This is a genomic window from Paenibacillus sp. GCM10027627 (assembly GCF_042675505.1).
Lineage (GTDB): Bacteria > Bacillota > Bacilli > Paenibacillales > Paenibacillaceae > Pristimantibacillus.
In genome coordinates, this window is sequence record NZ_JBHTHB010000004.1 from 115,343 (window position 1) to 173,013 (window position 57,671).

At 44.3% G+C, this 57,671-nt stretch carries 47 protein-coding genes, 1 tRNA gene and 4 pseudogenes (1 of these 52 cut by a window edge); 16 read left to right on the plus strand and 36 right to left on the minus strand.

Annotated elements, in window-relative coordinates; genetic code table 11:
* The 4 genes from ACFQZE_RS15240 to ACFQZE_RS15255 all read right to left on the minus strand — a co-directional run.
* Positions 1-222, minus strand: partial view of an ATP-binding protein gene (locus tag ACFQZE_RS15240; protein WP_379358448.1) — the 5' end (the start) only. The gene continues 1,854 nt to the left of window position 1, outside the view; only the first 222 of its 2,076 coding nucleotides appear in the window; its start codon is at positions 220-222; the stop codon falls past the left edge of the window.
* Between the two features lie 212 nt (positions 223-434).
* Positions 435-1,373: an alpha/beta fold hydrolase gene (locus tag ACFQZE_RS15245; RefSeq protein WP_379359265.1), complete on the minus strand. Its 939-nt coding sequence runs from the start codon at positions 1,371-1,373 to the stop codon at positions 435-437.
* Positions 1,374-1,586: 213 nt separating this feature from the next.
* Positions 1,587-2,954: a sensor histidine kinase gene (locus ACFQZE_RS15250; RefSeq protein ID WP_379358450.1), complete on the minus strand. Its 1,368-nt coding sequence runs from the start codon at positions 2,952-2,954 to the stop codon at positions 1,587-1,589.
* Positions 2,951-3,625 carry a response regulator transcription factor gene (locus tag ACFQZE_RS15255; RefSeq protein ID WP_379358453.1) on the minus strand — a complete coding sequence of 225 codons (675 nt, stop codon included), beginning with the start codon at positions 3,623-3,625 and terminating at the stop codon, positions 2,951-2,953. The genes ACFQZE_RS15250 and ACFQZE_RS15255 overlap by 4 nt, the downstream gene beginning before the upstream one ends.
* A 262-nt stretch (positions 3,626-3,887) precedes the next feature.
* Here ACFQZE_RS15255 and ACFQZE_RS15260 point away from each other — a divergent pair, with 262 nt between their 5' ends.
* Positions 3,888-4,778, plus strand: a complete 891-nt coding sequence (locus ACFQZE_RS15260) for a hypothetical protein (RefSeq protein ID WP_379358455.1) — start codon at positions 3,888-3,890, stop codon at positions 4,776-4,778.
* Between the two features lie 13 nt (positions 4,779-4,791).
* On the opposite strand, the gene ACFQZE_RS15265 is transcribed toward ACFQZE_RS15260, so the two are convergent.
* Positions 4,792-7,074, minus strand: a complete 2,283-nt coding sequence (locus tag ACFQZE_RS15265) for a preprotein translocase subunit SecA (protein ID WP_379358457.1) — start codon at positions 7,072-7,074, stop codon at positions 4,792-4,794.
* A 310-nt stretch (positions 7,075-7,384) separates the two neighbouring features.
* On the opposite strand from ACFQZE_RS15265, the gene ACFQZE_RS15270 reads away from it, so the two are divergent.
* A complete protein-coding gene (locus ACFQZE_RS15270; RefSeq protein ID WP_379358459.1) occupies positions 7,385-8,488 on the plus strand; it encodes a metallophosphoesterase in 1,104 nt (367 codons plus the stop codon).
* A gap of 93 nt (positions 8,489-8,581) precedes the next feature.
* Here ACFQZE_RS15270 and ACFQZE_RS15275 read toward each other — a convergent pair whose 3' ends face one another.
* From ACFQZE_RS15275 to ACFQZE_RS15290, 4 genes and pseudogenes are all read right to left on the minus strand, one after another.
* On the minus strand, positions 8,582-9,331 hold the full coding sequence (locus ACFQZE_RS15275; protein ID WP_379358461.1) for an Imm51 family immunity protein: 750 nt from the start codon (positions 9,329-9,331) through the stop codon (positions 8,582-8,584).
* Positions 9,332-9,441: 110 nt separating this feature from the next.
* Complete coding sequence (locus tag ACFQZE_RS15280) at positions 9,442-10,023, minus strand: TetR/AcrR family transcriptional regulator (protein ID WP_379358463.1); 582 nt, start codon at positions 10,021-10,023, stop codon at positions 9,442-9,444.
* A 61-nt stretch (positions 10,024-10,084) separates the two neighbouring features.
* The gene (locus ACFQZE_RS15285) at positions 10,085-11,602 is read right to left on the minus strand and encodes a methyl-accepting chemotaxis protein (protein WP_379358465.1); all 1,518 of its coding nucleotides are present in this window, start codon (positions 11,600-11,602) and stop codon (positions 10,085-10,087) included.
* Between the two features lie 97 nt (positions 11,603-11,699).
* Positions 11,700-11,873 (minus strand): annotated as a pseudogene (locus ACFQZE_RS15290) (TetR/AcrR family transcriptional regulator); the annotation flags it as partial.
* A gap of 328 nt (positions 11,874-12,201) precedes the next feature.
* Between ACFQZE_RS15290 and ACFQZE_RS15295 the strand changes: the two are divergent.
* Positions 12,202-13,392 carry an MFS transporter gene (locus ACFQZE_RS15295; protein WP_379359267.1) on the plus strand — a complete coding sequence of 397 codons (1,191 nt, stop codon included), beginning with the start codon at positions 12,202-12,204 and terminating at the stop codon, positions 13,390-13,392.
* A gap of 143 nt (positions 13,393-13,535) precedes the next feature.
* On the opposite strand, the gene ACFQZE_RS15300 is transcribed toward ACFQZE_RS15295, so the two are convergent.
* Complete coding sequence (locus tag ACFQZE_RS15300; protein ID WP_379358467.1) at positions 13,536-14,555, minus strand: leucine-rich repeat domain-containing protein; 1,020 nt, start codon at positions 14,553-14,555, stop codon at positions 13,536-13,538.
* Between the two features lie 257 nt (positions 14,556-14,812).
* Here ACFQZE_RS15300 and ACFQZE_RS15305 point away from each other — a divergent pair, with 257 nt between their 5' ends.
* Positions 14,813-16,009: a P1 family peptidase gene (locus tag ACFQZE_RS15305; protein WP_379358469.1), complete on the plus strand. Its 1,197-nt coding sequence runs from the start codon at positions 14,813-14,815 to the stop codon at positions 16,007-16,009.
* A 245-nt stretch (positions 16,010-16,254) separates the two neighbouring features.
* Here ACFQZE_RS15305 and ACFQZE_RS15310 read toward each other — a convergent pair whose 3' ends face one another.
* Positions 16,255-16,605 (minus strand): nucleotide excision repair endonuclease, encoded by a 351-nt coding sequence (locus tag ACFQZE_RS15310; protein ID WP_379358471.1) that lies wholly within the window; start codon positions 16,603-16,605, stop codon positions 16,255-16,257.
* Between the two features lie 210 nt (positions 16,606-16,815).
* On the opposite strand from ACFQZE_RS15310, the gene ACFQZE_RS15315 reads away from it, so the two are divergent.
* Both ACFQZE_RS15315 and ACFQZE_RS15320 read left to right on the plus strand, forming a co-directional pair.
* On the plus strand, positions 16,816-17,292 hold the full coding sequence (locus ACFQZE_RS15315; protein WP_379358473.1) for a MarR family winged helix-turn-helix transcriptional regulator: 477 nt from the start codon (positions 16,816-16,818) through the stop codon (positions 17,290-17,292).
* 5 nt (positions 17,293-17,297) lie between these two features.
* Positions 17,298-17,732, plus strand: a complete 435-nt coding sequence (locus tag ACFQZE_RS15320) for a flavodoxin domain-containing protein (protein ID WP_379358475.1) — start codon at positions 17,298-17,300, stop codon at positions 17,730-17,732.
* Positions 17,733-17,844: 112 nt separating this feature from the next.
* Here ACFQZE_RS15320 and ACFQZE_RS15325 read toward each other — a convergent pair whose 3' ends face one another.
* The gene (locus tag ACFQZE_RS15325; RefSeq protein WP_379358477.1) at positions 17,845-18,138 is read right to left on the minus strand and encodes a winged helix-turn-helix transcriptional regulator; all 294 of its coding nucleotides are present in this window, start codon (positions 18,136-18,138) and stop codon (positions 17,845-17,847) included.
* A gap of 210 nt (positions 18,139-18,348) precedes the next feature.
* Between ACFQZE_RS15325 and ACFQZE_RS15330 the strand changes: the two genes are divergently transcribed.
* The gene (locus ACFQZE_RS15330; protein ID WP_379358479.1) at positions 18,349-19,239 is read left to right on the plus strand and encodes an SDR family NAD(P)-dependent oxidoreductase; all 891 of its coding nucleotides are present in this window, start codon (positions 18,349-18,351) and stop codon (positions 19,237-19,239) included.
* An 83-nt stretch (positions 19,240-19,322) separates the two neighbouring features.
* On the opposite strand, the gene ACFQZE_RS15335 is transcribed toward ACFQZE_RS15330, so the two are convergent.
* The 4 genes from ACFQZE_RS15335 to ACFQZE_RS15350 form a co-directional block, all read right to left on the minus strand.
* Positions 19,323-19,886 carry a GNAT family N-acetyltransferase gene (locus ACFQZE_RS15335; RefSeq protein ID WP_379358481.1) on the minus strand — a complete coding sequence of 188 codons (564 nt, stop codon included), beginning with the start codon at positions 19,884-19,886 and terminating at the stop codon, positions 19,323-19,325.
* Positions 19,887-19,927: 41 nt separating this feature from the next.
* Positions 19,928-20,848 carry a helix-turn-helix transcriptional regulator gene (locus ACFQZE_RS15340; protein WP_379358483.1) on the minus strand — a complete coding sequence of 307 codons (921 nt, stop codon included), beginning with the start codon at positions 20,846-20,848 and terminating at the stop codon, positions 19,928-19,930.
* A 78-nt stretch (positions 20,849-20,926) separates the two neighbouring features.
* Positions 20,927-22,078 carry a winged helix DNA-binding domain-containing protein gene (locus ACFQZE_RS15345; protein WP_379358485.1) on the minus strand — a complete coding sequence of 384 codons (1,152 nt, stop codon included), beginning with the start codon at positions 22,076-22,078 and terminating at the stop codon, positions 20,927-20,929.
* 43 nt (positions 22,079-22,121) lie between these two features.
* A complete protein-coding gene (locus tag ACFQZE_RS15350) occupies positions 22,122-23,288 on the minus strand; it encodes an epoxide hydrolase family protein (protein WP_379358487.1) in 1,167 nt (388 codons plus the stop codon).
* A gap of 88 nt (positions 23,289-23,376) precedes the next feature.
* Between ACFQZE_RS15350 and ACFQZE_RS15355 the strand changes: the two genes are divergently transcribed.
* Positions 23,377-23,637 (plus strand): hypothetical protein, encoded by a 261-nt coding sequence (locus ACFQZE_RS15355; protein ID WP_379358489.1) that lies wholly within the window; start codon positions 23,377-23,379, stop codon positions 23,635-23,637.
* Here the strand turns inward: ACFQZE_RS15355 and ACFQZE_RS15360 are convergent.
* On the minus strand, positions 23,606-25,738 hold the full coding sequence (locus ACFQZE_RS15360; protein WP_379358491.1) for a sensor domain-containing diguanylate cyclase: 2,133 nt from the start codon (positions 25,736-25,738) through the stop codon (positions 23,606-23,608). The two genes, ACFQZE_RS15355 and ACFQZE_RS15360, sit on opposite strands and share 32 nt — an antisense overlap.
* 509 nt (positions 25,739-26,247) lie before the next feature.
* Between ACFQZE_RS15360 and ACFQZE_RS15365 the strand changes: the two genes are divergently transcribed.
* Together ACFQZE_RS15365 and ACFQZE_RS15370 are read left to right on the plus strand one after the other, a co-directional pair.
* Positions 26,248-29,619 carry an S-layer homology domain-containing protein gene (locus tag ACFQZE_RS15365; RefSeq protein ID WP_379358493.1) on the plus strand — a complete coding sequence of 1,124 codons (3,372 nt, stop codon included), beginning with the start codon at positions 26,248-26,250 and terminating at the stop codon, positions 29,617-29,619.
* Between the two features lie 41 nt (positions 29,620-29,660).
* A complete protein-coding gene (locus ACFQZE_RS15370; RefSeq protein WP_379358495.1) occupies positions 29,661-31,361 on the plus strand; it encodes an InlB B-repeat-containing protein in 1,701 nt (566 codons plus the stop codon).
* Positions 31,362-31,435: 74 nt separating this feature from the next.
* On the opposite strand, the gene ACFQZE_RS15375 is transcribed toward ACFQZE_RS15370, so the two are convergent.
* The 6 genes and pseudogenes from ACFQZE_RS15375 to ACFQZE_RS15400 form a co-directional block, all read right to left on the minus strand.
* Positions 31,436-32,374, minus strand: a complete 939-nt coding sequence (locus ACFQZE_RS15375) for a response regulator (RefSeq protein WP_379358497.1) — start codon at positions 32,372-32,374, stop codon at positions 31,436-31,438.
* On the minus strand, positions 32,371-33,657 hold the full coding sequence (locus ACFQZE_RS15380; RefSeq protein WP_379359269.1) for a sensor histidine kinase: 1,287 nt from the start codon (positions 33,655-33,657) through the stop codon (positions 32,371-32,373). Before ACFQZE_RS15380 ends, ACFQZE_RS15375 begins: the two co-directional genes overlap by 4 nt.
* A gap of 75 nt (positions 33,658-33,732) precedes the next feature.
* Positions 33,733-34,194 (minus strand): annotated as a pseudogene (locus tag ACFQZE_RS15385) (7TMR-DISMED2 domain-containing protein); the annotation flags it as partial.
* 254 nt (positions 34,195-34,448) lie between these two features.
* Positions 34,449-34,919 (minus strand): hypothetical protein, encoded by a 471-nt coding sequence (locus ACFQZE_RS15390; RefSeq protein WP_379358499.1) that lies wholly within the window; start codon positions 34,917-34,919, stop codon positions 34,449-34,451.
* A 68-nt stretch (positions 34,920-34,987) separates the two neighbouring features.
* Positions 34,988-35,257, minus strand: a complete 270-nt coding sequence (locus tag ACFQZE_RS15395; protein ID WP_379358501.1) for an SDR family NAD(P)-dependent oxidoreductase — start codon at positions 35,255-35,257, stop codon at positions 34,988-34,990.
* Between the two features lie 364 nt (positions 35,258-35,621).
* Positions 35,622-36,566 carry an alpha/beta fold hydrolase gene (locus ACFQZE_RS15400; RefSeq protein WP_379358503.1) on the minus strand — a complete coding sequence of 315 codons (945 nt, stop codon included), beginning with the start codon at positions 36,564-36,566 and terminating at the stop codon, positions 35,622-35,624.
* Between the two features lie 197 nt (positions 36,567-36,763).
* Here ACFQZE_RS15400 and ACFQZE_RS15405 point away from each other — a divergent pair.
* Positions 36,764-37,247, plus strand: a pseudogene (locus tag ACFQZE_RS15405) (helix-turn-helix transcriptional regulator); the annotation flags it as partial.
* A gap of 5 nt (positions 37,248-37,252) precedes the next feature.
* Here ACFQZE_RS15405 and ACFQZE_RS15410 read toward each other — a convergent pair.
* Together ACFQZE_RS15410 and ACFQZE_RS15415 are read right to left on the minus strand one after the other, a co-directional pair.
* Positions 37,253-38,992, minus strand: a complete 1,740-nt coding sequence (locus tag ACFQZE_RS15410; RefSeq protein ID WP_379359271.1) for an ABC-F family ATP-binding cassette domain-containing protein — start codon at positions 38,990-38,992, stop codon at positions 37,253-37,255.
* A 181-nt stretch (positions 38,993-39,173) separates the two neighbouring features.
* Entirely contained in the window at positions 39,174-40,748 is a 1,575-nt protein-coding gene (locus ACFQZE_RS15415; RefSeq protein ID WP_379358505.1) for an ABC-F family ATP-binding cassette domain-containing protein, read from the minus strand.
* Positions 40,749-40,916: 168 nt separating this feature from the next.
* On the opposite strand from ACFQZE_RS15415, the gene ACFQZE_RS15420 reads away from it, so the two are divergent.
* Positions 40,917-40,993: transfer RNA gene (locus tag ACFQZE_RS15420), tRNA-Met, on the plus strand.
* A 223-nt stretch (positions 40,994-41,216) separates the two neighbouring features.
* Here the strand turns inward: ACFQZE_RS15420 and ACFQZE_RS15425 are convergent.
* Positions 41,217-42,002, minus strand: coding sequence for an alpha/beta fold hydrolase (locus ACFQZE_RS15425; RefSeq protein WP_379358507.1), 786 nt, complete (start codon positions 42,000-42,002; stop codon positions 41,217-41,219).
* 292 nt (positions 42,003-42,294) lie between these two features.
* On the minus strand, positions 42,295-42,789 hold the full coding sequence (locus ACFQZE_RS15430) for a CPBP family intramembrane glutamic endopeptidase (protein WP_379358509.1): 495 nt from the start codon (positions 42,787-42,789) through the stop codon (positions 42,295-42,297).
* Between the two features lie 1,089 nt (positions 42,790-43,878).
* Between ACFQZE_RS15430 and ACFQZE_RS15435 the strand changes: the two genes are divergently transcribed.
* Positions 43,879-45,333, plus strand: coding sequence for an MDR family MFS transporter (locus ACFQZE_RS15435; RefSeq protein ID WP_379358511.1), 1,455 nt, complete (start codon positions 43,879-43,881; stop codon positions 45,331-45,333).
* Between the two features lie 277 nt (positions 45,334-45,610).
* Here ACFQZE_RS15435 and ACFQZE_RS15440 read toward each other — a convergent pair whose 3' ends face one another.
* The 3 genes from ACFQZE_RS15440 to ACFQZE_RS15450 all read right to left on the minus strand — a co-directional run bounded on the left by ACFQZE_RS15440 (position 45,611) and on the right by ACFQZE_RS15450 (position 48,021).
* Positions 45,611-46,261, minus strand: coding sequence for an SGNH/GDSL hydrolase family protein (locus ACFQZE_RS15440; protein WP_379358513.1), 651 nt, complete (start codon positions 46,259-46,261; stop codon positions 45,611-45,613).
* A 478-nt stretch (positions 46,262-46,739) separates the two neighbouring features.
* Positions 46,740-47,132, minus strand: a complete 393-nt coding sequence (locus tag ACFQZE_RS15445; RefSeq protein ID WP_379358515.1) for a hypothetical protein — start codon at positions 47,130-47,132, stop codon at positions 46,740-46,742.
* A 418-nt stretch (positions 47,133-47,550) separates the two neighbouring features.
* Positions 47,551-48,021, minus strand: coding sequence for a VOC family protein (locus ACFQZE_RS15450; RefSeq protein ID WP_379358517.1), 471 nt, complete (start codon positions 48,019-48,021; stop codon positions 47,551-47,553).
* A gap of 251 nt (positions 48,022-48,272) precedes the next feature.
* Between ACFQZE_RS15450 and ACFQZE_RS15455 the strand changes: the two genes are divergently transcribed.
* Positions 48,273-49,718 (plus strand): DEAD/DEAH box helicase, encoded by a 1,446-nt coding sequence (locus ACFQZE_RS15455; RefSeq protein ID WP_379358519.1) that lies wholly within the window; start codon positions 48,273-48,275, stop codon positions 49,716-49,718.
* Between the two features lie 54 nt (positions 49,719-49,772).
* Positions 49,773-50,008, plus strand: a pseudogene (locus tag ACFQZE_RS24375) (IS66 family transposase); the annotation flags it as partial.
* A 367-nt stretch (positions 50,009-50,375) separates the two neighbouring features.
* Here the strand turns inward: ACFQZE_RS24375 and ACFQZE_RS15465 are convergent.
* The 3 genes from ACFQZE_RS15465 to ACFQZE_RS15475 form a co-directional block, all read right to left on the minus strand.
* A complete protein-coding gene (locus ACFQZE_RS15465) occupies positions 50,376-51,965 on the minus strand; it encodes a recombinase family protein (RefSeq protein WP_379358521.1) in 1,590 nt (529 codons plus the stop codon).
* A 69-nt stretch (positions 51,966-52,034) separates the two neighbouring features.
* Positions 52,035-52,193, minus strand: coding sequence for a hypothetical protein (locus tag ACFQZE_RS15470; RefSeq protein ID WP_379358523.1), 159 nt, complete (start codon positions 52,191-52,193; stop codon positions 52,035-52,037).
* Between the two features lie 58 nt (positions 52,194-52,251).
* Positions 52,252-52,635, minus strand: a complete 384-nt coding sequence (locus tag ACFQZE_RS15475) for a DUF6075 family protein (RefSeq protein WP_379358525.1) — start codon at positions 52,633-52,635, stop codon at positions 52,252-52,254.
* 624 nt (positions 52,636-53,259) lie between these two features.
* Here ACFQZE_RS15475 and ACFQZE_RS15480 point away from each other — a divergent pair.
* The gene (locus ACFQZE_RS15480; RefSeq protein WP_379358527.1) at positions 53,260-53,580 is read left to right on the plus strand and encodes a hypothetical protein; all 321 of its coding nucleotides are present in this window, start codon (positions 53,260-53,262) and stop codon (positions 53,578-53,580) included.
* Between the two features lie 229 nt (positions 53,581-53,809).
* On the opposite strand, the gene ACFQZE_RS15485 is transcribed toward ACFQZE_RS15480, so the two are convergent.
* The 3 genes from ACFQZE_RS15485 to ACFQZE_RS15495 form a co-directional block, all read right to left on the minus strand.
* Positions 53,810-54,226, minus strand: coding sequence for an HIT family protein (locus ACFQZE_RS15485; protein WP_379358529.1), 417 nt, complete (start codon positions 54,224-54,226; stop codon positions 53,810-53,812).
* 679 nt (positions 54,227-54,905) lie between these two features.
* Entirely contained in the window at positions 54,906-56,132 is a 1,227-nt protein-coding gene (locus ACFQZE_RS15490) for a tyrosine-type recombinase/integrase (protein ID WP_379358531.1), read from the minus strand.
* A gap of 875 nt (positions 56,133-57,007) precedes the next feature.
* The gene (locus ACFQZE_RS15495; protein ID WP_379358533.1) at positions 57,008-57,481 is read right to left on the minus strand and encodes a JAB domain-containing protein; all 474 of its coding nucleotides are present in this window, start codon (positions 57,479-57,481) and stop codon (positions 57,008-57,010) included.
* Positions 57,482-57,671: the final 190 nt, after the last annotated feature.

The following is a 57,671-nucleotide window of genomic DNA, read 5'->3' on the forward strand; positions in this document are numbered from 1 at the left end:
CGAGCGAGGCTCGAGCAATTCCTGCCAATAAAACGCCCATTCCCCCTCCAGCGCGACGGGGCCGTTCTGCTCAAACTGCCACCCCGAAACATCGATTTTACCGGATTCAGCATTTTGAACAGTTGGCGAACGTTCGGACGCGACAACCGCGGTCGAGTAAGTAAACGAGAGCGCCACCCAAAACAAGACGCATAATATTTTTAACATGAGCGGAATCTTCATTAAGCTTTTCTCTCCGTCGGAAATCTTCACTTTCCCGCTAATTCGACACTCATCGAGCAATTCCTCTACTAACCGCGCGAAAGCAGAAGATTCCTGATGGAAAAAGCTTTCCCGTTATGAAAATGAACGCCTTCTGTTAGCTCATTAATATCAAATAGGGTATCTCTCCGCCTTTTAGGACTTTTGAGATACCCTCTATACTTTAAGTGCTCTTATTTTATTTCTTGCATAAATAATCTAAAGTTTTCAGCGATTTCTTTTGACCGGAGATGGTGTAAATAATGGCCGCCTTCAAATGTCATCATTTTACCCTGTACAGAATGGTTGGCTTGCTCTTCATGAAGCGGTATCCATCCTTCATTACTTGTATTACCCGCATCTACAAACAAAATAAGCGGAAGTTCTTTGGGGAATGTGGAATGCTCGGCCTCTTTAAAAATAGAAGAAATATTTCCCAACTCGTTCAAAGTAGATTTATTATACATGTTTTTAAGCGAAAGCATTCTCATTTGTTCTTTTGTTTCGTCATCGAACGGCAGTTCCTCATAAGGGTCGGAGCCTAGCTTCATCATCAACCTGCCGAAGCCTGATTGTTTCAGCAGCTTGAACGTTGTAATCGGGAAAGTGACATCCATACCCGCTTGTGTCGGTACACTGCTGTCGATTCCGGCAAATGCACGAACCTCGTCCGGATATTTGTTGGCATAAGCCATCCCGTAAATGCCTGCAATGGAATGCCCCATTAACGTATAACGATCAATATTGAGCTGCTGCAAAGCTTCATGAATTTCACTTACCATATTGTCCGTGTTGCGCTCCTTATCCGTTCGATCACTTAATCCATAACCGAAAGGCTCAACGACGACAACTTTGTAATAAGGAGACAACTCATCGATAAGCAGCTTAAAATCAAGCGCTGGCGCCGCTGTTCCATAACCCGGCAGCAACACGACGGTTTCTTCTCCCTCGCCTTGAATCAAAACGTTCATCTTTTTCCCATCCACAGGCACTAACTGGCCATAGGAATGTATTTTGCCCTGCTCTGATTTACTGCTGATCTTATCAACGATAAAAACAATAACTATAAAAAGTAAAATGACTATCGCTATAGCTGCTAGGCTTTTAAGGATAATCCGAAGCGGTTTGCTCATCCTCTTTTTCGCTGTCTCTTTTTTTAGTTCCACTCGTATCTTCTCCTGTTCTCACCCGTTATTCCGGCTTTCTTATCAGCGCCGCTAAGGAGAGTTTACAGGACGAAGATGTACTGCCTGTAACGACAATATGAACGCAGTATGAACAAGAAAAAAAAGGTTACGGCATTAAATGCAATAGCTTGCACACGATGCCGTAACCTTAAGAATTTATTACTCTGCCTGCGTTGTGATTGGCAAGATGACTATGACGGTCGTTCCTCGGCCGGGTTCACTTTCTACTCGGATATCGCCTTGATGAAGCGAGACGATCTGCTTAACGATGGCAAGCCCCATCCCGCTGCCGCCATACTTGCGGCTATGGGAGCGGTCAGCCTTAAAGAACCGCTCGAAGATACGCTTCTGGTCCTCTGGGGAAATACCAATGCCGGTATCGGATATTCGGACGGTCACGTTTTTGATATCTTGTTTGATGCCGACGCTAATAACGCCGCCCTCGTCGGAAAATTTGATGCTATTGCCGAGTATGTTTGTCCATACCTGGCTTAATTGATCATGATCGGCCATGACCCGAACCGATTTCAAATGAAGCTCGAAACGGATGCCCCGAGCCGACCATTGAGGCTGGATCGCGACGATGACTCGTCTGATCTGTTCGTCAAGGCTGAATGAGACGGGCTGCAATTGCTGCGACTTCGATTCAAGCAAACTTAGCTTTAGCAGGCTGTCGCTCATTTTGGACATCCGGTCTGCTTCGGCGATAATAATATCGAGATAACGGCCTCGCTCATCATCCGTAATGTCTGCCCCCTTGAGCGCAAGAGCATAACCGGATATCGAGGTGAGCGGCGACTGAACTTCATGCGATACGTTCGATACAAATTCCCTGCGCATCCCCTCCAGCTGCTGCAGATCGTGCATCATTTCCTCGAAGCTTCGAGCAAGTGTACCCAGCTCACCCGTTTGCTTAATGTTCAGCTTGACGTTGAAATCGCCACCCGCTATATGCCTTGTCGCTTTTGTCAGCTTTTTGATCGGTCCCACTACGAACATGGCAGCAACCAAAATAAATAAACTTCCTGTTGCCAACGAAAAAATTAAAAAGTTCCAAATCCACTTTATGAGAAAAGGCTCGGATGGGGGCCCGATCGGTTCGATAAACATGGCTTTCGTACCCGTTTCAATAGTAAACGGCAAGCCTAAGAGAGTAGTAGAGATACCCGTCGGATTGACTTGAACCACTTCTCCGGCCAGCACTTTGTTCACTTGTTCCGTAGTCACAGCGGCAGGTTTATGTCCGCCCAATGCTCCATAAGACTGAAATTGGCCCGATTGTTCATAAATTCGAAGATGATAATAGTTGAGCTGATCCATTCCGCTTACGAACTTATCCGCTTCATCTAAAGGAAGTGTATGGTAAATCTTGACGATGTCCTGACCAAAGTACAGCAAAGGGAGTTGTAGATTTTCGTTCAATTTATCTTTAAACACCCAAGTGGCCACAAAAAAGGAAATGACCGTGCCCCCGATTACAGAAACTAGAAAGATCAGGACGACTCGTGTATATAACGATTTGATCATTCGTAAACCTCAAGCCGGTAGCCAAGCCCGCGCATCGTCTCGATACGAAAGTCGGGTGTAGCCGCGAACCGTTCGCGCAGACGTTTAATATGGACGTCTATCGTTCGGCTGTCTCCAGCGTAATCAATTCCCCAAACTTGATCGATCAACTGCTCTCGCGTATAAACTTGTCCCGGTGTTCCAGCCAGCTTATATAGCAATTCAAATTCCTTGAGCGGCAGCGTGAACGACTCCGCCCCATTCGTCACCTTATAGGTCTGCCGATCAAGGGCGACGTTGCCGATTTGAATTATCCCAGTGGAGCCAATCCGGTATCGTTTCAATAAAGCTTTGACTCGAGCCGTCAATTCCAATGGATCAAATGGTTTCGTCAAATAATCGTCCGTCCCGAGATCGAACCCTTTCACTTTCTCCCAAGTTTCGCCTCTTGCAGTCAGCATTAATAACGGAAGATCAGGATTGGCTCTTCTAAGCTCCTTGCATAACGTCCACCCATCCATAATCGGCATCATAATATCGAGCACGACCAGATCGACATGAGTTGAGGCGTAAACGGCCAGCGCTTCCTTGCCGTCCGAGGCTTCAACTGTTGTAAATCCGTCCTTGCGCAGAAATAAACAGACGAGCTCGCGAATGTTCACATCGTCATCAGCAACCAGTATAGTAGGCATCTCTTCCCTCTTCCCTCTGTTTTGCATCTCATGCTGAAGTATCTATTATACGATATTGAAAGGCCATTTTCCTCACGCCATATTGCGTATCTCTTGTTATCTTCAGTCTCGCAGAGAAAGGAACAAGACTTTGGTTACTTACAGCGGACAAGATTAAGGTGGTAAAATATAGGTGAAAAAGGCTGGAGGTGACGGTGTGTATGGCTAAATATAAAGAAAAGCCGTTTGGGATGCTGGTCTCTTTTTTGGGAGGGCCATGCCTATGAGAGATGCTGTAAAGGGTCCGCAGAAGCTAGTCAAACTAGAACATATAGAAACACTGCCGCTGTTCTCCACCACGGACAAGGGCGGACGAATGACTGTGCTCCAGCCGGGACGCCGCATCGGACGCGCAGCTCCGCTGATGCCGTGGCTGCTTGCATCCGCCGCACTGTGGGCGCTGACGGGCTCCGTACCGTTCGGCGCCTTACTTGGCCTGGCGCCCACACCGGCGATCGGCATGTTCCTCGGTCATCCCGTTACGGTGGGCGTTGCCGCAGCGCTGCTGCTTGTCTCCATTGGTGTAAGCGGCGAAGTGTACTCCCGAGCCGCCGAGCAGTTTGGGCAGACCAGAGTCGCCGGCCTGTTCGCGCGCTTAGCCGCGGCAGGAGGACTCGCGGCAGTCGCAGCGTTCTTGCTGCTCTGGACGTTCACAAGCGATCCATTGCGAACGTTCGACCTTGAGGCCATAGCGACTTCGCCGACCATTCCGCTAGAGCTTGGCGCCGTCGTCGGAGCCGGCTTCGCTTTATGGACGGCCATCGTGCTCTTGCGGTTGCCGGGCTCGATTGCCTATGCCCAGCGGCGTCAGGCGGATATCGAGCGCCTTCGCGCGGAGGGTTATTCCTTTGCCGGGACGTTGACCTTCGTGTACTTCACTAACAGCTGGCTCTTCAATCTCCCGGTGTTCAAGGTTGAGGTAAGTTATATCGTCGACGGTACTCTTCGTGTCATCCCGGCAAACATGCGCACGAGCGCCGAACGCGTTCCCCTCGTCGGCTCGCACATGCTCGTGCTGACCGACAATCGCGGAACGACTATTGTGGAGCTAGATCACGCAAGTGGAGCGACATTCGATCCGGACGAGAGAAAGTACATCCCAACGGACGGTTAATTTTGCGGCCCCATCAAAATTTTGACCAACCGAATACCGGCCTCAAAACCTTGTGCATCCAAAAAGCAATGATCGTCCCCGCGTTCCATGAACCGGGATTTTGCAAGTATTGAACGTATTGATCGTTCATGAGATAAGTCCAAGTGGAAGTAGGGTTCTTCAGCCCAAACTTTTCCCACATCGCCGGATCATTCGAGCCTCCAAGCTTTACGAGCATATTCGCCGATTCTTTGTTTATTTTATCCGAAATTTGCTCGTAGGCTCTGGTGATTTGCGTATGAAATTCGTCGATTGGATTGCGGCTGGCAAGGCTCTCCAAATGGATGCCTTCGCGAATATAAGAAACGTATGCCAGATGGTCGGCCCAAAACTTGTCGATATAGTAAAGCCGCACCCTCTGCTCTGAAGGGCTCATCGGCTTTTCGCCTTTCAAAATGTCGAGCCGCTCCTCGTATAAAATGCGCCTCTGATCCTCCACCATGTCCGAATAAGTGTTCAGCTCCTGACGGAGATGAAAGTTTTGGCCCATCATAACACGCTGAATATGTGCGATTTTGCTATGAAGCACAGCTCCTTCGAGCGCCTCATCCTGCTTGGGAGCGCGAATCGCTTTATGAATGCCGAACCGAAGCAGCAGCTCGTCCTCCAAGCTTACGAAAAATACGGAAGCGCCCGGATCTCCTTGGCGGCCGGAACGTCCGCGCAGTTGATCGTCGATTCGCATGCTTTCGTTTATATGTGTACCAATCACGTACAACCCGCCTAGCTCCGCGACAACTTCGGCTTGCGCGGGATTACCGCCTCCGAGCCGAATGTCGACGCCTCGTCCCGCCATATTCGTAGACACCGTCACGGCGCCGATTTCACCCGCTTTGGCGATGATCGCAGCTTCTTCTGCGTCGTTTTTTGCATTTAAAATATGGCACTGTACGCCGGCAACCGCTAATTCCTCCGCCAGCATGTCGGACTCTCCGACGCTTGACGTCCCGATGAGAATTGGACGTCTTGTTTTATGAACGGATATGATTTCTTGGATAAGAGCCTTAAGTTTGGCCTCTTTATGAGTATAAATTCGATGCGGATGGTCGATCCGTATATTGGAACGATTCGGCGGCATCGGCACGACCTGCAGCGCATAAATCTCTTCGAATTCCATTGCGGAAATACGTGCGGTAGCCGTCATTCCGCAAATCTTGGGATATAAGCTGAGGAAGTGCTGAAGGGTAATCGTACCGAGAATTTTCCCGCCGGCTCTTGACTGCAGCCCTTCTTTGGCTGAGAGCGCGGCTTGCAGCCCGTCCGGCAAATGTCTATTTTCCGCCACGCGGCCAGTATATTCGTCAATCAGCTCTATTTTACCGTCCCGGATGATGTAATCGACGTCTTTTTTCAATAACAATTCCGCATGCATCGCGCAGTTTAATGCCATTAACAAATGACTATTGTAGCTTTCATACAAATTGCTGCAGCCCAGTAAAGATTCCGCTTTCGCGGAGCCCGCTTCATTTAAATAAACGTTTCGCTTAAATTCATCGTATTCGTAATAATCGCCATGCTCGAGTTGCTTGGCGACTGCTGCAAAACGAATGCCGTCGTTGCCGGAAGAACCCGGCTCGCAGGCGATGACTAGCGGTACCCGTGCTTCGTCGAGAAGCAGTGAGTCCGCCTCGTCGACGATGACGTAGTGGAACTGGCGATGCACCGTATCAATTTCTTCCAGAGCGATCGTGTCGCGCAAATAATCGAATCCCGCCTCTTTGGCCGTCACATAGGTGACATCCGCCGCATACGCTTTCCGTTTCTCGGAGGAGCTCATGCCCGCTTGAACTGCTTTTACCGTTAACCCGAGGAAACGATAGATGGGGCCCATCCAATCCGCATCTCGACTTGCCAAATAATCGTTAAAAGTCAGCACATGAACGCCCTCTCCGGTTAGCGCATGCAAATAAGCAGGCAATACAGCAGAGAGCGTTTTTCCTTCACCGGTATGCTGCTCAACTAAACATCCCTCATGCAGAGCAATGGCAGCCATGATTTGGACATCGTAGGGCTGTAATCCGAGCGTTCTATTCGCTGCCTCGCAAACTAGCGCATAGGCATCGACAAGCAGCTTGTCCAAAGGCGTACCCGATTTCGCTTCCGTTTTCAGCCGGAAAGATTCCCCTTGCAGCCGCTTTTCATCCCATGACTCCAACCTCCGTTTCCGGATGAGCTCCACCTTGTCTCGATAGCCTTTCAGCTTATGCCGGGTATCACGCTCTTTAAATTCTCGTATCCACTTAACGGCTAGATTCATTGGAGTTTGCTCCCTTCTTGGTAGAAATAAGCGGTTCAATTAGCGCCCCAATTAAAACAAACGTCACTGAAAGGATATATCTAACAATTATAATGGCCGGGAACCTTTTTTGTCAGTTTCTATCGAAAAATATAACAGCTCATTTCCCCAACGATATTCTAGCTGAAGCGCGCAAGCTTGGCCTATCACTCCCTCGTATTGAGGCGATGGAACGTTATTTTCAATCATTAACAGCAACCATGTTGATTGCATATCTTTTATACGCCCTAACCTTAAGATATAATGACACTATATTAGAGAGGAGGACATTATGTTTGTCGTTGTTATGATCGTTGCATTACTCATCTATAGTCTCCTCGTTTTCTATATTAGCTGGAGTGGATGGAGCTTCCTTAGTCGGTACCATACAAAAAGGTTTAAATGGATCTATATCGGTTGTGTTGTGCTGCTCTCCACATCCTTCATATGGGGGAGAATCGGGAAAGGCGCTGTTTTTTTGCAAATTGTAGGATCTTATTGGATGATGATCTTTTCTCTCCTTCTCCTACTGTTGCCCATCGCTCATCTAACCATTTGGCTGCTTCGCTTAACTAGGCTATCTCGAAATCATGTGAAACAGCGGGCAGGCATTCCGATCCTTGCAGCATTAATCATTTGTATCGCCTATGGTTCCTTTAATGCTTATAGTCCTGTTGTGCGAACTTATGAAATTGAAATCGAAAATGCCGATTTAGCGAACGAGAAGCTAAATATTATCATGGCGGCTGACATGCATTTTGGACATCTGTCAGGAAAAAACCACGCAAAGCAGCTAGTTGCAGAGATCAATGCTCTCCGTCCGGATCTCGTCTTGTTCCCTGGAGATATTGTCGATGACGATATCCGTCCGTACTTGAATAAAGGGCTTGATCATATTTTGAAAGGGATCCAATCGAAATACGGCGTATTTGCCTCACTTGGCAACCACGATAAATATAATGGGACTATGGAGGAAATAATCGATTTATTGAAACAAAGCAACATGAACGTACTCTATGATGAATCGATAACGATCGCCGATAAGTTTACTCTTATTGGTCGTAAAGACAAAAGCGATTCTGATCGCGCGCAGCTCCCGGATTTAATAGAGGGGATTGATCAAACTAAACCTCTATTCCTATTAGATCACCAACCTTATGAGCTCGGTATTGCTGCAGATCAAGGGATAGATTTGATGGTTTCAGGTCATACCCATCGGGGACAGATCGCTCCTGCACACCTTATCACACGTATGCTCTATGAGAATGATTGGGGCTATCTTCTTAAAGGCAGCATGCATTCCGTTGTCACTTCGGGATATGGATTTTGGGGACCGCCGATTAGAATAGGAAGCCGATCTGAAATTGTACAAATTGTAGTGACTTTCCGTAATTGATTATATTTGATTAACTTCGAATTATATTTAGATAAAAAAGAGCGTAACCTACAAGGTATACGCTCTTTTTCTTTCAGTTCGGTTCATACCCAATCAATCTAATTCAGCTCGTGAAAATAGGTCTTTTATGAATGAATCATCTTCGCATGCTTCTTTAAAAGCAATTGCAAAATGAAGTATCGCTTCTCTATTATCTGAATAAGCGGCGAACATACTAGCTTCAGGATCAAATCGCACGATATCCACTAAATGAGGCATCTTTTCTTCAAGAAACACGGCTGCTAATGAACCCCAATCATAGCCATTGCCCTCAAATCCTTCTTCGGCTCGTGTTTGAAAAATTTCATCCTTATATTTGCCAACATTTAAAATCATAGATATGCTTCCATTACTATGCGAAACTAGCCCAAATGGGCTTACTTTTTCATTAGCCTCTAACAAGCTCTCATCCTGTTCAATGCTAACTATCGAAATGGTTTCATTTTCTGTTCTGCCAGCGGCGTTTCTGCTCGTTTCTAACATCGTCCTGCCATGTGTATCTTCAGGGTCTAGTACTACAGCTTGTTCAAAAGCAACTATCGCTTCCTTATACTGTTTGAGGTAAAAATAGGCATACCCTAATCGATAATGCCAAAGAGGGTCTCGCTCGCCTTGCTTTTGCACAGATAAAAAATAGTTGATAGCTTCCTTATATTCTCCTTGATTATTTAATGCTCTTGCCAAATGACAAACTAAGTCATAGTCTCTGTCTGCTTCGGGTATTTCTTTAACTTTGTTAATGATTTTTTTATACTGGCTCTGGTTATGCCAACGAGTGAGCTGATTCAATAAAGCCTCTTCCAATTTGTATCTACTCCTCTACCTTTGTTTTTATAGGGCGCTCTCCATTTTCGACAGATAAAAGTCTTCCCAATGATCTCTTGTGTACTGTGAATGTTTCCTATTTTTCGCTTCTACCTAATCAAAGTAAGTATTTCTTTCACAAAGTTATCAGCAACTACTCTTTCAGGACGAGACTTTATAAACACTGTAAGTCCTATTAACGATATAACTAGTGTCTGGGCTAAACTCTTCGCGTTAATCCCGGTCTCAAGCTCGCCGGAACGCAAACCTCGATCAATCGTTTCTTGGAAAATGACGGAGAGATACATCTGATGTTCTCTTGTGAGGATTTCAAATTTCTCATCATGAGGAGCAAGCTCCACCATCGAATTGATGCAAAAGCATCCCCAGCTGGGACTTTTTTCGTACTCTTTTGCCACCATATTTTCAAAAAAGGTACGGAATGCCTCTTTGACAGAAGAGTGGCTTTGAAGATTGGAGCGAACGTAGGCGGCGTGAGAACTCGTATATTTTCGCAACGCAGCTTCAAATAATCCTTTTTTGTCTCCAAAGGCGGAGTATAGGCTTGGACGCTGAATGCCCATTCTAGATGTCAATTCGCTGAGCGAGGCAGCCTCGAACCCCTTTTCCCAAAATAGCTGCATAGCTGCATCTAATGCCTTGTCCTCATCAAATTCGCGTGGTCGAGCCATGACAGTCCCCTCTTTTCATAACGAACGGTATACTATTTATTGTATTTTTTGCCGCCACATATTACTTCAAGTTCTGATAAAGAGAACTCGAAATTTGCTTTAAGCGTGCGATTTCCGTATCGACGTCTATCGCCGAGTTTGCTTGCGTTTCAGTGATTGCGATGAGCTGCTCGACGGATGCAACGTTTTGCTGCGTTGCCTCTGAGATATTGTGAATTTCGTTCGCAATGGTTTCCGAGCTCGAATGGATGAGGCCGATAGCGTCATTTAACTGGCCGTACACACGAATCATTTCTTGCAATTCATTGTCCATTTTCTCGAATCGGACCATCGAATCAGACGCTTGCGCCACCGATTGATACGTCGCTTCGTGGCCGTCAGAAATTTGCGCGGTGGAGGCGTCGCTCTCTTCCCGAATCACTAGCAAAATTTCATGGATTTCTTGCGTTGCCACACCGCTTCGCTCGGCTAACTTGCGAATTTCTGAGGCAACGACAGCGAAACCTTTACCATGTTCTCCTGCCCGCGCTGCTTCAATCGCTGCATTAAGCGCAAGCAGATGGGTTTGGTTCGCCACCTCTTCAACCGTCGAAATAATGCCCTCCACTCTCTGTGAAGATTCGTTTAGCGCCGCCATCGTTTTTGCTGTTTCCGCAATCATATCCGATACGAATTGAAGACGTTTAAACAAAGATTGAATTTGCAGCACGTTTTCCGCGACATGCTTTCCCGCATGAATGACGCGCTCATTCATGCTCCGCGAAGCTTGCGACGTATGTACGATCCGTTCATTAATTTGGACAAGATTTGTTTTAATCGCGCCGACCGAAGCGCTTTGGGCATCCAGTCCCGTCGATACCTCTTGAAAAGAAATCCGAATTTCATCGCTAATCCTCGCCGAATGCTCCGACTTAACCGACACGCGCTCCGAGGACAGCTCCAGTTGTGTCGTCAAGTCCCGAACGCTCGATAAAACGTCCACAAGCCTAGCTTCCTTCGCATTTTTCTCTGCTTCAAGCGCTGCGGTAATCCGTTTTTTAGACAATATTTGAAGCACAGTCGCTCCAGCGGTAAGAATAAGAAAAATGGAATGAATCAACAGCATGACGAAGGAACCGTTAGCTGTCCCGTAGACGAGTTCTGGAACAACGGCGTATCCGAGCACATGCTGAACTGCGAAAAGTGCCGTCATCACGATGATCAGCTTGATATCTTCGTAATAGGCGAGCATGGCCACCACCATAAAGATGGAGAAATGAAGCTCGACGCTTCCTCCTCCGCCTGCAATCATAGAAATGCTTGCGAACGTTAGAGTTACCGCGACAAGCATAGGAATCGCCGGATGATCTTTGCGCTGCTGCATAAATAGCCCATAAGCCGCCGCGCACATTATGATAGGAATAATCAGTAATGCGTTTAAAACGACAGGGCTCGCTGTCGCTTCGAGATGGCCCATGCCATGATTGGTTACTTGACCGCTCATCAAATGCCCCGACCGTTCCAACATGTGAGCAAGCAAACTCAAACCAACCGTAATAATGGAAAAAATAAGCATTAACTTGTTTTTCTGCTGAAGCATGATAGTTTCTCCTCCAGAGGATGCAAATGGTAGACTGACTTTATTCTTGTCATTATACTACATCAGAATCAGAAAAGCGGATCTGAAACAGCCATTCCTAGAAGGATGAAGATTTAAGTATTTCTTCAGAACGAGACTTCATGAACACAGTAAGTCCGATTAACGATAGACTCCTCGCGTTAATCTCGGTCTCAAGCTCGCCTAAGCGCAATCCTCAATTAATCGTTTCTTGGAAAATGGCGGAGAGATACATCTGATGTTCTCTTGTGAGGCCTTGTCCTCATCAAATTCGTGTAGTCGAGCCATGGCAATTCCCTCTTTTTATATCGAACGGTATATTATTTATTTTATTTTTTGAAGATTGTCCTGTCAATTAGATTGAGTCTGTTTAGTTCTGAAAAAGGGTGCTGAATCAACTCTCCTTCATTTACACAGTTATCTCTTGACAGTTAACTTTTTTTGGAGTTATATTTAGCAGACAACATTTCATACCGTTCAGTATATAATTAAGGAGGCGTTAATCCTTGGGGAACATTGAAAAAGAACCAAAAGCGATTTACGTGGATGATACAAGCAACCGCGTTGAACCTGTTCAAGAAATGCTCATAGCATCAAAATCAGCACCTGCACCTTTAATGTCTCGCAATGTTGCCCTTCTATTTGCAATCGCCTGCGGACTGGCAGTCGCCAACATCTATTACGCGCAGCCTTTGCTCGACGCAATTGCAAACGAGTTCGGCATCACTCATTCATCCGTCGGCATTGTGATTACCATCACTCAAGTTTGTTACGCACTGGGACTGTTATTGCTAGTTCCCCTCGGCGATTTATTAAATCGTCGTTGGTTGATCGCTGGACAGATGCTAATATCCGTCTTCGCTCTGGTTGTGGTTGGTACCGCCCCCACCAGTATGGTGTTATTCATAGGCATAGCCTCAGTCGGATTGCTTGCCGTAGTGACACAGACGCTCGTCGCATTCGCGGCAACTTTGGCTGCCCCAGCCGAACGCGGTCATGCCGTAGGTATTGTAACAAGTGGAATCGTAATTGGTATTCTGCTGGCGCGGGTTTTTGCTGGCGTATTAATGGATTTAGCCGGTTGGCGTTCTGTCTACCTTGTCTCTGCGGGATTAACGCTGATTGCTGCATGTGTACTCTTGAGGGTACTGCCGAATGGTGAAGACAGAAGAGAATCATTAACCTACCTACAACTGCTTCGTTCGCTGTTCACGCTGTTCGCGCAAGAACGAATTCTGCGAATCCGAGCAACACTATGTCTGATGATTTTTACCTCTTTCAGTATATTATGGACCCCTCTAGTACTCCCTCTCAGCGCTCCGCCGCTTTCTCTTTCCCATACTGCGATTGGAGCGTTTGGTCTCGCTGGAGTTGCCGGGGCGTTAGCCGCGGCGCGTGCAGGTCGTCTTGCCGATCGAGGTTTAGGCCAAAAGACCACAGGCGTGGCATTACTTCTACTGCTTATATCCTGGTTGCCAATCAGTTTTACTCCACATTCGCTTCTCGCTTTAATCGTCGGGATTATCCTTCTTGACCTGGCCATTCAAGCCGTACATGTCACGAACCAGAGCATGATTCTTACTTTGCGCCCTGAAGCACGCAGTAGGCTTACTGCTGGTTACATGATTTTCTATTCCGTTGGCAGCGCCATCGGCTCAATCGCATCTACTAGTGTCTATGCTTACTCAGGCTGGGATGGAGTGTGCTTATTAGGTGCAATTGTCAGTGCTTTGGCTCTTGTATTCTGGGCATTGACTCGTCGCCTGAAATGATTAAATTCAGGATATTTATGCTCTGTTAGCCCAACAAAGCTATCTTTCCATGCCAGAGCCTTGCTCCGGTTTTTTAAATTATCGTTTCTCCTGTCAACTCACTGTCCATTACGTTATGAATGCTGCTGTTCTTATTCAATCGTTTACCATAACGAGTCGCGTGAAACATTAATGGATTTCAGTTGCTTCATGCGATGGAGGAAATCAGGCTTCCTATTGATCATATTTTCTCCTAAGTCCAACATACGCAGGTGCTTCAGCTTCTCTAGCTCCAGCGGTAGCTCGTAGATTGACGTATATCGAATCGTAAGCCGCTCTAATTTTTCCAGCTCTCCTATCTCCGGCGGAATGCAGTTTAGACTGATCTCTTCCTTTGGCTTGGATTGATATCCAGCAGTCGGTCGATCCGAGGACCCGCAATTGATGTCAAGCTCTCTTAGGTTTTTCAGCTTGGCTATTGATGCTGGAATGCTTTCCAAATCAGCCGTCATCATTTTTAAACGTTCAAGCTTGCTTAATTCAAACAGCTCCTCGGGTAGACGATAAAGATCCTGTTCAAAAATATCTAGATCACGCAATTCCGTAAGCTCCTTGATTCGCTCTGGCAGCTTTGTCAGCCTATGTCCACTTATATATAACCAGTCAGTCTTATGCTTAATAGCATCATCTAATAGGTGATCTAGGCTCCGATGAGACTGTAATTTCAAAAAAAGACCAGTAATTTGATCCATTAGCTCAATTGCTTCTTCCTCAGTTACTTCCAGACCATACATATGTTCATGCACAATCGAATATAGGTAGTCACCGCCGCCTTCTTTCAAAAAACACAAGTCTTCCGGCAACCTAGGATGAATCCAATCTGACAGACGTTCAGCCCTTTGCTTCAGTAGACTACCGCTTTCTTCACAGCATCTATAGAAATAATATGTTCCCGCAGTATAAAAAGCATAACTACGATAGGTATCTCTTATTCGCGTAAGTTCATCCCTATTACTGTCTTGGATTACAATTGTTTTCACAAGATAGGGCTCCAACTCTTTCAATATACTTGTGTATTGGTCCCCCTCAGCCCAAACTTTAAGCACAAAACATTCCGTGCTCCGTATCGCCAAATCTATTACCTGCTCGTAAGCTTCGCCTCTCGGATCTGTATACATTTTCATCCAATAAGTCTCCATTTCCATTCGAACTAAAATATTCCTATAGAAATAATACCGCAAATCGAAGATATCCTGTCCATTAATAAAATGAACAAGTTTCGTTTTACATAATAGCGGCCTTTCTTTTTAAAAATGTGCGAATGCCCGCTTCGCTTTGCCTACTCAATACAAACAGGGCTGACATACCCTTTAATAAACCTATTTAGGTACGAGGAGGGGTTGACCTGCGTCAGCCAAAGCAAATAAGATGCGTCAGAAATTTGAACGCTGCCATACAAGACCTGCGAGGAGCCAAAGCGGCTGTACGTCATCGGAAAACTAAGCTTGCTTTGAAAAACATTCGATTATCTCTCGTTGACATACGTAAAACATGCCGTATTTTGTACGATGCAAATGCTTTGCATCGAAAAAAAGTCATTAAAAAATATAGCCCCAAACCCCCTTGCCAACCGATTGGTCCCCGTACAGACCGCTTGATTCGAGGGCATTCACCGATCAGACTTGAAGGAGGGCTGACAAACGTCCCTGGCATTCTTGTAGGCCATGCTGAGGATAAAAGCCGTCGTACGGGATGCACCGTGATTTTGTATCCTAAAGGGGCTGTTCCTGGTGTGGATGTACGAGGAGGGTTTCCTGGAACGATACAAACCGATGCCATCCGCCCAGGTACAGCTACAGAAGTTGTACAGGGAGTTCTCCTCACGGGCGGCAGTAATTTCGGTCTAGCTGCGGCTTCAGGCGTAATGAACTGGCTTGCCGAACATGGTTACGGCGCTCAAACTGAAGCCGGACCGCTTCCTACGGTTCCAGAGGCGGTCATCTTTGATCTGATCTACGCAAAAGGATCCCGCAGACCGGATGCTGCGATGGGGTATGCCGCCAGCCAAGAAGCAAACTCTGGACCGGTAGCAGAAGGAAGTATCGGTGCAGGTGCGGGGGCAACTGTAGGTAAAATTTACGGTACGCCAATGAAAGGCGGAGTGGGAACAGCCGCATGGAAAATTCTTGGCGGGCCTATTGTAGCGGCTCTAGCGGTAGTTAACGCAGTCGGAGATATTTGGAATAAGGATCATATCGTTGCAGGGGCACTGCAACCGGATGGAGAATTCGTTAACCAAACTCGTGCAATCTTGAAAGGTATCCCCCCTGGTCCTAGCCAGGATAGAAATACAACGATTGTCGTGATCGCTACCACAGCTAAACTAACCAAAGCCGAGGCAGGACGTGTTGCCACTCTCGCTCATGATGGAATGGCTCGCGCTATATCTCCTGTACACATTCAAGCTGACGGCGATACGGTATTCTGCATTGCCACCGGTACCGATACGAGCGGATTAATAGGAGACGCAGCCGTTACCGCAGTTGGCACCACCGCTGCGGTCGTACTGGAAGAAGCCATTGTAAGGGGAGTTAAAGCGGCACAGAGGCAATTAAAGAAACCACAGCATAGAAAGTGACCATTTTATTAATGTCATATAACCCCCTTTTGCGCACGAAAGTGTCCATCCCTTCTCCCCTGTTGCAAAAAGCAATGGTGTATTAAGGATTTACGTATAGCAAGGCGGATCATTATCCCGAATCGCTTTAAATGAACTGAAGATGCGTGCGATGAAAAGCCGCTAAGCCAACTCAAAAAAGCACAAAACGAAATCCTTTCGGACAACGTTTTGTGCTTTTATTTTACAGTAAGCTGCCGCTCGTTTTATAGTACTCGGTCTGGATTGTACTTCGCTCTGAATTTATTCGCGATATAAATTTCATAAATCGCTCGATCCAGAAGACCTTCAACGATACAAACCTCGATTTTTGTAACTTCATCTCTGTGGTTTTTAATCGGCGATACCGTATCTTCAAAATGTTTTTTGATTCTTGGGCGCAGCTTTCTCGCTTTCCCCACAAACAGCAGTTCATCTTTATCATTGTAGAACATAAAGACTCCGCCTGTTTCTCTAGTAATTAAATGAAAATCGGTAAATCCATAAATATTGCTTAGTTGGGGATTGTCCTGTTTGGTTATGGTCACGTCCGGCTTAGGCACGGTTATGTTGATCACGATTCATTCACATCCTCTTTAATGTAGCTCTATACTACCATGAATTCAAATATAATCCTAATCCATCACTTGTAATATTAATCAACATATCATCGATAGAGCGAAATCAAAAGGCATCCCATCCCAAAATATTTGACATCTAAAGCAAAATAAATTATTTTGATTATAAAGTATCTTGATCGTCAAGATAAATACAAGGAGGATTATCTTTTGTCAAACAAGCAATCAGGGCAGCCCACCGAGCAGCAGGAGAACCTGACGATAAGCATGCGCGGATTGGGAACAAGGACGGTTCTTTACCAGCAAAGCGTTGCTGCTTCTTTAGGGCTTTACAATAATGATTTTTTGTCCGTAGACATCCTGTATGAAAAAGGTCCTGTCACTGCCGGCGAGTTATCTAAACTAACCGGACTCACAACGGGCAGCGTTACCGCCTTAATCGATCGACTAGAGAAAAGCGGATTGGTGCGCAGGCAACATGACCCCAAAGACCGTCGCAAAGTCATTATCGTTCCCCTATACGAGGATAAAGAAGAAGTCCGCAATATATACCTGATGCTCCATGCGTCCATGATCAAACTGGCTTCATCCTATTCGGATGAAGAGCTTGCGCTTATTACTCGGTTTTTACGCACAGCAAGCACCGTTCTAGAGGAACAAATTCAAATTCTAAATGATAAGGGTTGAGCCCAATGGGAGTACTGCTTCTATATGCTACGAAAACAGGAGCAACGGCGCAATGTATAAAAGTTCTAGCAGAAGAGATTTCGCAGTGTACGATTTGTAATTTAGAAGTGGAAAAGGCCGCTATCGAGGAATTTGATCATATTATATTAGGTGCGGGAGTCCGGGATGGAAAAATATATAAACCGATTCGCGACTTTATCAAAAAAAATCATAATGAATTACTGAATAAAAGAGTGGGGTATTTTATTTGTAATGAGAAACCCAAAGAGACCGAACAAATAATAGAGCGGAATATCCCCGCCGATCTAAAAGAAGCCGCTATCTGCATTGAATCGTTTGGCGGTTATAAGGCTTATGCGGCACCGAAAGAAGGTTCCGATCAATTGAAAGGAATTTTTGTAGATCGAATAAAAGCATTTTCCGAAAAGTTTAATAAATAATCTTTTTCAGATCCAATGATAGGGTTTGCCTTTGTCGGCCAACCCTCCCTTTATGGTTCAGCTTAACGGGCCTATCGGGGAAAAATACGCCACTAAACGTGAGCGTTCTATTTTATACTTTGTCCCCTTGCTCTTGAATATTGCAGCCCTTCCACTTCTCTCCCCAACCTTGCATAGCATAGTACACTTGAAGGAACTCTCTTCCCTTGTCTGTCATGGAATACTCTACCGTTACAGGTACGGTAGCAAACACCTGACGATGAATGATATGCATCTTCTCTAAGGAGCGCAATACATCCGTTAACGATTTGGTACTGATACGGCCTAAGCTTCTTTTCAATTCATTGAATCGCCGAGGAGAAGTAACCAGTTCTCCAATGACCCAGAAGGTCCACTTACTCCCCATAATTTGCATTGCCTCCCCCATTGATGCAGAGCATTCTTCTTTTTGGCTTTCTGTGTACATGAAATCCACCTCGCTCTTACTTTTAAGTAAGTTGCTTCATCAAAACAAACTAAATAAGAAAATAGTGCCTTCTTTAACCACATTGTTGATTCCATTATACTTCGTAGTAATCCGATTATAGGAACTAATAATCGTTAGGGGCAAATCACTATGCGTACGATAGTAATAGCCGGTGGAACCGATGGGATTGGAAAACAATTAGCTTTGCAATTAATACGTAATGGAGAATATGTCGTTGTGATCGGTCGTAGTTCGGAAAAAGGAGAGGCTCTGCGACTGGAGGCCACAAAGCTGGATGGGGAAAGTAAATTTCTATTTCTTCAAGCAGATTTAAGTCTAGTTTCGGAAAATATTCGGATCGTCCACGAAGTAAGTCAAACAGTAAATCGCATCGATCAATTGATTCTTTGCGCACAATCCCAAAAATTCAGCAAAATGTATCGGGAAACGAAAGAAGGATTTGAGCATCACTTCGCATTATATTTTTTGAGCCGATTTATTCTGAGCTTTCAATTTCGAGAACTGCTCACAAATGCTGCGGAACCTCTTATTATCAACGTCTGCGCTCCAGGCGTGAAAGGAAATATGGAATGGAATGATTTGCAGCTACAAAAACAGAGTTCATTTAATAGCATTAAAGCCATTATGCATGGCAGCAGACTTAATAACCTGCTTGGCGCGGCATTCGCCCAAAACACAGCAGATACGAATATCAAATATATATTATTCAACCCAGGAGCCGTTCAAACAAAAGGGGCGACAGAAGCATTCGATCATAAAGGGCTCAATATATTCGTTAAGCTCATGTACAAAATAATCGGACTCCCTGTCCAGCAAGCAGTAGAACCTATCCTTCATTTCGTACAATCGCCGCCTGAAGATTCGCTGACCGCTTATAAACAAAACAAGAAATTAAATATTGCTCAAGTTATACCAAACAACGATCAGCCTGAAAGGCTAGTTCGCCTCACGTTAGCATTATTAAAGCAAACATACGGAGACCTGTCACATCCTCTTCCTCCGCTGATAGTGATGGTCTAACTTTTGCCGAACCGAGGACTGAATGGCACGCAGCATGAACATAGCGTTATAGGAGATTACACCTTCTTGAGCCCTAACACCATTTATTTAACTAACGCGTAAATATGGGTATCTCTTATCTGACTCTTATCTGTTGAGAAATCATCACATCTTAATGTTCCTTCTAACTGAAAGCCTAGTCGTTCTGGAATTGCCTTACTCTTATCATTTAAAGTATCGCAACGAATTTCTACTCTTCTAGCCTTCAATTCTGTAAAAGCAAAATCGGTTATTCCTTGAACCGCTTCAGTCATATACCCTTTTCCGCTCATACGTGTATCAATCCAATATCCGATTTCAAATTTACGTATCTCCCAATCTGGCTTATTCAATCCAGATAAACCAATGAATTGTTTGGTCTCTTTATCAAATATCAAAAATCTAAGATCTTCTCTCTTAATAAACCTTACATAAGCTTCTCGCAGATTTACTTCGATCGACTCCTCAGAATGTTCATTCTGTGCAAAAAGCAGCAACCACTCCTTAAGCTCATTAATTGATGAGACTATACTCTCATACACTGCCTTGCCATCACCAGGCAAAGGTGTTCTAATCAATAACCTTTCAGTTGTAAATTGGTTTGGAAAATCGATTAGGATTGGATTCATTCTGTAATCCCCTCTGTATTTATTCATATGTTGTTTTTATCTCATAGCTCGTAGAGCTCAACCATTCTCTGGATTTGGCGTTTCATATTCGCAATTAAGTCTAGAGGTTCCATTACTTTCACCCTACTGCCGAAGCTCAAAATTTTTTGAATTGCTCGTTCCATTGATGAAAAAGACGCCGTTAGAGTCAAGGTTCCGTCAGCATTCACCAGCATTTGGTCGAAGCCGAATTCATCACGCACCCTGGTTTTCATCTCCGGTTGAAAGATTAATACCGCTTGTACCTTCTTAAAATCGACTCTGTTCATAAATTGTCGTTCAACATCTTGCAGCGAAAAATCTCGCCTCACAAAATGCTCCGGTAAAATGTTCAGTTCTCCAATCCGGGATAGACGAAATACGCGGATGTCCATCCGGATCAGACAGTAGCCGTATACATACCAGGTATACCCTTTAAGGAAAAGACCCATCGGTTCCAGCTTCCGTTCAGTTTCCGCACCGTTATTATCTAAGTATGTAAATGATATTAATTGAAAGCTTCTTATCGCCTGATGCAATGGATTCATATGTACTTTATCGTTTGGTGCCGGCTTGAAATCAAGATCCACATAGTTCTGATCTCTAGCTGTGTTTGCCTCCGGCATTAACGCACCGATTCGTTCAATTAATTGTTCTATCTCAGTATGGTCCGTGGCGGACTGTACTCCGCGCAAGGCTGAGCTTATGGACGAGAAATCTTCCAAAGATAAAACCTGTTTTTCCAATCGGTAGCCCTGCATAATCTCATACCCTCCATCCGATCCTGCGAACGACACAATTGGGATACCCGCTTGATTAATAGCATCCATGTCGCGATAGATCGTTCGCAGAGAAACCTCGAAACGCTTGGCAAGATCCGTAGCGCTGACGCGGGGTTGATTTAATAAAGTCATCGTAATGGCGAGCAAGCGATCCAGTTTCATAGAACGACCTCCAATGCAGAATCCGGAAATAGGTAATATCACCGTATTCTACACTCAAACGCACAAGCCTTCTATGTTTTAAATGTTAGTGAAAATAATCTCAGAGGCAATCGTATCCGCAGCTGCAAAATGAAGCAGATGTGCCCCCTCTTTAGACAGAGAATCTATATCTTGCTTGGAAAGTTCGCGAAAGGGCTCTATTTGCAAAACAACACGATCGCGACTCCTCATGATCTTCCAACTGCCAGCAACGAATCCGTCGATGAGAAAAGTGGCACGGATAATTCCGTTCGATGTAAAAACACGTTTGCGGTACGACTCATCCATAACTCGGCTCCGGTCCGCATAAGACAGCAGCATATTATCGAACTCGCCAAGGAACCGCGGCTCAGATGGCATATCGGCTTCAGGCCGAGGTGCAGCCGGCAGATCGAACAACTCCTCGCCCCGTTCATTTCGGAATGTGATTAGATGCGGACGAAGGGATTCTATCTCTTCATGAATCTGTGTAAGCCCCGACCATACTTGAATATCTTTGACTGTTGCGGGTCCGAATGCGGCCAAATAACGACGTATGAGCGATTCAGGCTCGGTCGCCCAAGATATAGGCTGGCCTAGCCATGCTTCGACCGACGTATGTACAGCCTGACCGCTTTCCCCCCATATTCCTCGCGGCGGTATTTGCACTAACGGTATTCTATTCCGAACCACTGCCGCTGCAGCCTCCGGATCGAGCCCTGACCAATGTTCGCATAGTCGCTTGCCTAATTCACTAAACGTCATAGGCTCCTTTTCGACCAGTTCCCTTCCAGCTGCTGCAAGTGCTTCTTGGTCTACTCCACTCAGCTGCTTGCCGAAGGCTCCCTTCAGGCCGCGGTCCATAACGGGCTGCAGCAAAGGGCGCAACTGCAAAGCATCCCGTGAACTGACCAAGTGCAACGTCGAGCGCATCAGCGCCATACGTACGACCCCCCTATCCCGCAAAATCCCGGACAATTGTTCATGCTGAAAACCTTCTATCCGCGACCATAAACCGAAATAAGGGGCGTTCGGGGATTGCGCCTGCATCCCAGCCAGCTTCTCGATAGCCTCCAAGACAGGGAGCTTCACACGGCTAAGCAGCATTTGCCTTGCCAATAAGGCGCGATTTAGCTCACGGTTACTGAGTACTTTGCCGGATTCTTTACCAGTTGCCGGCTCTTGGGTTTGCGCTTTTTGAATGAAGTCCATGCCATTAGCTCCCCTCTTTTATAGCCATTAATGTCGTTAAGCACTAGCAGAATTTTTGGAAAAAGGTTTGGATATCCGAGATTAGAAGATCGGGCGCATCCATTGCGGCAAAATGAGTTCCGCGTTCAAACTCCGACCATTGCGTAATATTCGTGTTGTCACGCTGGGCAAAACGCTTGATCGATTTAAAATCATTCCCGAACACAGCCACACCTGTCGGAGTTGTATTCGGTCCCTGCGTCTCTTGTCCTTGGTTGTGCGCATTCTCATAATACAAACGAGCGGATGATTCCGCCGTATTGGTCAACCAGTACAAAGTGACGTTAGTCAGAAAGGCGTCACGATCAATAAAATCCACATGGTCGCCGAAACCGCAAAATAACTCGGCAATCCAAGCAAGCTGACCTGACGGCGAGTCCGCAAGCCCATAGGAGAGTGTTTGCGGCCGTGTCGATTGGATCGAATTGTACCCCGCCCTTTCCTGGAAATCGGCTAGAAATTTAAGTTTCTGCCCATCCTCTTCCGATAAGTCTGCCATCTCCGCCGGATCTCCCGAAGGAAAAGAAAACAGCTGCAGCACATGTATGCCGCGAAGACCGTCCGGCTTCTGAATTCCAAGCTCTCTAGACACAAGTGCACCGCAATCGCTGCCGTGAGCACCATACTCCGTATAGCCCAAGCGCTTCATTAACGTATCCCATGCTTTAGATATGCGAGCTATGTCCCATCCGGCTTCAAGAACTGGCCCCGAGAACCCAAATCCAGGTACGGAAGGGATGACAAGATGGAACGCTTGGGCGGGATCGCCCCCGTGACTGCGCGGATCGCTGAGCGGACCGATCAGCTCCAGAAACTCGACAATCGAACTGGGCCATGCGTGGGTAAGCAGCAGCGGAAATGCGTCAGGCTCAGGCGAACGTACATGTAAAAAATGAATGTTTGCACCATCGATATTCGTAGTGAACTGAGGGTACGCATTTATGCGAGCTTCGAATTTCTGCCAATCATATTCCTTCTGCCAATAGGCTGCCAGTTCTTTCACATAGTCGAGCGAAACCCCATATTTCCAGCCAGCTCCACCAAGCGCATCCGGCCAACGAGTCCGAGACAACCGATTCCGAAGATCATCAATATCCTCTTGCGGGATGGAAATGCGGAACGGATGAATTTCTGTACTTTCCTCTGAAATGCTTGGTCTGGAATTGGTCATTGAACTTCCTCCTTAGAATGGGTTCGTTTTCCTTCTTACAATACCCATATTAAACCATGCACCCTGACAACATTATGTCAGGGTGCATATGGAAGATTTTTTATTTTTACCTTTTTTAATACATATGCAATTGGATCGAGTACAAAAGAAAGTGCCCTCCAAAAAACGGAGCTATGCTGCCGGTTCGGGCAGGCTTGCTACATTTTTTTTGCTGGGAGCACATGCAGAACTTATGAAAAACTATGAGACTGAAGAGATCATTTCGATGTTCACTTTAACGCCGAAAAATAAAGGACACTCTATTCAGAGTGCCCCTTCTAAACGCCCATACCTTCTTCTTGATGATTAATAAACACTTTATTTTTACCTGAGTTTTTAGCTTTGAATAATTGTTTGTCGGCTATATTTATCAATTGCTCTAAAGTATATTTATTTGTATTTAGGTAGGCGCCCCCTATACTTACTGTAATTGGAATGGGTACCCCTAGAGATGATGTTAAAACGGCGTTCTCCACATTTTTGCGGATCATCTCTGCTTTTTGATCACAATGCGCAGACGTTTCTTCGGGGATGACCACCATAAACTCTTCCCCGCCATATCTGCCTACCCGATCCTTTTCTCCTATACTAGCTTGAATCAGATCCGCCACCTGCTCCAGCACCCTATCGCCTTCCTGGTGACCGTAAAAATCATTTATTTTCTTAAAATTATCCGTATCAATCATCAAGATACATAACGTTCCAATTACACTCTTTCTTTCTTCAAGTCGATCGTAAATTTTGATTGTTTCTTTAAATAACTCTTTTCGATTAAACACTTTAGTTAACACATCATATTTAGAAGCATATTCAACTTCCTTATACAGTCTAGCATTCTCTAAAGCAATCCCTAAATAATTGGATAAAGTTTTTAATGTACTTAAGTCTTTTAAGTTAAAGAAATTTTTCTTATACGCTTGAGTACTTATTATGCCTATTACCTTATCGTTCATAATAATAGGTACAAATATAAGAGAATAAGGTAATGTCTCTATCACATACTCTTTTTTCAACCTTAACTTCTCTAAGTACTCCTTAAAGTTTTCAAAATAACTGCTGTATTCCTTTTCAATATCCTTAACAACGATTTCCTGCTTGTGTTTGACACAATATGCCCAAAAGCTGTCCTCTAAAATAGACATAGGGCTTTTGATCACTCGTTGCCCCTTTTCGATAGACAACTCATAGTTCAGCATCCCTTCTGCTTCGTTATAAATGCCTATTTGAATAACATCTGCTTGAATCAAATTCTGTATTTCTTTGGCAACAATATTAAATATACTGTCCTTGTCCAAATTAGACAGGATATTTTGACCGACACCATTTAATGCTTCAGTTTGATTGTATAAAAGCTTATAGATTTTGCCTTCTTCCTCTTCTATTTTTCGATTCAGCATTTCCATGCTCTCAGCGCTTCGAATAGCCTGCATTTGTTTTTCTAATTCCATATGTTTTTCTAAATACGCATAGGCTTGTTCATAATTTCCCAGCCCTTTAAAGCCTTTGCTCATATTTAAATACACTTTATTTAGATACCTTATAGAATTAGCCTTTTCTATCCCTTCTTCCACTTGCTGCAGCTTATCTACAGTCTCCTTAAATCGACCTTGTACCAAATCTAACTCCGCCCAGTACAATAGCGCATCTTGAAGATACAATTGCTCTCCGCGTACTTTCGCCAGCTCTACACTTTTCACAAAGTATTCTTCTGCTATACCGTAACATCCTTTAGTCGCATAAATATGAGCCATTTCTTTTAATACATTGGGCACCATTTTTGGGGTATGCTCTTCTGCTAGCTCAAGCGCCTTCGTTATGTACACGATCGCCTGATCCGGATCGCCTAAATGATTGCAGCACTCAGCTTGATTAATGTAACAAACCACTTTAAAAGACATATTGTACACACGAGGTGTGTTTACGATCTGATCTAATAGCTCTTTTGCATTTTCATAATTATCTATTTCCATATACAGCCCAGCAAGATTCATTTTGATTTGGGTTGTTCGCTCGTAATTACCCACTTTTTCTGCTAGTGCTATACCCTCCATACCATGTTCTATCGCTTTAGACGTTTTTTGTTGTACCGAATAACCGCTTACAAAAGCAGCGATAGTCGCCAATTGGCCATCTATATTGTTATTTTCTATAAATATATGATTAGCCTCTACAAAAAGAGTGATTGAAGCATTAAATTCTGCCAAATCATAATATAACCAACCTTGATGATAAAGAATCCATGGATAAGCACAGGTTGATAAATTATTTTCTTTTACAAACTTAATAGCTGCTTCGTAGGCTGCTATTGCAACGTTAGATTCCATTTCTTTTATTTTTCTACAAATATTTATAATATAATTTTCATCATCCTTCAACTTGTCCAGTTCTTTGTTTAACTCCTCCAGCGACATTTCATCTTCACCTAGTTTCTCAATTATATTTAACTTGAGTCCTTATATAATCTTAATAAGCGATTTTAACCACTTAGAGCAGCGAAGAGGTACAACTAAAAAGAGGGTATTACATATCTTAAATGCAAATCGTTAATTTTGTAAAATCATTTCATATGCTTTAGCCATTCGGAAGTTCCGGCGATCGGCTCTTTTCAATGTCTTCTCATAATGAGGTCTAGTTATGTATATCTCTCTCATTTTAATAACCTAAACTCATATCCTTGGGTTAATAACTCACTTCTACAATTTGGTAAGTACAATTTCTCCAAATATGTCGAAACTCCTCTAACCAGTAGAAATTTGCGTTCCTCGCCATGACCTCATCCCCTCGTTTTTTCGCTTCGCATTCTGAGAGGCCGATTGTACATCGTCGTAATCGCCGGAACTCTGTTTAGATTCTATTTAGATCCGTCTGGTAAAATCGGTAATTGTCTGAAAGTTGAAAGATGATGAGGAGGGAACTGATCTTGTATAAACGCCTATTAAGTCTGTTGCTATTGTCTTGTATACTCGTAACTTCAATGCCTCCTGCAATTTATGCTGCTTTACCGGCTTCTATCAACTCCGCGGCATCAAACCATACGACTGCTCAGCCCGTGCCTCAAGGCTCGTTTGAAGACGTCACACCTTCGGCCTGGTTCTACGATGCGGTCATGTTTGTCAAGCAGAATAACCTATTCAGCGGCACAAGCAAAGAACGTTTTTCGCCTGACACAACCATGAGTCGTGCTATGTTTGTTACTGTACTTGGGCGATTCGCCAAAGTGGATGTAAGTCAATACAAGACTTTCGCATTTATAGATGTTCAACCGGACGCTTGGTATGCGCCTTATGTGCAATGGGCAAGCGAAAGCGGCATTACAAGCGGAACCGGCAGCAGTAGCTTCTTGCCGGACGCCGCTATTTCGAGAGAACAGATGGCCGTGCTGATATTCAAGTATTTTGAAAGCAATCTTATCCCTTATCAGAAAACAAACAAGACAACCAAGCCTAAAGACTTATCCGACATTTCTCCATGGGCGGTTGATGCGGCGGTAAAGCTTTGGCAGGCCGGCCTGTTTGCCGGAGATGCAAACGGCAATTTCCAACCGTCTGCAAAGGCGACTCGCGCTGAAGCTGCTGCAATTTTTATGCGGATGGACAAAGCCGCGTTGGCCGACGACGGCACAACCTACACGGTTGCTTTTAATCCAAACGGCGGTGCACCGATCAACAGCCTAAGTCTAAAGCGAGGCGAATCGCTTAATCAGCTTCCACTCGCATATAAGCAAGGCTCTATTTTCAATGGCTGGTATAAGGATCGTGCTTTTACGCAACCGGTCATGAGCGGCGATACCGTCAAGAGCGACATGACCTTGTATGCCAATTATATTGCATCGCCCGATGATGCTGTGAAAATCATTCCGAATGCATACGCAATGGACCAGATGCCGAACTTTTCGATCAACGTGAAAGATTCTACAGGTAAAATGACGGCGGCGGCCGTTCAAGCGGGCATGACATTCAAATCTCCGTCAAACCCTGATTTCGCAGGTTTTGCGGTAACCGGCTCAAACGGCCGCTTTACTGTAGCTGCTAAGAGCGGCTCTTTTGAGGAGGGCAGCACCTATCAAATCACTTTGACGAACAACAATCTTACTTTTACAGGTAAGGACATCACAACCAGAAACTATATTTTTAGTATGGCCAAAGAAGAGGTTATGCGGCTGCCTCTAAATCCTTATATGATTTATTTGAAGTTTTCCGAACTCTCTCAGATGAGCCTCAATGGCGAATCCGTTGCTTCCCCTTCAATTGCAATAATGAGCGCGAACGTTGGCGGCGGAACGGGTCCGAACTCGGACCCTGTTGCGAGCGGTACCTTTCGCTATGACGGAAATACACGCTTGAAGGTGGGCGATACCGTCTCCGTATATGAAGGGACCCGTCCCGATTTGCGCACTTTGGATACTTCTGATGATGGCGATATCGCCTATGTCGCGATCACGGCAATCAACGGGAATATCTATTCCTACACCGGCGCAAACCCAGCGGACGTTCTGCTTAAACCGCATGTGCTGCCGGTCGACCCTGCGTCGGACACCGACGGGGACAGTACGAACCGCTCCATCACGGTCGCTCCGGCTTCAATGGATTATTCCGACTCCAAGTATGCGCCTATGGGTCTTAACGCAGCTACCGTTGCTAGAGTCGGGGACTTCCTCGCACTCGTCAATATGCGTACGGGAGCCTCTTCAGGCTATGGGAAAGTGACGTCCGTCTCCAACTCGGGGAATCATTATGTTATTGCCTATACCGATGCGACACAAGATGACATCACTCACACCTTGGATTTCTATAAGCAGGAAACGATTAACGGAGACGACCTGTTGTCGCAAGCCGATATCGCCTCTTTGGAGAATCAAATCAAGCAGCAAGCGCTGGCAAGCGGATTTGTCGATGAAGCTGCAAACTATTTGTCAACTGCCTCTTTGCAAACCGACGGCTTCAAAACGTTGATCGCAGCCAACGCCTCAACGGGCTTGCAGAAAGACAAAAAATCGGAAGTCCGCATCCTCTCTGCGCAACCGGGAGAAGAAAATGCGAAAGTCACCTTGCATAACTTGAAGGTTTCAGCAGACATAGGCACGAAACTATCCCATTTCCAGAACAAGTCCGGTTTGCGTCTGAATCTCGCTGTTTCTAGCGATATTCAAGTTTCGACAGGAGCGGACAACGATATCCTTATTCAAATGAACGCTGCATTTACAGAAGAAATCTCTTTGAGTGTAGGTGTAAACGGCAGTACGGTTTGGGGATATATCGATCTGGGGCTTTTCGATCTTCCGTATCCTAGGGACTATCAAGCAAGCGCAAACTTGGACGCCTTCACGTTCACGAGCATTGACGCGTCTGCGCAGATCGGCACCGTGCCGGCGAATACTCCGCGTGATCGCTGGACGAATATTTGGAATGAGGCCAAAAACAAATTAGACATCAAGGCGCAACTGAAAGCCGTTCTGGAGCAGTCGCCTTCCACCCCGGCCAAGGTAAACGCCAATACGTTGATGGAAAGCTATCAGGCCATGCTGGAAAACGAGACGGATTGGGTGGACCTGATAGAAGAGGAAATTTTCGAATACGACCAACACCTATTATTAGGTCTTCTCCATATCAACTTTACAGGAAACTTTGTCATTAGTACGAATCCGAATATTACGTTGGGGATCGGCTTCAGCTATGAATCCGCGAAGAGATATACGGCCAGCTTTAAACTTAGCGAAGGCTCGCCTTCGTTCGGGACGGTAGATTTGCCGAGCAACGGCACCTATAATTTCTATTTCTATGTACTGGGAACGCTGGGGTTGAAGGCAGGCATTCGTCTCGAACTGGCGGCAGGCTTGTTCCATATTGATTTGGACAGTGTCGGGATCACGGCTGAAGGCGGTGCCTACCTTCAGCTCTACGGGTATTTCTATTATGAGACCTCATCTTCGGCACCGACAAAAACGTTAGGAGCACTGTTGCTGGAGATCGGTATGTATGTGGAGGCAGAATGGGGGGCGCAGGTCTTCGGTGGGGCGTTCTCGTATTCCGACCCCTTCCATAGCGAGTCCTGGCCGCTTTATAGAGCTGGCAAAATGAATGGTCATTTCATCGACTTCGCCTATAAACAGGAAGATGCGCCTTCCTTTGTCGCCACGACAGAGAAAGTGTTCCCATCGATTGAGGAAGCCTTGAAACTGAATGATCTGAATTTGATAACGGGCGATATCCGTATAGGTAAAGATCTTCCCCAGAATTACACCATTACTTTTGATAACAATAATTTACCTACAATTCGAATTCATCCCGTGTAACCGTATCGCCAACAGCCACGGATGAAAAACTGACCGGCACGATGACCGTAACGTGGAAGGGCTCTAGGACAGGTTTAAACTCCCTTCCCTACTCGCGCAATATTAATTTGACATGGTACAAGAGCGGATTCCGCACCATTACCTTGAATCCTAATGTCCTATTAGTAGACGGTAAGGATCCAAACGATGAAGTCGAGTTGAACCAATACGGGCGGGTGGTTTGGACGATTAACACACCACTCAAAATAGTAAAGAATTTATCAAAAAAGCCTACAAGAGCCGGATATACATTCAAAGGTTGGGCCTTGGACCCTAAAGGAACGAAACCTTACAGCATTCCCTACCTCATGCCAGCAGAGGATATAACGATATATGCGCAATGGACGCCACTCGCTAATATATCCTACACAGTCGATTACGTGATGGTAGATCCCGATACAGGGAAACGCACTTCCAAGAAGAGGGTTACCTTATCTGGCACGGCAGGCGCTTCCGTTTCGCCGGTACCTATAGAAATCGAAGGCTATGATACACCGCCAACACAAACGATTACAATATCTGGAAGACACTCGAGACTGATCTACGAATACCTGCCTACCAAGCGCAAAATGACTTTCTATGCCGACCCGGGCGGAACACCGGTCGTTTATTCGGCCAGCAGCTTATCGAAAATACCCGACAGTGCAGTGCCGATTTTCACCAAACCCGGCTACACCTTTGCGGGCTGGTCAAAGGCCATTCCAGGCACCATGCCGTCAAGCGACACCACGTACACGGCGACTTGGAAAGTGCGTACCGATACGACTTACCGTGTTTCGGACAGGCTGCAAGGTATCGGAAGCACTTCACTTTACGTTGAAGAAGGTACAGGAAGTTATCAAGGGACAACCGGCGCGCTTGCGTCACCAGCAATCCAACAGTATCCCGGCTTTACCTATGACCATAGCATAGCCTATGACAGCAGCGGTAAAGCATTGGCATCCAATACGATTGCAGCCGATGGAAGCCTCACGATCGTGCGTTATTACAAGCGCAATAGCTACAAATTGACGTTTGATGCAAACGGGGGTACAGGAGGCGCCACACATCAAGTTCAGTATGGAGCGCCCTTGAAAGCAACGGCAACTGTCTCCATGTTAGGTTGTACGCTTTACGGCTGGTCCCCGACGCTTCCAAGCACCATGCCGGCCCAAGACGTTTCCTATTCCGCACAATGGAATTGTCCGCCATTGGTGCCGGTACTTAGCGACGCCAAGTCGGTTCTGTCCAATGTGAACGGGAATGTGAGCGGGAGCAGTCTTTCGGCTCCGAGCACTCTGACCGTAGGTCAGTTGTTGAACGGGCTAACGGTATCCCCGCACGCTGCCGCCAACGTGTTGGATCAAAACTTATTACCTGTAACCAATCTGGCGACCGATATCACTTCAAGTATGATCGTACGCGTTACCGCTCAAAATTCGTCTACTGCGGATTATGCTATTCAGTACAATGACGTCACTTTGACCTCGACAGAGCCAAGGTATCAAATTGATCCGGTCGCAGGGACGATTACCGTTCCTCTGTATACTTATTACATCGGCATCTTTACTGCCGCTGTCGCCGGACCGCCGAATGGAAACTATAAATCCTATCAACAGGACAATACGGAGCTTACGCACGGAGATAATGTGCAGAGCACCGATCGGTTGGTCGTAACCGCTCAGGACGGCACTCAAAAGACGTATACCTTTGTTGTACAGTAAGTTCCATGGCAAGTAACAATGAAATCGCCCGCAGCTGGTCGCAGCATGCGGGCGATTTATTTACGGGACGCTACTTATTCAAATTCAGAGCATTTTTTCATTTCGTAGTACTTGGCTTTTTTCTCATCGCCGCGTTCCCTATAAAACGGAATCAGAATATTCAACGCATCGTCGAACATGACCTCATAAGGTTGCTGTATACTTACCGTCCATGAATAAAGCTTATTTTCAAATAACATGCCTTTGTACAGTTCCACCATTTGTTCGAGCATTTCCATGTTGCTCTTATCCGCATTATAACTTTTACTGAAGTGATCGAACTCCACCAGATCCACTTTCATGTCCTCGATATTGAGCCAAATATTCCCGAGTCTACTCTTGACCATATGATGGATTCCAAAAGCGTCGAACCCCTTCTTTAAGTTATATTGCGTCGTATATAAGTTTGCATAACCTTTGTCCATCTCCAAATCGGGCCACAAATCATGAATGATTCGTTCTCTGGACACGTACTTGCCGTTCATACCTAACAAATAGGCGAGGAGCTCTTCCGTTTTTTTGGTTCGCCAATTAACATCGATCAATTTCCCGTCTATAAATACGGCAAAATCGCCAAAGCACCTTACTTCCATGTTGTGTCCCGTGCCGGTTTTGCCCCTAATCTTCTTTATTTTTTCCAAGGTGACATAAAGCTGTTCGTATTTCACCGGCTTAACGAGAAAATCCAACGCTTTTGTTTCAAGCGTTTCCGACACATAGGCATGGTGAGCGCTTGTGAAAACAAAATCCATTTCCGGTCTTTTTTTGAACATCATCCCTAGCAGGTTTATGCCGTCGATCTCCGGCATTTCGATATCTAGAAAAGCAAGGTCGGGCTGTATGCTGTTTATCTCTTCCAGGGCTGTTGCAGGATCTTCATACATCGCAACGACTTCGACATCCGCTATTTTCTCCAACTTGTTTTTCAAGTTCCGCAGCGCATAATATTCGTCGTCTACAATAATAACTTTCATGGCTGCTCCTTAATGGGTACGTTAAAATGAACCGTAGTCCCTTTCCCCTTCTCACTGTCGATATAAAGCTGCGTTCCATACTCGGCCTTAAGCCGCGCGTTTATACTGGCAAGCCCAATGCCCTTGTTGGGCGAGTATTCAAGCAATTTATTTGGGGCCGTATCTTCCATGCCGACGCCATCATCTTCTACCGCTATGAAGTAACCCTGTTCAAGCTCTTTGACCCTGATCGTGACTGTTCCTGCAATTTTCCTTTTACGTATACCGTGTTTAATCGCGTTTTCTACCAAGGGTTGAATAACAAAGCGCGGCACCTTCAATTGAATGCCTGGATCTATTTCATAATGGATCACTATTTTATTAGGAAATCGGGCTTGCTCAATGCGCACATAAAACTGGACTGCATCGAGCTCCTCATGGATAGAAATATATCTTTCCGAATTGCTGTAATCGAAAATATTTCTGAGGTAATGGGATAAATCGTTTACTAAGCTTCCTGCCTTTTCTTTGTTTTCAGCAATAACCCCTTCGATCACATTCAAGGTGTTATAAACAAAATGAGGATCCATTTGCGCCCGTATGAAAGCAAGCTCAAACTGCTTGGATTGAATTTCGGAATTTTCAAATAGAATTTGATTTCGTTGCTTCTCTTCATTTAAGTGCTTAATGATTTCTGCGAGGGACAAGGCAAAGGCGATAGCTGAGACGCAAGAAAGAAAAAATAAGTAATAAATCATAATGTAGCTTTGAGGCAACACTCCGAAAATCATCAAATAATACAGAATTACCGACACCAAACATAAGAGCCATGCCGTTATGAGTTGCGGCGAACGAATCATTTTGTTGCTTATCCCTTTAGCCATAATCATAAAGTACAATACGTACACGACAGAAGATGCGCCCGCACCAAATGCTCCCACCTTTTTACTGATGAAAAAAAACACCAATAAAGCGATAGGGAAATAAACGATGAGCAGCTTGAAATAAAAATCGATCTTGGGAAACCTCGCTCGGGTCTGAAAAATCGCTCTCATGAAAATGACGATGGCCAGCGACATGACAATGCCCAAGCCCGCGGAATAATCCGCAATCCAATAGGCGTACTTGAAGCCCGTGATGTATAAAAGTCCCGTCGTTGCTGCGTTCCATAACAAGGTGGTGAAAACAAAAAAGCAGTATTTAATAAAAGTTGGGTCTTTTATGGCTATACCCATGACCAAATGATAGAAAAACAATGCCGTCAAAACGCCGAAAAAGATGCCCCCTACCCAGACGTTTATCATGCTTGTCTTTCTGAAGAGATCATCATTTACGACTTGGACTAAAAAGTTTTGTCCATATATTGATTTGCTTGTCATGTATATATACTGATTATAATCAAATTGGGGCGGGATTTTGAATGCGGGGTAGACAAAGCCAATCTTATCGAAATTGCTCTTATACGCGTACCCGAAATGCTTTGTAACATAGTCGTTACTTGTCGGAAGGTAAATCGTGACATCTTCAAAAAGAGGATTGTTTATTGTAAGGTAATTGATTTCTTCCGCGTTATACCGGTTTAGTTTTATTTTGAACCATAAACGGTCCGGTGAATAGCCAACCTTGGAATGGTTGCTAGGCAAAGCTACGAATTGATCGCTGACTTTAACATCGGACAAAGTCATGTTACCTGAATAATCTTTTAAAATCTCCATACGGATATCATCTTTGGATTTGCTTGCATCCTGAAAGTAAATGACGAAAACGAACGCGGTGCAAAGCGAAATGGCTAAAAAAATGGTCATCATTTTCATTGAAAATATAGTAGATTCCGATCTCATATATTACTCCCCGGTGAGCTCGAACGGTGTCGATTGTTGATGCAATTCTACCATGGTTCCGTCTATCCTTCAATCTGTCCAGCAGGCACGACAGACCCATGCTTCGGTCCGGGCGAAGCGCTTAGAGCACCGCAGGCAATATCTAGTTTTACCCGCAACGTGCCCGTTAGCACTTCTCCTATCAAATCCAATATTTCTGCCGTTTTTCAAGTCTCCCTCACCATTTAGTTGGCTCCTTTAATCTTTCTATTCAATTAGGATTTTAAGGAAGTCATTTTAATTTGGGTGAGGTTTTCTAAGTTGATTTCAATTTGTAATTCGGTATGCTCATTAATAGCAATTAGAATTTTATCTTTAATTTCTAAGCTTTTTATAGGGTTTGAATGTTCAAAAAACATTCCCCATACCAAACGGTTTTCAGCATCCGTACAAGCAATAAACCCTTCGTTCCCCATTTGACCATCACCGCCGCAAATTTTCCCGTCTTGATAATCAATACAGACCCATTCATCAACGACCGTCCAATAATCATCATTATACTTTGCTATGCTTTCAATGGTTGTGTCACACAAGGGAGAGCAGAATAATGTTCTTTCTATTGTGTTGGGGTTATATACGCTGTAACAATTTAATATTGTTATAGTGCCATTTGGAAAGATGATGCAATTCATGCCGGGAAGTTCATGCTTTTCATGATTCCAATGTTCCGCAATAATAGAATTCATAATAAATCCCCCTTTATATCCTAAGTTACTAATTTATACAGCTACTTGTTGAAAGCGTGGATTGCAAATCACCTTCCTTTGCTGACAGTGACGGTCTCCCCGAGCACATAATTCGCCGCTGCCGAAGAAAGATTAATGATTTTGCCTGATTTTCGCGGAATCATATAATTTAATGCTGCCTGAGAACAGAAAAGAATGCTTTTAACGTTTAAAGCGTAAGTCTCCTCGCATAGTTGTTCCGTCATCTCTATGAATGTGCTCTTTTTGACGCCTCCTCCGGCGTTATTTACCAGTATATCTACTGCCCCATAAATAGAAACAACCTCTTGAACGATCAATAAATGATCTAATTAACGTACACAATCCAATAAAATTAGCGCTCTAATAATACCATATATATAATCTAAACTTGTCTCGCTGATAGTGGGGTTCAGCATATCATCTCTAAGGCGAACCATTTGTTGTTTTTTTATACATATTTCGATAGCGCATGATCAAGAGGCAACCTGCCCTCCCTCAACACGCTGACTACACCGAACGCTGCTCATACGGCCCACGACCACCGCGCCTTTAGGAAACAAGTTCGTCTTAGCCCTACCAGGGTAACGGTGCCCAATCAGTCACCTCGAAGACGGCGACCGCGTCTCATTCCACCCTCCGGTTAAACCGGAGGGCAGACTCAACCTTGAAACGCTCTTGGGACTAGGTGGCATCCTGCTGTTCCAGCCATCTCAACATCGCTTGGTTTGTTTCTTCCGGCTTTTCTTGCTGAATCCAATGACCGCAATCCAAATTGACCACTTCCACATTGGGCACAAACTCTGTCAGGTTTTCAGACCTCTGGACCGCATCCCGGTCGCCATAAATCATGAGTGTCGGCTGATAGATCATTGGGTTCACGTCTGCCAACAATCTCCAGTTGCGGTCAAGGTTCCTGTACCAATTTATGCTGCCCGTAAACCCTGATGTTTCAAAAGCGGAGACGAAAACGGCCAGCTCGCTGTCGCTCATCAAGGGCTCCCCGAGCGGTGTTTCTGCTCTGGCAAGATTGATCATTGCCATGCCTGGCTCGGGCTCTTTTGGGGGCGCGTTTTTCCGATACAAGTTGCGAAGGAAACGGAACGTATTCTCTTCCAATATGGCGTCCGCTACGCCTGGCTGTCGATTAAAATGGACGAAATAGAAGTCGCCGCCAAGGATGTCTTCCATGAATTCGATCCAGGGTTTTTCTCCGCGCTCTTGGTAAGGCAGGCTTAGATTTATCACTTTGTTTACACGGTTTGGATGCAATAAGGTCAGTCCCCAAACGACCATTGCCCCCCAATCATGACCGACAAAGGTGGCATCTTCGTATCCATAGTGATTGAGAAGCGCGATGAGATCACCCGACAACTGTTCAATGTCATAGTCTATTACTTCGGTCGGACGAGAGGAGTTGCCGTACCCCCTCTGGTTCGGGACGATGACATGGTAGCCCGCTGCGGCAAGGGCAGCCATCTGATAGCGCCAAGAAAAGGCATGCTCCGGCCAACCGTGACAGAGGACAATGGGTTTTCCGGCATTTTGCCGACCTGCTTCAAAAACTTCGAGCTCCACACCGTTGACTGAAATAAGGTTGGGCTTGGGAAAATCGGTTGAATTAAACATTGCATTTCCTCCTTAGATTTTCGGGGTAATTAGGCGATCTTTGAAGCTTTCCTTAGAAAAACGGACAAAACATGATTACCTCCTTCTTGTGATACATGCAGTATAATGAACAAAAGGTGACACCATAGTGTCACCTTTCTGAAGTCATATAGAAAAAAGAGGGCAATTATGGACAATGTGAGAGACTCAGTTTGATTATGATGATGTTGCTGAAAAAAAGAGGTTAGAGGTTGTTTCTACAAAGGAATTTTCACAGCTATTCAATGTATCCAAAAGAACGATAAAAAAAATAGAGGCAATGGTTAGTCCATTGTCTCTGATTCGTTCCATTCAACTGTCGTTTTATTTTTATGATTGGGAAGGTCGGTCCGAGATTCTTGAAACCTTAAAAACATGTCAAGAATCCATTTTTAGGAAAAGGCTGGTTTCGTTTGATTATACAGATAAAGAAGGAGCTGTAACGAATAGAATGGTCCAGCCCTATGAGCTGCATTTTAGCGAATCGAGATGGTACTTGAAAGGATATTGTTTACATCGACAGGGTATCGAACATTCAAGTTATCTCGGATCGATCATATTATTATGGATGAACGCGCGTTTCATCCTATAGACGATTGGTCAGAGCAAGGGAACGAAGCAAGTTATCTGCCGCAATTCGTCACGATTAAGGCATGGATATCCCTCATTTAAAGCGACTTAATCAGCTCTTCTAGCTCTTCAACCAATATTTTTGCATGTTCAAAATTAGTATCTTTTAAAGCCAATTCTATCTTCATCTCAACTGCTCTTTTCTTTTGTTCGGTTTCTAAATAATCCTTATCAAAATGGCTAGCATAAATCATCTCTCTAAATTTTTCCATATCCATTTTTCTTATCGTCTTATCTTCAATGATTAAAACATAATCCATACCATTTACAACAGAATAGAAGTCATGAGAAATCATGAGAATGGCGCCTTTATAGTCTTCAATGGCTTTCTCCAGCGCTAATTGTGCATACGTGTCCAAATGGCTTGTCGGTTCGTCAAGAAGCAATACGTTTGCTTTACTGGCAGAAACTTTAGCCAATTGAAGCGTATTTTTTTCTCCGCCGGATAAAGATTCAATTTTTTGATCAACGATTTCTCCTTCAAAGCCATAGCTTGAAATATATGATCTAACCTCATCATAAGTTTTAAACCCAGCATCCATAAATTCTTCTAGTATTGTATTAGAATCCTTTAGCACTTCGTCTTGAATCTGAGATAAATATGCTACTTTAACATCTGCATTTATTTCAATTGAATGATGATTATTTTTAAAAATATCTCGGAGTAAAGTCGTTTTCCCTGTACCATTTGAACCAATAATAGCTACTTTATCAGTAGATTTTATCTCGAAGTTAACATTGTCCAAAAGCAGCTCATCAAAGGAAACACTATAATTATTTACATTTATAACAACGGTGTCTTCCACTTCATTATCCATTTCAAAACGAATATTCGGTTGCTTTATATCAACAAACGGCGCTTTCAGTCTACGCGCTTCCAATCTTTCTTGAAATCTAACTCTAGCTTTTAACGCTCTTCCTCTAGATGCTTCCGAGTTATAGGTTGCGATAGCTCTAAGATTATTGATGATGTGCTCGTTTCTCTCAATTTCTTCATTCTCAGCAACTGTGAGTTCTTGCAACTCAATTTTAGTCTGAAGTAAGGAGAAGTTATATTCCAAATATCTCCCGTCAAACTCTTGGATCTCCGTGTTTTCAAGATGTATAATTTTGTTGAAACAATGATTCAATAGATAGCGGTTGTGCGTAACAACTAGCAGCATTCCTTTGTGGGAATTAATAAGATTTTTAAGCGCATTTAGGTTTTCAAAGTCTAAAAACACATCTGGTTCGTCCATAATCATTAAGTCTGGACTACTAAGCATTACCTTCATCACTTGAATAAGTTTGAATTCCCCGCCACTCAGGTCGGATACCCTATGATCTTTTAGCTTCATGAGGTTTGCTAGATTTAGCTTCTTATTAATGTTGCTTTCAAAATCTTCCCCGCCAATTGAATCAAATGCGTCTAAAGCTAATTGATACTTTTCTAACAAAGAATCAATATCCGATGACGTTTCCATTTCCGTACAAATAGATGTTATTTCATTTTGCAGCTTAATAAATTGTTCCCCTATATATTCAAAAACGGTTGTTTCTTTCGTTTTGTCCAGTTGTGAAAATTGACTTACGTGCCCAATTTTGCAAGCCGGGTCTATCTCTAACTTGCCCTCGAACAAATATCTTTCTGGATCCATCAGTATATCTATCAATGTACTTTTCCCATTGCCGCTTGTTCCAATAAAAGCGCAGTGTTGTGCCTCTTCAAGTGTAAATGAAATGTTGTTATATAGTTCTTTTTGCGGAAATGAGAAGGATAAGTGTTCAACTTTTATCATAGTATTACCTTTCTTTCTAACTAAAATAGTAACAATGATTAGCATGATTTCAAAATATTGATTTGAGTTTACCGTTGTAAGAGTAACACTGTTTATAATCAACTTCAATTGATTTGTATTCCCATCTCCCCTTGAATCCGCTTTAGCGAGCGCAATGGGGTATCGAGAGAACCACTCTCCCTTACAAGCTCTGTTCGGTCACTCCCGTTACCGGATCGAAGGTCAGCATCTTGGTTCCGATCTTATCGATGAAGAAGCGATCGTGGCTTACCGTAATGACCGCGCCGGGAAAATGGATCAGAGCTTGCTCCATAACCTGTATGCTCGTGAGGTCCAGATGGTTGGTCGGCTCGTCCAAGATGATAACCGCCGCACCCGAGAGAAGACACTTAGCCAGTGCCACACGAGCTTTCTGCCCGCCGGACAGATTACCGATCGCCTTGCTCAAATCCGCCTCCGAAAATTGCAGCATAGCTAGAAATTTGTTCACCTTTTTGCGTGGAGCGTCCAGTCCCAATCCATAAGTATTCACCGCATGGCTGACGGTATCCTTATCATCAAGCTCCTCCCACATCCGGTTGAAGTAAGCATAGTTAACGCCCTTTTCCCAGACAATCTCCCCGGAATCTGGTTTCTCCTGCCCGGTAAGCGCCTTAATGAGCGTGGATTTCCCACATCCGTTCGGCCCCACGATAACCAATCGATCTTCCTTCTGAATATCAAAGCTAACGTTCTCGAAAATCTGCCTGCCTTCGTATGTCTGCCCGATCTTCTTCACTTCGCATAGCTTGTCTGGGAAGCGCAGCCTCTCGTAGATGTCGGTAATGAGCACGTTAACGGGATGCGGCTCTATCCGCTTCTTGTTATCGGCCAGCTTACGCGAGAGACGATCCTTGGAACCGGAATTCCGGTTCGCGCGAGCATCGATCGCTTCAGATTCCATGAGCAGCAACTCTTCCTCCCACTCGAACTGGCGGTCCAGTTCCTTCTTGCGCATCTTCTTCTTGCGGACGTAATCTGTATAGTTGCCTTCATATTCCTGAAAATGATAGTTCTCGATCTCAATCGTGCGCGTGACGACCTTGTCGATAAATTGCCGGTCATGCGACACCAGAATCATCGCTCCCTTGAATCGATACAGCCACTGCTCCAGCCATGCAATTCCTTCCATGTCCAAATAATTCGTCGGCTCGTCGAGCAGAACGACATCGGGCAGCTCGATTAGCATCTTTGCGAGTGCTGCGCGGTTTCGCCATCCTCCGGACAACTCATCGATCGGCTGATTTCGGGATCTTTCGTTAAAGCCTAGCTTCGATAGCACTGTATTAATCTCGACGGACACGTTCCAGCCGTCAAGATGATCCATCTGTTCGAATAACTCCGCTTGCCTTGTTAGCAGCACCTCCATCTCGCAGTCGTCCGCAGCCACCCCTAGCTTATCTCCCACCTCTTGCAGCTCTCGTTCAATTAGAGCAACCTGCTCGAAGCATGCTTCTAGTTCTTGTTGAACAGATAAGCTTCCGCTGAGTTCCGAGAATTGCGAGAAATACCCGATTCGCACTTGAGGATCTATCTCCACCTTGCCCGACGTGGGCTCTTCTTGGCCCATGATGAGCTTAAATACCGTCGACTTGCCGGCACCATTTCTTCCGATTAGTCCGATCCGTTCCCCTTGGATAACGCGAAAATAAATGTCTCGAAAAATCATGGACTTTTCATACTTCTTCGTGACGTTTTCCAATCGTATTACGCTCATTGCCATCACCCTTCTAGTTTCAACACTGTAGCCTGATTATATCATCCTCGCCTTACGAATTCCCCTCAAGAGAAAGAGACATTTTCATTAATGAGCTTGCGCTTTAGCTTGAACTGCTGTAGTATTAGTGGTCTGGCAAACAAAAAACCAATATGCTTGTTATTCTATCGCGGGGTGGAGCAGCCCGGTAGCTCGTCGGGCTCATAACCCGAAGGCCGCAGGTTCAAATCCTGCCCCCGCAACCAACCTACAATTCTGTCTCGGCACATATATATAAATGCCTTTAAACCACTGGATGTGGCTTAAAGGCATTTTTTTATCTTATCCATTTATGAATACTGAACATTAAACAGCGGTAAAGCGAGCCAGCTACTCCCTCCGTGAGCTGTTACGCTGATGGCTTTGTCACTGTTCGTCATAAAGGATTCTTTCATGGCCAGTCATGATCAGGTTTCGGGCTGCTTCGATCTAGGCGGTCAGAAAACGAGCCAATCGCTCGATGATCCGCTCATGCGCCTGCAAAAATACTCCATGTCCGGCGTCTGGCACCATAAAGAGTTGGGCATCCGGGATGCGTTTGGCCAAAATTTCTGCGTGGGCGGGGGTGAAAATCCAGTCCGCTTCCCCATGGATGACCAGCGTTGGAACAGAGATGGCTGGCAAACGATCGTAACAATCGAAGCTTTGGTAGGCAGCGTCATGAATGGACGAGGTCCGTTGATCGACGGGAAAACGCAACATGAGCTTCGCCAATTGTTCCATCAATGCCGGGTTATCTCGAATGAACCCCTCGGGGAAAAGGAGATGCAAAGAATCCTGAGGCGAAGAGAAGACAAATTTCCCGCTAATTAAATCAAGCATCTGTGAAGAAAGCGCAGCGCGCGTTATGCCGGAAGTCGTGCAAACCAGCACTAGCTTTTCCACGCGATCGGGGTTCTGAAGCGCGACCTCTTGAGCAATCATTCCGCCCATCGATTGTCCGAGTACGTATGCTTTTTCTATTTGCAGTTCATCCATTAGCCCCACGACATCCGCGGCCATGTCCGCAATCCCGTACTCCTTCGCCGGATGTCCGCTGCGTCCCGAACCCCGATTATCCAGCATAATGAAGCGGTACTCCACCGCCAGCGCGCTCCTCGTTGCCGGATGCCACCAATCTAGATTGCTATCCTTCCCTTGGATGCCGATCAAAGGAAATCCTTTCCCTTCGGTTTCATAATAAATCGGTATGCCGTTCAACGTAAACATCGCCATTCGATCTCCTCCATCCCGCCGTTTTTTAACGGTTATCACCTGTCTACAGGCCTGCAACTAATATAATGGAATCGATTTCGAAAGGAAATGTGCAAAAAAGTTCAATTGGGACGAAGATTATTCGGGCGTGTTCTCTTTTAGGGGGGGAAACGCGCAAGGTCGTAAATTTACTAAAAAAATCTTGACTTTACTCCTCTTGGATAGTTATCATAAAATTTCCATACCCAGATAGTCAGGAGCCGACTCTCCTGGCCGTCTTGCTCTAGGCATTCACCGTCTGTTCTTTCGGTGTTCATAATCCGATCATTTCCATAATCATCTGAGGCGGAGCATTCATAACCCCGTGAATGACGACGACTACCCAAACGTTGCGATACTTTGCCCATAAATAACCGAGGAATAGACCTGTGATTCCCTGGTTGGACAATACAGCCGCTAAATCGACGTTCCACTGCCCTGTACCTTGAATTGCCACATGCCAGATCGCCCACAATACGGATGTGAGGGCAATCGCAGGCCACCTGCCAAGCAAATGTTCCAGACGAGTTTGTAGCCAAACCCGATAAAACACTTCTTCCAGCAAACTATTAATGAGAAAGCCGAACAGGACGACAAGCACCAGAGTAGCCGAATCAAATCCGGTCGGTACGTAGGGAAGGCCGTAGGAGGAGCCATAACTGATAAACAACCAGACGCATACGACGACGAGCGGACCGAGCCAACTCCACGGAGACAATGAAGGTGGTCTGGCAATAGCGAAGCGCCAAGGCTTCAGTGATGGAGACATGATTCGTAGCATGACCAGCGGCAAGAGCAGGAGAAGTCCGAGTTTTAGACCTATATACCATATTTGAAATTCATTTTGATTGTTGGCCAGGATCACGCCGACTGTAAATAATGCCGCGCACGCTATCAGAATCCAAGCTTGGACTTCCAAAGTACGTTGCTGGACACCTTGTATGGGGGGATAAGCAGCAGAAGACCAGGGAAAAAAGCGAATAAGCATCATACAAACCAAAGCTGGGATCCATCGATGCCAGACAGGCATGGTTCCTTCGTGATCCGCCGTGTACCGTATCTCCAAATTACCACTCCATAAAAGCCACAAAGCGGCCGCAAAAATAACGGCGAAACTAAAGGTTCCGATTGCCCGAGCCCCGCAAGGTTGCGGTGTACGCATCATTATCACCCTTTCTTCTCATCTCGCTCGAACTGCTCCATGATCCGACGCACATGATGATCACACACTCATTTAAACACTGACGTTAGCGTTAGTGTCAAGTCGTCATTTTCACAGAATAGCGTTCACCTTAACGGGGCTATCGCCGAAAAATACTAAAGGAGCTGCTACGGCATGCTCCTTAGTTGATGTTCCTATGGATTTCTATTTTCATGATCTGCACGACAGGCTGACGATTCGGTGCCAAGGCACTTCGAAAAGTCGGCCTTTTCATTAATTTACCTAATTGAGTTAACCGGCACGATATCATAATCCCCAAACCTCATCCTGTCAAGAGATAATGTGCGAATGAGCGACATAGCGAGAGGTCCCCCCTAATGGTTGCGAAATACGAATGATTTTCCGAGAATGAAGAGCGATTTCGCTTTTTTCAATTCATCTGGTTTCATGTAAAATTTTCTTCAGGTCGTTGGGGAGAGGATAGGCAGAGAAGGAGGGTCAGCATGAACAGAGTGGACAAAATCAGATTTATGCTCTCTTTTACAGTAAAGCGCCCGAAGCAGAATGCTGCGAGTACATGGAGTTGAATCGGGATGGCAAATCCTTGTTAGAAAGTGATGATGCCGGATAATCTACACGACATCCTAGCCATTCGGTATCAAGGACAGAACGAAAAGAAAGTCCGGGAGGTAGAAGATGAACGAACAGGTTCACGATGCAAATGAAATGAAGAGAGGGCCCATATTAGCCGCGCTACTTATAGGTACATTTGTTGCGTTTCTTAGCGAAAATTTACTTGCCAATGCATTACCTGGATTGATCCGGGAATTCAACGTTGCTGCTTCGACCATCCAATGGTTATCAACGGGTTATATGCTCGTGATCGGCGTACTGGTGCCGGTGACCGCATTGCTGCAGCAATGGTTCACGACTCGCCAGATGTTTATGTCTGCGATGGCGTTATTTTTAGCCGGTACCTGCTTGTGCGCAGTATCCCCTGGATTCGAAATCTTACTGCTGGGCAGGGTTGTTCAGGCCTGCGGGACAGCATTATTGATACCGTTGATGATGAACACGATACTCGCCCTTTATCCTCTAGAACGCCGGGGTGCGGCAATGGGACTCTTGGGGCTGGTCATTATGGTCGCCCCTATCATCGGGCCAGCTTTGTCGGGTCTGGTCATCGATACCTTACACTGGCGTTGGCTATTCTATATGGTGATTCCTGTCGCATTGTTTTCGATTATTTATGCATTCATGTACTTAAAAAACGTAACAGAACTAACCAAACCAAGGGTCGATCTTTTATCCATTGCGATGTCAACCATCGGTTTCGGCAGCGTCATCTACGGCTTCAGTCGGACAAATCTCTGGACTGAGCCTGAGGGTTACCGTTTAATTGCCATAGGCAGCCTCTTCTTGCTTTTGTTTGTATGGCGGCAGTTCAAGATCAAAGAGCCTTTGATTAATCTTTCCGTATTCCGGCATCCCACTTTTTCTTTGGTTGCGGCATTGGTAGTCATCCTGATGATGATTCTATTCGCCACCACGACATTGCTGCCGATCTATATGCAGGATGTGATGCAACTGACAGCATTCACGACAGGTTTACTACTTATGCCCGGCAGTATTTTAAACGCAATGATGATGCCGGTGACGGGAAAATTATTCGATAAGTTTGGGCCGAGATTCGTTATTGTGCCCGGATTGCTCTTGATCGCCATATCATTATGGCAATTTGCCGGTATCGACAGCGATACTGCGCAAGGTTCCGTTCTCTTCAATCATGTTCTTTTATTCGTAGGCATATCGTTCGTCGTCATGCCGGCTCAAACAACAGGATTAAATCAACTTCCGCGTCATCTGGTCGCTCATGGCACAGCCATCTACAATACGCTCCAACAGATTGCCGGGGGAATGGGCATCGCTTTGTTCGTTGGAGTCATGTCATCAGGAGCCGATCGTTATCTTCATCATTCGCTCGATCCCACTTCCATGCATGAGAAAACACAGAGCATCCTTACCGGTCTACAAACGGTTTTTTGGATTGAATTTATTCTCGCCATACTTGTTTTGGTGCTAGGTTGGTTTATAAAAAAGTTACCTGTACATAGTGAGATTGATTCCGTAAATGTACAGAATGATTGTTGACCATACAACAAATAACAGTGTAAAAGAAATTGTGAAAACACTTGATATGTTTTTCGTCGTCACTTATGATACGGTCCAGCTTAACGGGGGTATTGGCGAAAAACCCACCGCGTGCATGACTGCCAAACCTTAACCCGATCCAATAGTTAAATGAGCTCAAATGCTCTATCGGCCCCACCCGCTCGAGAAGTTTGGAAGAAACAACGATTAACGCTGATTTCTGTCTATAACGGAGGCAAGTTTAAGGGCCACCCTTAGAAGGGTAATTATTTGTAATTTATTTCCACAAAAATCCGATCGTTCGTAAAAAAGCATTTGCTATCGCCATGTGCCCCGCAGTATTCGGATGTATGCGGTCCCACGCCAAAGCAGCCGGATAAATGGTTTCCAACAATCCCGCGAAAGCGGCCTGCGTATCTACGAATAAAGTGTCGTATTCTTCAGCAAGCGCTTTTACAACGGCACCGTATTCATCCATTGTGGTGCGCATCCGATCTTGTTGTGACGGCTCGATATAGAAAGGCGTCATGAGCACGATCCCTTTTACCCGCGGTTTTGTTTCCGCGATCAGTCCTCTTAACGCAGCTTCATACTCATCCAAATAAACGTGCGATTCTTTTTGAAGCGGCAGATCATACTGGCGCCATACGTCATTAATGCCGATCATGATCGAGACCCAGTCCGGGTTTTGCTCAAAAACATCCTTTTCCCAACGTTCTTTCAAATCACGCACGGTGTTGCCGCTTACGCCCATATTAACGACGCGTACGGCAAGCTCCGGATATATCGATTGCAGCATCGCATCTACCAATGAGACGTAGCCATTACCGATGGCGCCAAACAATCCCTCGCCGACAGGCCTTGCCCTCTCGCAATCCGTTATCGAGTCTCCGATCATAACTATCTTATCGCCTTTTGCTAGCAGCATGTTCCTTATCTCCTTTTATCGTATTTAAATTTCCATGAAGGAACCGAAATCATGCGAGCGAAGAAGCGGTATCCGCACATCCTGCCGCGTCTGCAATCGTCGCTTTGATGAAAAAGCCGCAAAAAAACTTGCTTTAATTCGCAACGCTTGTAATGTTTTAGCTATCGTTTCACTTTACTCTAATGACTTAGAAGATCGCAATAGCTCAAGGAGCTATTCATAGAAACCTGGATTTGCGCAGATCATTTCTTCCCCAGCACTCCGAAGCACTCTATCCGTAAAGACTGTCCTTTCATATTCTTGTGTAACGTTTTATCCTTTTTGCTCAGTCCTAATAGGCGACCTGTTGAATCGCTCTATAAAAAAACGAAGGCTCATATAGGCAGGAGATTGTCACTTCCCTGCACAGTACGAGCACTTCGTCAATTGCAACTAAAGGGTTGAACAACCGTATAACGAACGCTACTGAACTTATGTGTTAGGGATTGCTGTCTAAATACGCACTGGTAATCACCCAGCCTGTCGGCCCATAAAGTTCTACTTTGTAGATGCCAGCAGTCAAAGGAGAGGTAGTAAAGGAAGGCAGCTTAACGGAGCTATATACAGGCGTGCTGCCGATCGGACCGTTAAGGAGACTGGAAATCGAACCGCCATAAACAGACATCCAATCTCCGTTCGGCAATTGCTTGCGTAAGACAGCAATCAAATCATTGGACGGTCCCGTGTTGGCAAAGTAGCCTTTCAAGTACACATTTCCGTTTACTCCCGCATAGCCCTCTACTTGAATTAGAGTGGCAGCGGATGCGGTAGCGCCGACGGAGAAAATGGCGATAAGCAGTAGAAGCACTAAAGAAATGGCTTTCTTTTTCATAAACTTCACATCCTCTTCAAGTTAATTAAATTTCATTTCAATCCCGATGCTCACCCCCCTTACAAATTGTAAGCACTTACAATGTAAATATATTATAATACTAGTCTTTTTGCAATCGTCGAGCTTTACGGTTACGCTCATGACTAGGCAGGCTAGGTGCGGGGTTTGACACTTACGCTTAAAAGGGCCCGAGCAGCACTGGGAAAAAGAGCTGAACAAGCACTTATGACAGCAACAGTGCAGAAAATAAAGAAGAACGCCCTACACCTGGTCAAGAAGGCCAAGTAAAGGGCGATTATTGTTTTTTCTGTGTGCTAGCTCTAAAAACTATACCTATTCCTTTTAGTAAGTCTCAAGGGACTATCACAAGATCAACTTGGTGAGATATGCGGCTTTTATTTTTTATATTAAAGTGTTTTTAAACATCAGTTACTAATTTTTTACCCAATTGTTCCGCCAAACCGATAAGCAGTCCTTCGGTTCCCCGAATGTAGCAGAGCTTATATGAGTCCTTGTACTGAACAACTTCTCCAACGAGTTGAGCACCATGCTTAGTGATGAGCCTGGATACCATTTCGTCAATGTCTTCAACGGCGAACATGACTCGCAGATAACCGAGGGCGTTTACAGGAGCAGTCCGGTGGTCTGATATAGTAGGTGGGGTGAGAAATTGCGAAAGCTCAAGTCGGCTGTGGCCATCTGGAGTAACCATCATAGCAATCTCTACGCACTGTGAACCCAGCCCGGTTACCTGACCAGCCCATTCACCTTCAATAGTAGCCCGTCCTTCAAGTTTTAAACCAATCTCCTCGAAGAAAGAGATTGCGTTATCAAGGGATTCTACAACGATGCCAACATTGTCCATTCTTAGTAGATTGTTTTTTGCCATAGCTTTATCTCCTTATGTGTGCAAATTAATTACTTAATATTCTACTCGACAACAATTTTTCGCCATCACTTATAATAAGGTTCACCGTAACACAAAAAAGAGGAATTTTCAGGGTATTCAATAGCATGTCCTTTTTGTTCATGAATGTACCCATAAATCCATTGGGTTCAGAGTATAATGGATGAGTATACAATAGATATACGGTGGAACTGTATATATAGGTATTCAATATAGTGTAGAAGAGGTTGAAAATGAGTGAGAAGCATTTTACAGATTATCAATTAAGTGAAGAGATTGCGAGAGCGCTCAATAGTTTGGGTTACGAGACACTCACACAGGTTCAGACAGAGGTCATTCCTATTGCGCTTGAGAAAAAGGATCTTGTTGTCAAATCGCAAACAGGCAGCGGCAAAACAGCTGCTTTTGGAATCCCGCTCTGCGAGTTAGTGGATTGGAACGAAAATAAGCCGCAAGCACTAATCTTAACACCAACCCGTGAACTCGCGTTACAGGTCAACGAAGACATCACCAATATTGGACGCTTTAAGCGGATCAAGGCGACACCTCTCTTTGGGAAACATCCTTTTCATATCCAAAAGGCCGAGTTAAAACAAAGAACGCATATCGTAGTAGGTACGCCTGGGCGTGTGCTGGACCATATTGAACGCGGCACGCTATCGCTAGAGCGAATTTCCTATCTCGTTATCGATGAAGCTGATGAGATGCTGAATATGGGCTTTATTGAACAAGTTAAGACGATTATTCAAGCGCTGCCTCGTGACAGGGTTACTATGTTATTCTCCGCTACGTTCCCTGAGGATGTGGCCAAGCTGTCACGCAATTATATGGACAATCCTGTCCAAATTGAGATCCAAGCGAACGGTTTAACAACACCTACGATTGAACACACTCTTATTCAAGTGATGGATTCGGATAAGCTGGCACTACTTCAAAATCTACTCATTATTGAGAGTCCTGACAGCTGTATTGTTTTCTGCCGTACGCAAGAGCATGTGGATACACTATTTAAAGAAATGAATGATCTCGGTTACTCATGTGATCGTATTCATGGCGGGATGGAGCAGGAAGAGAGATTCGAGGTCATGCATGCGTTCAGAAGGGGACAATTCCGTTACTTGATCGCGACAGATATAGCATCTAGGGGTATCGATATCTCGAATATTACCCATGTCATTAATTACGATGTTCCACTTGAGAAAGAAAGCTATGTTCATCGCACGGGACGTACAGGTCGTGCAGGCAAGACGGGTAAAGCAATTACCCTCGTCACACCGAAGGATTCCAAGCGATTAGCCGAAATTGAGGCGTATATTGGATTCGCGATTCCGAAAGTAAAAGCTCCCTCCGAAGAGGAAGTTGACCGCCACAGAGAAAATTTTGAAAAGAAACTAAATATAAAACCTGAGCTAAAAGAAGATAAGCGCGAGCAATTAAACAAGCAAATTATGAAGCTTAACTTCAATGGCGGCAAGAAGAAAAAACTTAGAGCCGTGGATTTTGTTGGGACAATCGCTAAGCTTGACGGGGTAACCGCAGACGATATTGGGATTATTACGATCCTCGATTTTGTGACCGATGTTGAGATTCTGAACGGCAAAGGACCGCTTGTGCTTGAATTGATGAAAAACACGACAGTAAAAGGCAAACTGTTAAAGGTGCGCAAAGGGAATAAATAAAATTTGTTATTACAAAAAGGTGATATTGGAATCAATTGCACAAGAAAAAAGGCTACTCCGTCGTACTTGTGGCTATATTGAATCGGCCGCATGGTATTCAACTACCGACCAACCTGTTGAGGCCAGAATTGGAACAATTTCCTTAAGGGATTCAGCGGCTACCTGCACGTAGAAAGGTATACAGGCTATCACAAAGTAGCTTTGGTCGGATGCTGGGCGCACGGCGAAAGTTCGACGAAGCACTGAAGTCGCTGCCGGCTTCGCAAGCCAAAACGAAAACGACGGCGCAATAAGGGTTTGATTTCTGCAACCAGTTCTTCAATATCTATTCGAACAGATGCCGCAGCTCTCAGACCCGAAAGATCCGGAAGAACTAGATCAGTTACTGCCGCATATTTAAATCATAGATCAGCATAACTTAGTCCTCATCTATTTAATAGGTGGGGCTATTTTACGCTTACGTTCCACGTAGGCATCGATCATTCCCCAAAAAATATTTTAATATTTTAACACTACTCTGTGCATTTTAAATGATTACGAATAGCTCGAATTGGGCGACCTGATCGTAAACTTACCACAGAAGCCCTTACTCCGCCGCTACGTCGTAGGGGCCATTTCCTAGACCAGAAGCGTTTAATACAAAAATTTCTCCGTCACTTATGGTACGGCTCTCCTCTCTTCACTCATTGGTAAAGCATTAAACGCACTTTTGCCATCGTCTTCTGTAAACCAGAAGACGATGTTTTTAATACTTTTGCGGTCAGCTTCCATATGTATTTCCTTTATTAATGCACGAAGCAATGACCTCTTTTCTTCATTCGTTGCATCCTTAAATAGGCTGTCAAAGTTCAAAATGGCTTCCAGAATAACTTCCTTGTTGATGATCACGGTCGATTGTATTTTTTCAATCTCGCGTTCTAGGTGTGTGGTGAGTCGTTTGTTTTCGTTAATTTCCACTTCCAAAGCCTCGGATAAACGGTCATATCGTTCAGCTTTAATTTTCTCCGCATAGTAGTCAGCATCCTGCTTTTTCTGCTTCTCAATCAACTTTTTCAAGTATGTTCTTTGATTAGCTAAATCATTTTCCAGTTCTGCTGAGTTCTGGGTTTCCTCGCCCTTGAGTCGGTTCATTATACCGTCCACAATCTCTTGCTCTGCAAGAATCGTCTGAATAATTTGGAGTAAGTGTCCTTCAACAAGCTCCTTTTTTATAAGATTTGAACTGCAAACCGATTTACCTTTGGTGTGGTAATTTTGGCACATGTAGTATAAATGGTATCCTGATCCATCCCGTTTTGGACGCTTACTCATCACTGTGCCAGCTCCGCATACTGGACAACGAAGTAAACCGGATAGAATAAACTCGCCCTTGAAATTGCTTTGACTTACAGGGGATTCGTTGTTAATCTTCTTTATTGTCTGAACCTTACTCCATGTATCCATATCAATAATGGCTTCATGCTCACCTTCTGCTTTAGTTGGTTCAGCTTTGCCCTTACGTCTTTTACTGTTCCAATCACGTAATTTCCCCCAAGTCATCACACCTGTGTACTTCTCGTTTTCAAGAATGGTCTTAACGGTATTGGTGCTGAAACTTGCATTGTGCTTCGTTTTCTTGCCACTTTCATTTAGATGGTTGGTGATCCACTTGTACCCTTTACCTGAAATACGAAGCTCAAACACTTTTCGTACAATTTCAGCCTCATTCTCATTGATTACAAGCTTCTTGTCCACTACATCATATCCTAACATGAAACCGCCATTCCATTTCCCTTCACCTGCACGCTTTTCCATTCCTTTTTTGACTCGGGATACAATCAATTGTCGTTCGTATTCAGCAAAAGTGCCTAGCAGCGAAATAAACATTTTGCCAGTCTCCGTTGAGCTGTCAATATCGCATGTGCTTATAAGAAGTTTTTCACCTCTTGGGTGAAGTTCGCGGTCAACAAAAGTCAACACGTCGAGATTATTACGTGAAATCCGATCTACCGCCACAGCTAGGACGATATCGAATTTATCGTCCCTTAAATCGCGTAGTAACTGCTGCATACGAGGTCGATTAAAATCCTTACCGGAATAGCCCCCATCGTCATAGATATCAAAAATTTCGAATCCCTTTGACTCGCAATATCCCCTCAATATGTCCTCTTGGGCACCAAGAGAGAAGCCTTCCCGTTTTTGTTCTTCCGTCGATACTCGCAAATACAAAGCCGCTCTCTTTGCTTGAACTGTAACTGTGCTGCTCATTTTATCTTCCTCCGTTTTTTAGGAGCGGATTGCAATCTCCACAATCCGCGCCGTACATTGTCCTTACGCTTATTGCTGTTGCTTTTTATTTACATAATTTTTGATAAGACCAGCTAGCACACCAATAAGCTCATCTTTCTTTAACTCCTCGGTGGAAACAGTAATAAGCTGTTTTGAGTCCAATCCATCGTGCTTTGTCTCTTTTGTCTTCAGTGTTGTATTTGACATGTGAAATTCCCCATTTTCTGTTTTTTGTTTGTGTTTTTGCTGACGATTTCTAAGCTTCCTATCTGCCGCGCCTAATTCGACACGCCTCCATGAATACGTTGAACAACTCATCTCCCCACGTGCCGAGCGCCAAATAGAGAGAGAAATCATCACATCGTTCATCATGACGATGATTGTTATAAAGGTTTAAACCTAACTTGACCAAATGCAAGAATCCCGAGGATAACCCTGCTGCGAACGGTGACGGGTTGCTTGCTTCTTCAAAATACCAGTCAAACGGACCATGTCCATCTGTTACCGGATAATGATTGCAATGGTCATAAATGACAGGGTGTGCCACAATGTAGCATCCTGCTTGATACTGCGAATCATTTTGGGTAGCGGGATACTTTGTAAGTAATGCCTGAAAGTTATCCTGATGGCTCTTGTTTGTGAAGTACATATAAAACGTCCTCCTATGTAATTGGTTTGTCTTAAATGTCCCCTAACCTGACGGATCGGGTTTCTTCGAGGGCATGATGCCATCGAAGCGCGTCTTACAGCACAAACTGCAAGACTATAAAAATTTCACTCATGATAGGCGACTTTCAAAGAAAGTCAATCAAATTTCCTCCTGTTCACTGGATTGCCTTCCTGATTTTTGAAAATCGTTTGCCTCTTTTAGAGTGCAGGAAAGTAACCGTTCATACTTCGCACTTGGGCGAGGTAACGGTTCATGATTGTTCACGAGCCTAATAGGGCATCGTGTATTTCATCATGATTGCTGCAAAGCAATCATTCGCTTGTTGGGCGATTTCGTTGTTCACTCGGAACAACTGCAGATTCTGTTTGAGCCTCTTTTCGTCTAGGATTTTATGTTACTTCTCATCAGAAGTAATGGTTACTTTTGGTGTGCCCCGGTGGAGCTTGATCATGTTAGCAGGAAAAACAATCAAATAGCAAGAGGGTCTGAAAAAATATTTTTTTGTAGTTATATCCTCAAGAGACTAGCTTTTTGAAATTTTATTTTGTATACCTATAGGGAAGGCACTCATGCCTTTAAAACAAACACAGGAGAGATACCATAATGAAAATAAATCCTTTTATAATTGAGATAACAAACTATATCGTTGAGTATGGCGATGCTGGAGATTTGCTTTACGTGGATTTTAATTATGATGATGACACCTATGTCATTGGGTTTATCGATGTTGACGAAACCAAGAAATTTGTTGAAGTGTACGATTATCTATACGATAGAGGTTCACTTGTTAAATTTGTGGGGGATCCTCGCAACGAAAAGTATGAAAATGTAGATATTACAGAGGCAAATTTGAAGGAGTTGTCCGACTACATACTTCGTAAATTGCCATCGTTTGTAACCGAGGATATAAAGGCACGACTTTAAGAGTGCTGACTTCTTGTGATCCATTTGTATCTATGAAACGACAACAGTAGAAAAGCTATTAGTTTTGTCGCAATAGACTTGAGCAAATCTGGAAAAATATTCTTGGGTTGTAAACGGAAGGTCTTTCAGTTGGGCTCTGTTAGCGTTCAATGTTGATTTTTGAACAAAAGAAAACCGCCTCTTAATAATGAGGCGGTGATTAAACGATCGTTGTTTAGCGTAATAACTGTTAATTCATCAATTTTATCAATTTCTCTTTAGTCTCGGTCAAACGCTCCTTGGCATTCGTGTTGCCCAAAGGTTCAACCCACCCGAATCCATCTGATTCATAGCGTGGGAAGACATGCATATGGTAGTGTGTTAAATCATTGAATTTACCACCATTTTGAATAATGGTAATTCCATCAGGTTGGAACTGAGATTTTAGCAACTTTGCCAGCACTGCGGATGTCTTCATAATCTCAATGGCTGTAATTTCATCTAGATCATCGACATCATGGTAGTGTTGTTTTGGAAGTATTAGTATATGTCCCTCATTTAAAGGAGCAATATCGAGAATGCAAGTTACAAAATCGTTCTCGTAAACAATGTTTGTATCAACCATATTATTCGCAAGTTTGCAACCAAAACACTGATTCTCTGTCAATTCATTTCCCCCTCAATACTGCGTTTCGAAGAATAAGTATTCTGCAATACTTCCCTACTCTCCTGCCCGTTTACTTAATGAATAACATCAACATTTAAGATTAACAAAGTCTTTAAATTAAAAACAACGCCAATTTCGAGAGAATATCAGCGTTGTTTAATATATCAATTTGTTGAAATGTCTTACCCATTACTAGCGAATGGTTTTAAGCCGGTGAGCGAGCGGACTACCCCTTACAAAGGGTAGAAATGACTACATGCGGCAAAAGCCGTATGTCGCTCACGTTATAGTGCTGATCCTATCTAGAACCAAGCAGCCCAGGTCTCGCTTAACCTGCCATCAATCATGATTACACTATAACCTACCTGCCAAAAGGCACGAGGACGGTATGTGTTACTCGCATAAATAATATGCTTTCACTCTGGGAGAGGCAATGCCCCTCTAATAAACGGGCGACGTTATCGGTGATCAACCGACACCGAGCAAGACGGGCAACTCCGGGCATTTATAACGTCTTTTTTCTAAATATCCGATACGCCTACCGTCCGGATACGGGCATACTGCCACTTATATGAAGTTTTTCTCGTTTTTGCTTGAAGTGTTGATATTTCAATTAATGAATCTTAACCCAATCGGGTTCGCATATTGTAGTTTGAAAAGATATAATGATAATCCTTTTTTAGAGTTTGACTTTTTTTAAACCACGTTTATTTGGGCACAATTTATCATTTTTTCCATGACCGTAGTGCTCACTTATATACCTATTCACCAACCAGCGATGCTGCCGTTTCATCAGTTCTTCTAGAACATACTTGGGTTTAAGAACACCATTACGTCGAATAACCGGATTTAATTTTGGGTCTTCATTCACAAACTGCATAATGGCATCTACCAGTTGTTCTTTGCTCCAAGTTTTCAATCGTTGCATATGCCATTCGACTCCGGCTTTTCTGAAATCATGCACGCCTTTGTAACTGCTTCCAGCGCAGCGTTTAATGAGTGATCGGACTTGCTTTTCTGACAGGCGACTTCCCCAAATGCGTGTTTGCTTATTTGGGAAATAAGGCTCTACCTTTTTGAGTTTGTCCATAACAAATGGAGGGAGAGGAATCATACGAGGACGATTATTTTTGTTTTGATTTTTTTTGTTTAAATGGATACACTGATTTTCAAAATCTATCTGATCGAAACTGATTTTAAGCGATTCTGACAGGCGAGGATTACCATAAAGGTAAAGAGAAAGTAATGTTTCTTCATACTCGCCAAATTGTTTGGCAGCTTGTGATAGAATGCCTTGGGCTTCAAGGAGTGTATAACCTACACCACCGACGCTGCCGCGTCTGCGATCTGCTTTCCGAGCTTTTGGAATCATGCTTTGATGCTTTTCATTCACTAAGGAAGCATGTCCCTTTATGCCTGCTTTAACTGATGATTCTGCCATCTTTCGTATCGCACTAACATAAGAAGATATGGTTTTAGCTGACAGATTTTTATCCAGCATTGTTTGTATAAATCCACCGACCATTCGAGGCTTAATATCGCGCAATGTATTCACATTATCGAAGTTCTCATAACAATATTTAAGGAAAGTTCGACAGCTTCTTTTGTAACGCTGAAACGTCACCGATGACCAGATCCCTTGTACACCGAGCTTTCCGTTATTCCCTTTCTTTGCATCTCGTTTGGTTTGTTTTCCAGTTGAATAACGGGTAACTTTAGAATTGGCAACCATGACTTTATCCATATCGGCATGCAATCGAATGAGTTCTTTCTTTTGGCGGCTCGATAAGTGGTCAATTTTTCGTTGTTTATCGCTTACAGCAATTTTTTTATTTTGCTTTTGGTATTTTGGAACGAATGAATCTTGATCAATGATTTTATCTGTATGTGTCGAATCTATTTGCAATCACCTCCTGCCGGAGATATTATACTAGTATTTTAATTTTTGTGAATAAAAAAATAGAAAAGGGGTTTGAAAATGGAGTTGTCCATTCATAGTATTGAAACTGATCCACTTGAGTTTCATTACTTTAAACAGGGAAATTTACACTTCGTTCGTCTAAAGGAAATGACACAGAATGCGAATTTTGGGCGCTTTATTACGATAACGAATTCCGAGATATTCAAATTGATATCGAACATTTCAAATATATTCGTTCAAAGAAATGGAGTCATTGCATAAGCGGTATTGTAGATGAACTAAAAATCGAGCTATCCACTACGCCAATACTTAATGAAATTCTTATGAAGGATAAAAAGTATCAATTACCAACTATCCAAATTACTGGACATGTTAGTCTGAGTGGAGATAGGCATTTATTCGATTTTACTATTGATAATGAAACAGACCCTGATTATCAAATGTGGGTTGATAAAATCAACGGCGTTTGGTCTTATGAAATTAAATCCTATTTCGAAAAGAAGTACCCATCGAATATTCGAAGTCATATTTTTGGAATAATTAAAAGTATACCGCCATATCGCACCTATTTCTTGTATTGAATTCCCCCTCTACCTGCCTTATGAAGAAATTTCGCTTTCAGCGATACTTCATCAACGCCAGATAAAGGGGACGTATTGCCCATCAGCAACGCAAAAAAGCATCTAGCCGCTTACGGGCTACACGCTGCTATTGAGACGTTGAACACCTACACTAAAGCGAGAGGCTACAGCCTTCCCATTGTTACAAACCTTAATCGAATAAGGTTATACGTGGCGTGGTGACCAGTTAGTTGTTCAAACATGAAGGAACTTTGTACAGTTCCCTCAATTTAATGATAATCAGATTAGACCTTGTTCTTTCATACTAAAATAATGACTGTCACTTACGATCACACTATCGAGGAGCTCGATACCAATAAGCTCGCCAGCACTTTTTATCCGGATGCTTATCTCCTTATCCTCTAATGATGCCGCAGTATCACCGCTAGGATGATTGTGACACATGATAATGCTGGCACTGTTACTCAAAATAGCCGCTTTGAAAACCTCACGCGGGTGCACAATTGCTGTATTCAAACTACCGATAGCGATGGTTTGAATGGCGGTTACTTTGTTTTTGGTATCCAAGCAAATGAGGATGCAATGTTCGCGATCTTCATCTCCGATAAATGCCTTTGCCAATTCAAAAGCATCTTGCGGCTTGCGAATCTGATTGGTTCGATAAGCGAGGGTTCGCTCTCGAATCATTTTCAAGCTCACGACATTTAGCCTTTTCATGCGCAATTGTTTTTCTGAATCTTTGGTTAGTTGCATCTTGTGCATCCTCCATAGTTTTATAATTTTCTTGGTTAAATCCACGTGCATAACGCTCCGCGGCGCACTTTCACCCGTTACAAAACAAGTGAAAGCTTGTTCGCGAATCAATTCACGAACAAATTAAGCAGTAAATCCCGAAAATTGTAATAGAAAAAGAGCGATTGTCAAGTTTTTGTTGACAACCGCT

Coding starts and splice junctions, on each gene's coding strand:
- ACFQZE_RS15345 (WP_379358485.1), bottom strand. CDS start 22,078: ATGGACTTCATTCAAAAAGCGCAAACCCAAGAGCCGGCAACTGGTAAA.
- ACFQZE_RS15480 (WP_379358527.1), top strand. CDS start 53,260: ATGAAAATAAATCCTTTTATAATTGAGATAACAAACTATATCGTTGAG.
- ACFQZE_RS15270 (WP_379358459.1), top strand. CDS start 7,385: ATGTTTGTCGTTGTTATGATCGTTGCATTACTCATCTATAGTCTCCTC.
- ACFQZE_RS15455 (WP_379358519.1), top strand. CDS start 48,273: ATGAGTGAGAAGCATTTTACAGATTATCAATTAAGTGAAGAGATTGCG.
- ACFQZE_RS15360 (WP_379358491.1), bottom strand. CDS start 25,738: ATGTCGCTGGAGGAGTTAAACAAAGAACTGGACAAGTTGAAGGATGAT.
- ACFQZE_RS15425 (WP_379358507.1), bottom strand. CDS start 42,002: ATGGCGATGTTTACGTTGAACGGCATACCGATTTATTATGAAACCGAA.
- ACFQZE_RS15450 (WP_379358517.1), bottom strand. CDS start 48,021: ATGGCAAAAAACAATCTACTAAGAATGGACAATGTTGGCATCGTTGTA.
- ACFQZE_RS15410 (WP_379359271.1), bottom strand. CDS start 38,992: ATGATAAAAGTTGAACACTTATCCTTCTCATTTCCGCAAAAAGAACTA.
- ACFQZE_RS15445 (WP_379358515.1), bottom strand. CDS start 47,132: ATGAAAAAGAAAGCCATTTCTTTAGTGCTTCTACTGCTTATCGCCATT.
- ACFQZE_RS15375 (WP_379358497.1), bottom strand. CDS start 32,374: ATGAAAGTTATTATTGTAGACGACGAATATTATGCGCTGCGGAACTTG.
- ACFQZE_RS15340 (WP_379358483.1), bottom strand. CDS start 20,848: ATGAAACTGGATCGCTTGCTCGCCATTACGATGACTTTATTAAATCAA.
- ACFQZE_RS15320 (WP_379358475.1), top strand. CDS start 17,298: ATGGGAGTACTGCTTCTATATGCTACGAAAACAGGAGCAACGGCGCAA.
- ACFQZE_RS15465 (WP_379358521.1), bottom strand. CDS start 51,965: ATGAGCAGCACAGTTACAGTTCAAGCAAAGAGAGCGGCTTTGTATTTG.
- ACFQZE_RS15475 (WP_379358525.1), bottom strand. CDS start 52,635: ATGTACTTCACAAACAAGAGCCATCAGGATAACTTTCAGGCATTACTT.
- ACFQZE_RS15300 (WP_379358467.1), bottom strand. CDS start 14,555: ATGAAAATGTATACAGATCCGAGAGGCGAAGCTTACGAGCAGGTAATA.
- ACFQZE_RS15295 (WP_379359267.1), top strand. CDS start 12,202: ATGCTCATAGCATCAAAATCAGCACCTGCACCTTTAATGTCTCGCAAT.
- ACFQZE_RS15280 (WP_379358463.1), bottom strand. CDS start 10,023: ATGGCTCGACCACGCGAATTTGATGAGGACAAGGCATTAGATGCAGCT.
- ACFQZE_RS15355 (WP_379358489.1), top strand. CDS start 23,377: ATGGAAGATTTTTTATTTTTACCTTTTTTAATACATATGCAATTGGAT.
- ACFQZE_RS15390 (WP_379358499.1), bottom strand. CDS start 34,919: ATGAATTCTATTATTGCGGAACATTGGAATCATGAAAAGCATGAACTT.
- ACFQZE_RS15415 (WP_379358505.1), bottom strand. CDS start 40,748: ATGAGCGTAATACGATTGGAAAACGTCACGAAGAAGTATGAAAAGTCC.
- ACFQZE_RS15435 (WP_379358511.1), top strand. CDS start 43,879: ATGAACGAACAGGTTCACGATGCAAATGAAATGAAGAGAGGGCCCATA.
- ACFQZE_RS15335 (WP_379358481.1), bottom strand. CDS start 19,886: ATGAATCCAATCCTAATCGATTTTCCAAACCAATTTACAACTGAAAGG.
- ACFQZE_RS15260 (WP_379358455.1), top strand. CDS start 3,888: ATGAGAGATGCTGTAAAGGGTCCGCAGAAGCTAGTCAAACTAGAACAT.
- ACFQZE_RS15325 (WP_379358477.1), bottom strand. CDS start 18,138: ATGGGGAGTAAGTGGACCTTCTGGGTCATTGGAGAACTGGTTACTTCT.
- ACFQZE_RS15285 (WP_379358465.1), bottom strand. CDS start 11,602: ATGCTTCAGCAGAAAAACAAGTTAATGCTTATTTTTTCCATTATTACG.
- ACFQZE_RS15255 (WP_379358453.1), bottom strand. CDS start 3,625: ATGCCTACTATACTGGTTGCTGATGACGATGTGAACATTCGCGAGCTC.
- ACFQZE_RS15350 (WP_379358487.1), bottom strand. CDS start 23,288: ATGACCAATTCCAGACCAAGCATTTCAGAGGAAAGTACAGAAATTCAT.
- ACFQZE_RS15495 (WP_379358533.1), bottom strand. CDS start 57,481: ATGCAACTAACCAAAGATTCAGAAAAACAATTGCGCATGAAAAGGCTA.
- ACFQZE_RS15440 (WP_379358513.1), bottom strand. CDS start 46,261: ATGCTGCTAGCAAAAGGCGATAAGATAGTTATGATCGGAGACTCGATA.
- ACFQZE_RS15250 (WP_379358450.1), bottom strand. CDS start 2,954: ATGATCAAATCGTTATATACACGAGTCGTCCTGATCTTTCTAGTTTCT.
- ACFQZE_RS15245 (WP_379359265.1), bottom strand. CDS start 1,373: ATGAGCAAACCGCTTCGGATTATCCTTAAAAGCCTAGCAGCTATAGCG.
- ACFQZE_RS15380 (WP_379359269.1), bottom strand. CDS start 33,657: ATGATAAACGTCTGGGTAGGGGGCATCTTTTTCGGCGTTTTGACGGCA.
- ACFQZE_RS15265 (WP_379358457.1), bottom strand. CDS start 7,074: ATGAATCTAGCCGTTAAGTGGATACGAGAATTTAAAGAGCGTGATACC.
- ACFQZE_RS15430 (WP_379358509.1), bottom strand. CDS start 42,789: ATGTCTCCATCACTGAAGCCTTGGCGCTTCGCTATTGCCAGACCACCT.
- ACFQZE_RS15400 (WP_379358503.1), bottom strand. CDS start 36,566: ATGTTTAATTCAACCGATTTTCCCAAGCCCAACCTTATTTCAGTCAAC.
- ACFQZE_RS15470 (WP_379358523.1), bottom strand. CDS start 52,193: ATGTCAAATACAACACTGAAGACAAAAGAGACAAAGCACGATGGATTG.
- ACFQZE_RS15330 (WP_379358479.1), top strand. CDS start 18,349: ATGCGTACGATAGTAATAGCCGGTGGAACCGATGGGATTGGAAAACAA.
- ACFQZE_RS15370 (WP_379358495.1), top strand. CDS start 29,661: ATGACCGTAACGTGGAAGGGCTCTAGGACAGGTTTAAACTCCCTTCCC.